The organism is Chloroflexota bacterium (assembly GCA_009840625.1).
GTDB lineage: Bacteria > Chloroflexota > UBA11872 > UBA11872 > VXNJ01 > VXNJ01.
Genome location: VXNJ01000008.1, coordinates 1 through 55,423, shown reverse-complemented (window position 1 = coordinate 55,423; position 55,423 = coordinate 1). Strand labels below are relative to the sequence as shown.

The window sequence follows — 55,423 nt, the reverse complement described above, 5'->3', positions numbered from 1 at the left end:
CTTAAGATCGTCGGACTCGTCTTATGTTAAAAAGTCACAGTAAAAAAAACATTGTGGCTTTATTTCAATTTTTTAAAGCCCCCTTCCCCCCCCGGCCCCGCCCCGGGGCGGGACTTCGGCCGAGGCGGGGTCGTGCGGTCGGTTCAAGTGTGGTTCCGGGCATGCGCATCTGAGCAAAATTACAGTAACCTTAATTTGTGCTGCTTAACACCCGCTCCGGTGCTAATTAACCGCGGCATCTGCCCCCAATACACAGGGAGACAACGCAGTTTCCCCAAGTGAACGGCAACGTGAGCCGAGCTAGTTTTACTCAGAACCGCTTGTCCTGGATGATCGGTGGTCCCCAGGGAAGCGGCATTAATGTTTCAGCCGAGGTTTTTGCCAAAGCCTGTCTGCGCTTCGGGCTGAACGTATTCGCCAACATCGAATACCACTCCAACATCATGGGGCGGCATTCGTTTTTCCGCGTCCGGATATCCGAAAACGAGATCCATTCGCACGTGGAGCCGGTGGACCTGCTGCTGGCGCTTGACCGCGAAACGATCTTCGGCGACGTGGACGCGCCGTACCAGACCCATAACGGGCACATCCACCGGATTACCACCGGCGGCGGCCTGATCGTCGACTCGGAGCTGGATATCGACCCCGAGGAACTGGGTCGCGACGACATTCACATCTACTCGCTGCCCTACGAACAGGTCTTGCGCGAGGGCGTGGCCCGGGCCGGAGTCCAGTTCCAGGCCCGCCGCCACGACATCATGCGCAACATGGTCTCGGTGGCGGCCTCATTCGCGCTGGTCGGGCTCGACACCGATCCGATCATCGCGATTCTGCGCGAGCGACTGGGCGAGCGTCGCGCCAATCTGGTCGACCTGAATGCCTCGGTAATCGAGGTAACCCACGGCTACATGCACTCGCTGCTGGAGGAACCGTTCGGCCCGACCCTGACTCCGGCGCCGGCCAACGGCCGCCCGCATCGGGCACTGGTGCGAGGGGCCGAGGCGGTGGCGCTGGGCAAGCTGCACGCCGGGTGTTCGTTCCAGACTTACTACCCGATCGCGCCGGCGACCGAAGAATCGGTCTTTCTGGAGCGAATCCAATCCGAGTTTCCGATCGTGGTGCTTCAGGCCGAGGACGAGATCGCCTGCATCAACCAGGCGGTCGGGGCGGCTTTCGGCGGCGCCCGCGCCGCGACTTCAACCGCCGGACCCGGATTCGCTTTGATGCTGGAGGGGTTGGGACTGGCGGCGATTACCGAAACCCCGGGACCGGTGGTGTGCCTCTACCAGCGCGGCGGCCCTTCGACCGGTCTTCCAACCCGCGGCGGGCAGACCGACTTGCGCCTGGCGCTCCAGCCCGGTCACGGCGAGTTCCCCCACATCGTGATCGCCCCCGGCGATCTCCAGGAGTGCTTCGACCTGACCTTTGAGGCCTTCAACTGGGGCGACGAATACCAATTGCCGGTAGTCGTGCTGCTGGATCGTCATCTGGCCAACAGCAACTGGTCGGTCGACGGACTCAGAGTCGATCACCTGCAGGCCCGCTCCGGGCCGCGCTACGAACCGCTCGACGGCAACGGCAAGTTCGAACGCCACTCAATCACCGAATCCGGCGTTTCGCCACGCTCGGTGCCGGGCGAGCTGGGCGGGGAATTCGTAACCACCTCGGATGAACACACCACCTACGGCAAGATCTCCGAGAGCATCGAGAACCGCATGGAGCAGATGGAAAAGCGCATGCGCAAGCTAGATACCATCGCCGCCGAGGTGCCCGATCGGCTACGCTACGAGCTTCACGGAGACCCCGAAGCCGATTTCACGGTGGTCGCCTGGGGTTCGACCAAGGGCGCGATCCAAGACGCCCTGGCCTCCCTGGGGCGGCGCGGGATCTCGGCCAATTACCTGCAGCTTCGGATGCTGCGCCCGTTCCCGGCCGAGGGCGTGGCCCGGATCCTGGGCGAGGCCAAAAACCTGATCCTGGTGGAAGACAACTTCACCGGCCAGCTTGGCCGACTTATCGCCGCCGAAACCGGGATATCGATCGAAAACCGGGTGCTCAAGTACGACGGGCGCCCGTTCTCGCAGACCGAAGTCGAACACGGCGTCGAGCGGCATATTGCCGGCGGCGTCGGCCGACTGGTTCTCTCTCATCCATAGACTGACAATCACGACCGCGGGGAGGATCCAAGCCATATGCCGGTAGCCCAAGTTGAGAAGCTCACCGCCCGCAGTTACGCGTCCGACATTCAGCCCGACTGGTGCCCGGGGTGCGGAGATTTCGGGATCATCAACGCGGTTCGCCAGGCGCTTGCCCAATTGCAGATTCCGCCGCACATGGTCGCTATCGTTTCCGGCATCGGCTGCTCCGGCAAGGCTCCCCACTACATCAGTACCTACGGGTTTCATACCCTGCACGGCCGCGCCCTGCCGGTCGCAACCGGCCTGAAGCTCGCCAATGGCGAGGTCACCGTGCTGGCGATGGGCGGCGACGGGGACGGCTATGGCATCGGGGCCGGATATTTCGTAAACACCGGCCGCCGCAACCTGGACATCACTTACATCGTGTTCAACAACGGCGTTTACGGGCTTACCAAGGGCCAGGCGTCGCCGACCCAGATCAAGGGCCAGCAGACCAAGAGCATGGCCGAGCCGGCGATACAGGACGCGATCAATCCGATCGGATTGGCGCTCTCGGCCGGGTACACGTACGTGGCGCGCGCCTACGCGATGGACCCGCGGGGCCTGGCCAAGATTCTGGTGGACGCGATCGCGCACCGCGGAACCGCTTACATCGACGTGCTTCAGCCGTGCCCGGTGTACAACGACATAAACACGATGGAATGGTTCTCCGGCCGCGACCGCGACCCGCGCGTTCCGCGCGTTTACGATGTCGCTTCCGAAGGCCATGAACCCAAAGTGCAGGATCCTGGCGACGCGGCCGAGATAGTCGCCAAAAAGCAGAAGGCGCTCGAGTATTCGTTCGCCTGGGGCGACCGCATCCCAATCGGCACTTTCTTCCAGCTCGAACAACCGGCCTACGACGACATCATGTTCTCGCGCTGGCCGGACGAACCAGATACAACAACTTCGATGTACAAGCGGGCCACGCCTGGCCAGGACATCTCCGCCATCGTTGATCGGCTGCGATAGCCTGGCGACTGCCCGCTGCCCCGGCCGCTATTCGTAACGCCCCAACAAGAGTGCCCGCAGCCGGTAAACGCTCAGGCAGGCAAGGCTGCGGTAGTTGTTCAGTGCCAGTTCGCCCAGCCCGGCACGCGGATAGCTGACGTCGCTGCGGGCGGCTACGGTCTGACGCGACTTGATGGCCCGATAGAGGTCCTCGGGGCCGCGCCCCGGGTACAGCGTCAGAAAGCGGCCCAAATCGCCGAAGTGGGCATCGGTCCCGCCGATCGCCGCTCCAAGGCGTTCGCGGTTGAGGTCGTAGAAAGCCCGCAACCGCTCGCGCCTTTCCGGCGAAAGGTACTGGTTCTCCAACTCGATTCCGTCGAAATCGGTCTGCTCCAGCCAGCCCAGGATCCGTCGCCGGCCACTGGCGTTGGGAACCGCCATGAACGGATGGGCCAGGATCGCGAGTCCGCCCTGATCGCGGATCGCGCGGACGCTGTCGGCCATGCTCCGGTAGAGCGGAACCGGACGCTCGACGAAGAGACCCAGGACGTGGTGCTGGGTGCGAGTGGTCACTTCAGTTCCGGCCACGGCGGATGTCCGGTATCGCGCAGCCAGGCCGACCGCCCGCAGGCCCTCGTTGACTTTGTCGTGGTCGGTGACCGCGACGGTATCGAGTCCCAACCGCTCGGCCAGACTCAGGATCTGTTCCAGGGTTCGCGTGCCGTCGGAGTGCGAAGTGTGGACGTGCAGCTCGCCGGCCGACCATCCTTCCGGGAGTTGCAGGCGACCGCCGCCGTCGGCGGCGACTGGCTCGGCGGCAATGCCGGCCCGGAGGTCGCTGCTGCTCAAATTCACGGGTCAATCACCTCGGTGCGCCGGGCGTGACCGGCGTTTCGCGTAACTGGCCGCCGATGCGACTGCGCGGACGCAATCTGCGGTGGGGGCACAGAACCTACGTTATGGCGATTCTCAACCTGTCGCCTGACTCATTTTCCGGTGACGGCCTCGGGACCGATCTGGAAGCGCTGGCCCGCCGCGTCGATTCGGCCGCCGCCGCCGGTTGCGACCTGCTCGACATCGGCGCCGAATCCACCCGTCCGGGTTCGCGGCCGGTTCCGGCCGAGCGCGAGCTGGAACTCCTGCTGCCGGCCCTGGAGCGGGTCCGCGCGATCACCGACCTGCCGGTTTCGATCGACACCTACAAGGCCGAGGTTGCCATGGCGGCGCTGGACCACGGCGCCGACCTGATCAACGACGTATCTGCGCTGCAGGCGGACCCGCAGATGGCTCAGCTGGCGGCGCGGACCGACTGCCCCGTCATTCTGATGCACCGCGCGCAGACTTCGGTGCGCGACGCATCGTTCGGGCGGCACTTTGCCGGAGTCGATAGCGAAGACATCACGGCGGCCGTGATCCAGGATCTGAGCCGCCGGATCGAATCCGCCGTCGCGGCCGGAATCGGGCGCCAGCGGATCGTCGTTGATCCGGGGATCGGGTTCGGCAAGAGCCCGGAGCAGAACCTGGAGCTGCTTGCCCGGTTGGTCGAAATCAGGCAAGGCCTCCAACTGCCGGTTCTGGTCGGAGCCTCGCGTAAGTCGGTGATCGGCTACGCCGCCGACCGTTTCCCGGACCGGGTGGCGGGGACCGTGGCCGCCCACGCGCTTGCCATCGCTGGCGGCGCCGACATCGTGCGGGTGCACGATTTCGCGGCCGGGGTTCAGGGTGCGCGCGTCGCCGACGCGATCGCCCGCGGCCGGGCCTGACCGGATCCGCCGGTTAAACGCCGGCAGTTGTGCGCCGGCCGTCGCGACCTGTTGCGGCGACATCCCTGGCCCGCCTGCTTATTAATGGGCAGGGAGCGCGCTTGCGGCCGGCAAGGCGATCTCGAGGTAGCCGGCCCTACGACTGGTCAGCGGCGATGCGGTTTGCGACCTGTGCGAGATTGAGGGCGTTCGATCCCTTGACCAGCAAGGCATCACCGGGGCGTAGCCAGTCCCGCAGGTCGGCTTCGACCTCGTCAAGCGCCGCGGCAACCGTTTCGGCGTCGCCGGGATCGGCCTCAAAGTGCCGCCAGCGTTCCGGCGCCAGCCCCCTTGACCGGGCTGACTCGCCGATCAGGCGCGCGTTTTGGCCGACGGTCAGAAGCAAGGCAAGATCGGTCGCGTGGGCGCCGAGGTCGGCGTGCGAAATCGCGGCGAACGGGCCCAGCTCCAGCATTTCCCCAAGCACCGCTACGCGACGCCCGTCAACGCCGGCCCCGGCGAGAGCTTGCAGGGCAGCGGTTCCGGATTCGAAATTGGCGTTGTAGGAATCGTCGATCACCAGGTAAGGGCTTCTGGCCAGGACCTGCATCCGGCGCGGCGCCAGGGTAACCGCGGCCATGCCCGTGGCGGCGTCGTGTATGTGGACCCCCAGGCTGTCGGCAATCGCCGCGGCCGCCGCGCAGGCCAGGCCCACCTTCGGCGAAAGCGTCGGCAATTCGACGTCCGCGCAACCGGCAGGAGAAGTCAGTGAAAAGCAAAGCCCGCGGTCGGTAGGCCGGGCACTGACCTGGAATTCGGCGGCGGAATCGCGTTCCGAAATCCAACGTACTCGCCCGCGCGTGCGCTCGGCGAGCCGGGCGGCATACGGATCGTCGGCGTTCAGGACCAGGTTTCCTTCCGGCCGCAGCCATGCCCCCAATTCGCCCTTGGCGAAAGCGATGTTCTCTCGCGACCCGAACAGCCCGATATGGGCGTGCCCGATGTTGGTGATGACGGCGTCGGTGGGATCGGCGATGCGGCAATAGCGCGTGATTTCGCCAACCTCCTGGGCGCCCAGTTCGACCACCGCGAAATCGACGCCCGGATCCAGGTCGGCGATCGTGACCGGGACCCCGATCTCGGCGTTGAAGCTGGCCTGGGATTTTTGAATCCTGCCAAGCGGTTGGAGCGCCGCCGCGACCATGTCCTTGGTGGTCGTTTTGCCGTTTGACCCGGTGATCCCTACGACTGCCCGCGGGGCGCGCTTTTGCCGCAGCAGGGTGGCCAGACGGGCCATCGCCGCCAGCGGATCGTCAACTTGGATCTGCCGGTCCGGATCGGCATCTGGCACCAGCGAATCGACGACCGCCCGGTGCGCCCCGCCGGCCAGGGCCTGGGCCACGAACCGCCGGCCGTCGGTTCTTCGTCCGGGCAGGGCTACGAAGAGGCTCGCCGAGAGCTGGCGCCGCGAATCGAACTGGATCCGGCTAAATTCCAACTCCGGGTCGCCGGCCAGGTTGCGCCCCAGCGCGAGTTGCAGTTCCGAAAGCTTGAATGCCACCTAACGCGCGATCAGGCTCTGGAGGAATTCGAAGTCGCGTGCGGCGGTCCCCCACGGCTCAGCGCTACCCGAGTATTCGATGCAAATCGGCGGTAGCGATGCTCGGTTGCGCAGGGATCTGATCACGCCGGACCAGTCGATATCGCCGTCAGCCAGACCGCGATCGTAATCGGCGCCCTGCCCGCGACCGTGGTGGTTCTTGGCGTGCAGGTAAAGGATTTCCTGCGAAGCCAGCGCTATGGCCTGCTCCCAGGATTCACCGTGCCCGTAGCCGGCCAAATTGGCCGGATCGAGGGTGATGCCGAGCCGGCCGCCAAGACCCTTGACATAACCGGCCGCGGCCGCCGCGCTATCGTGCGCGCAAACCATGTGCGTTTCGAGACATATGGCGGGGCTGCGGCCGCGCGATGATTCAGCCAAAAACTTTACATAATGCTGGGTCCAGCTGTGCTGGTGCCCGCTGATCGCGGCCGAACCGGCCTCCGACCAGGAAGGCCCGGGAATCTGCGAGATCATGCAATTGACGAATTTCGCGCCAGTCTCGGAACCCGCATCCAGTACCTTCTCGGCGGTACCGGCGGCTCGGTCGAACTCGGCCGCCGAGCGGCTGTCGGCGCGCAGCGGGACCGCCGCAATGGCGGTCCCGGCGGATTCGGCCTCCGCGGCCAGCATTGCGATCGATCCGACCGGATCGTCCGGTACGGGGAAGTGCCCGGGGAATATTTCGATCCCGTCGTACCCGATTGCGGCCGCGGCCTGGCATGCCTCGGCAAAGCTCCGTTCGCGGAACGTCCAGCTGTGCATGTAGATCTCAGACACGGGGCACCCGCGACAGCAGCGACGAGACTACTTCGTAAGCGATGGTTTCAGTGCGTTCGGCGGCGATCCGGGCCGGCAGTTGGGGACCGATCAATTCGACTTGGTCGCCGACCCGGACCTCGGGCACGTCGGTCACATCGACCATGAACATGTCCATGCAGACTTGGCCCACTATCGGGACTTTGCGCCCGCGGATCATCACCGGACCCCAGGCGCGCGGTCCGCGCCGGAACCCGTCGCCGTAACCGGCTCCCACGGTGGCGATCAGCGCATCACGGCCAAGTCGCCCGGAGGTGCCGTATCCGATCACGGCCCCGGCCTTTTGCGGTCTGACTTGCACTACCCGGGCGTGCATGGAAAGCGCCGGGCGACAGCCGGGGGGCAATCCTATGCCGGGACCGGGGGCGATTCCGAGCAATCCAATTCCCAGTCGAACCGCGTCCAACCGCGCTGCCGGAATGCGCAGCGCCGCCGCGGTGGCGGCGCAATGGCGCAGTCCGGAGTCGATACCGGCCCGTTCCAAGTCGGCGAGCACCTCCTCGAAAGCAGAGAACTGGTCACGGGCGCGTGAGAGGTCGGTCTCGCTCGCCTGCCCGAAGTGCGTGTAAACGCCGGCCAGGGAGGTGTTTGGAGACTCCACGATCATTCGCGCCAGGTCCGGTCCGTCGTCCGGGCTGGCTCCGATGCGGCCCATCCCGGTGTCCAATTTCAGGTGCATCGCGACCCGACGCCCCAGTCCCCGGGCGGCGGCGTCGAGCGCCTGGATCTGTTCCGCATCGCAAACGGTGAGTTCGCAATCGGCCAGAATCGCGGTCCGCAGCTGTCGCGGGAGGGTTACCCCCAGAACCAGGATCGGCGCATCCAGCCCGGCCGCCCGAAGCTCGCGCGCCTCACCGGGTCGGGCGACCGCGACTCGGCTGGCACCCCCGTCCAGGGCGGCCGTGGCCACACGGAGGGCGCCGTGGCCGTAGCCCTCGGCCTTGAGCACCGCGATCATTTCGGTGCCGGGGCCAAAGTGTTGACCAAACGCCTCGGTGTTGGCGGTGATCGCGTCCAGATCGATGCGCGCCCAGACTGGCTCGTCGGGATTGATCGTAATTACGTTCTGCCAGATCCGGGTTTGCCGACAAAGCTGGGCGGCATCGGACGGATCTGCGATCAGCGAGGCAACGAGTTGCTCCAAGCGCGCTCCTGGACCGCCTTTCACATAGACGGTGTCGCCAGGTTTGGCCAGGCGCTCGACCTGCAATCGGGCCTGGCTTGGGTTTAGCGCCCGGTGGATCTGGCCGTCGGCCAGCCCGGCGGCGCGCGCCGCCGACCGCAGAACCGCGGTGTCCGGCCCGTAGAAAACAACCTCGTCGGTCTTGGCCAGATCATCGGCCACCCGCCGCGCCGCAGCGGCTTCGTGTGGGCCCAAATGCTCGAAGCCGGAGAGCACGCAAATCCGATTCCCGCCTGACCGGCGCAGCAGTTCGAGTCCATTGGCAAGCGATGCCGGCGAAGTCGAAAAGCTGTCGTCGGACAGGGTAACGCCACCCTTTCCGGCCAGCCGGCGAAGCCTGCCCGGCGGCGCTTGCAGTTTTCTGCTGTCGCGAACCAGTTGGTCCGGGTCAAAACCCAGCCGCAGCCCGGCGCCGAGCGCCGCCAACAGGCAGAGAACCTGGCCGCGCCCGCCGTGCGGCAGCTCCACTTCGACCTCATCACCCTGCCCGCAGAGCAGGAACGTTGATCGGTCCGAATCGGAAGCGAGCTGTTCGGCGCGTAGCTGGCCAGATCCGATTCCGTACGCGAACTTGGGCCCCGAATGAGCGGCCGCCAGTTCCGCGGCGATCGGGTCGCCGGCCGGGTAAATGAGCAATCCTCTCGAACCCAGCGCAGTCACTATCGGGGCGTGTTCCGCCGCGATTTCCGACATCGAACCGAAGTATTCGATATAGGTCTCGTCGAACGTGGTCAGCAGACACACTTTTGGCGGGGCGATCTCGGCCAGGGCGGCGATCTCGCCGCGGGTGTCGGAGGCCATTTCCAGGATGGCGAAAGCGTGCTCGCGGCCCAATTCGCCGAGTGCCAGGGGAAGTCCGGTCAGACCGTTGAAGTTTTCCGGGTTGCGAAAGGTCAGTCGCTGTCGGGAAAAGAGTTGTTGGGCGAATTCGCGCACCGTCGTCTTGCCGACCGATCCGCAAACCGCAACCACTGTCGGATTGAACCGTTCAACGGCCCACCGCCCGTAATCGCGCAGCGCACGGCCCGAATCCTTGACCAGGATGTGAGCGCAATCGATTTGCGGATCGCGCTCGCAGACGATTAACCGCGCGCCGTTGCCCACCGCGTCGGCAATGTAAGCGTGTCCGTCGCCGGATTCGGTACGCATGGCCACGAATATCCGGTCGGCGGCCACCTGACGGCTGTCGTGGGCAAATCCGCTCCAACGCCGGCGCTCCACCGAACCGCTTAGGCGTCCGCCGGTCGCGGTCAGAAAGTCTTCAAGCAGGATCACGCTGCCGGAATCCCGCAGTCGTCGACGCCGATCTCTTCGGCAATCTGGATGGCCACTTCCCGGTAGCGGCGCGCACGGCGATCCAGTTTGCCGGCCGACTCCGGATCGGGGTCCTGCCGCGCCTGCCGCGCCAGCGCCCCGCAGGAATCGATGGCCCGCAGCAAGCCGGCGCGCGCCAGCGCTTCCGGGTCCACATCGCCCGGGTACAAGGCGGCCGTCCCGGCAAGGCCGTGGCGGCCGAACACAGCGGGGTGTATCGCCAGTTCGCCGAGGTCGATTTCGAGCGGCCCAAGCGAAATAGTCTCAAAGTCGATCAGCGCTACCGATCCGTCCGCCCGAACGACGAAATTTAGCGCATTCGCCGAGTTGTGTAAGACCCGCGGCGCGCTCTCCAGCAGGGGATCGATGACCCGGCCCGCAAAGGAACGGGCCTTAGCTGCCGGCAACTCCACACCAATTCGCCGGAGGGCGAGGAGGTGTCGGCGCGCCAGCGTTTCCCGATCGTTTCGATCCAGCACGATGCTCTGACAGAACGCGGCCAATAAGTCGTGCAGATCCGCGGTGACGGCGTGCCACTCGGCCAGCGCTGCCACCGCCTTGGCGAGCGGTTCGATCGGGCACCCGGAGCCGCTGAGCACCCGGTGCAGGCTGGCCGCTCCCACCCCCAGATCGTCCATGACCAGAAACGCCTGGTCGGTTCCTATGACTCCGGCCTCAAGTGCCGGCGCGAGCCCCGGCGCCGAAGCCGCCAGAAGCGTCAGGACGCGCTCCTCGCGGCGGAAGCGGTGCGCAAAGTGCTCATCGGTTTCGCGCCGGTAGGTTTTTAGCACCCAGCTGCGCCGGCCGGCGCGAATGCGCTGCACCTGGTGGCGGGTCCGTTCGCCGAGCGGTTCGCGCACTATTGCGCCGCACGCTCCCAGCAACGCCGCAAGGAGTCTGTCGCTTGGATGTCCGCCCCTCATCAGGGCTCGACCCTGGTCCGCAACCGGTCCCACCGGGCTGCCGCGGTTGAGGGATCCAACCAACCGCCGCCGACCTCGCCCGGCACATCCGCTCCGGGTGGTACCGTGAGCCGATCACGCTCGATAGAGAGGAATCCCCACCGTCCGTGGCGAAACACGATTTCACGTCGCCCGGCTCTCTCGCGCAAGAAAATCCGGGCCGTTCGCAAGCTGGAGATGGCCAACCAGGCCAATCCGCAGGCGACCACCGCCAGCAGCACCGCCTGCCAGGCCGACAACACGGCGATGCTTAGCAATGCCAGGCCTGAAAACACCACTTGCAAGGCGAAGAGAACCGAAACTGTCCGGAACCGCCCAAGACCGCAGATGTCGAGATGGTGATGCAGCGGAGTTGCAATGAACGGCAAACGGAAATGCTGGTAGGGCCGGGTGCGGTGGTCGACGCCGCCGAGCCGGCGGGAACGCCGATAGAGGGGCACCAGCAGCTTTGCCTGGACCAGGGATGATGCGCCTTCAAGAATCCAGACCCCGGCCAACAGCGGCAGCAGAAGGTCGTAACCGGTGAGGATCGCCGTTCCCGCCAGGAGAACGCCGATCAGCAGCGCGCCGCTGTCGCCCAGGTAGATCAAAGCCAGACGCCGACCCCGGCCAGGCAGGTTCAGGGCCAAAAATCCGGCCAATCCGGCTCCGATCAGTGCAGCCGTTTCACCGGCGCTTCCCGCGCCCCCAATCCAGAGCGCGCCAAGGCCAATCAGTCCCAGTCCCGCTGCCAAAGAGTCGATGCCGTCGCTGAACCCTGCCCCCAGGGCAATGGCCAAAATTAGTAGGAAATACCAGCCGGCCAGCAGGACCGAGTTGTCAATCCAGTTAGCGAGAGCAAACGCGCCGGTGGTGGGTTCGGCTGCCAGCAGCCAGCCACTGGCCCAGGCTGCCGAGAAAACCGCGACCATCATGCTCGCTCGCTCGCTCAGTCCACGCCCCCGCCGCGCTTTGAGCAGGTCGTCCACCAGCCCGCCGAGGAAGAAAGCCGCCGCCGCGACCAGGCAGGCCAGAGTGGGTTCGGAATCGCTGGCAATTGCCGCCGCGCCAATCCCCGCCAGAATGGCCGGGCCGCCGACCAGCGGCAACCGTCGACTCCGCCGTCCGGCGCGGGCACGGTAGTGACCGGTCTTGTTCTCGCCGGATACGAAACCGGGCAACAGCCGCCACAACAGCGCGCCGATCGCCAGCACCGTGACCGCCGATGCACCCGCGAAAAAGCCGATTCGGTGTCCTCCCGTTTCGCGCAGCCCGATCCCGGTGCGCGGGATCACTAGATTCATTTTGTTATCTGTCTGCAATTCGGCGACGGCGTCCGGGCGATGAACGACCGGCCCCGCTGCGACCGCAGCATTGATTCGCCCGATCCCGGGCGAACCCGCTTACTCGGCCGGTCGCTGGCCCAGGTTGCCGGAGCCGGTACCCTTCTCCTGCTTAACGGCGAACTCGGGTCCGGGAAGACTGTTCTGGTCAAGGGCCTGGCGGCCGGACTTGGATCGGAGGGCCCGGTAACCTCGCCGACGTTCGTGCTTTGCAGTCACTATAGGGGCGGTCGCCTGCCGCTCGTCCACATGGATCTATTCAGGATCCCGGAGGCCGACATCGAAGACGCCGGCCTGGATGAACCGCTGGCGGCGCCGGCCGTTGTGGCGGTCGAATGGCCCAGCGAGTCGTTGAACGGCCTGCTGGGCGGTCTCGGCGGTCCGGCGATCCTGGAGGTGCTTATTGCAGTTACCGGGCCGAACCGCCGGCGAATCGGTCTGCGGGCTCGCAGCGATCCCGCCCGCGCGCTATTGGCGCGGCTGGGGAAGGACCCCTGGTGAAGTCGCAGGACGGGTTAGTGCTGGGCATTGACTGCGGATTCGACCGATTAGGGTTTTGCCTGCTGGGTCATGGTGGCGCGCGGACCCGATACGCCGAAGCCGAGCTCAATTCCGCCAATCTGGGCACCTTGCTGCGACAGGTCTTGCCGGAGCCGGACGCGCAAATCGCGGCCGTAGCGGTCGGGATGGGTCCGGGCAAGTTCTCGGCGATTCGAACCGGAATGGCGTTCGCAATGGGTCTGGCCCGGGCCGACGATGCCCGGTTGTACGGTGTCAGTCTGTTTCAGATGCTGGCCGGGGCGGTCGGCCAGCCAGCCGACCGGCTGCAGATTTGCTCCAGCGGCGGCGGGCGGATCCGATTCGGTCAATCCGGGTCGGTCGCAGAATCGGGCTGGCATCCCGCCGGTGCCGCGCACCGGGTTGTCTCGGCCGAGCCGCCGCCCGGCGAACGAGTCTGGATTGATCCGCGCGATTTGGGCCGCCCGTTGCCGAGACCCGCGGCCCGGCTGACCGCCGAGCTAGGGCAGCACTTGCTCGTTGAAAAGTCGCCCGATGAATCGAAGATTTTGCGCCCGATCTACGTCACCCGCCCGGCGCTGGGGCCGGCGGCGGTTTGAACCGGAACCGCAGGGAGGAACGTTGAATTCGGAATTGACCGAAATGCTCTCCGGAGGAGTGCAGATCGACCTGATGCGCCACGAGGACATTCCATCGGTGCGCTACGTCGAGCGCCGCTGCTTCGATTCGCCGTGGCCGCGCAACGCATTCAACGCCGAACTGCGGCGCTCCGACAGCGCCTGTTATCTCGTGCTGAGGTTGGGAGAGCCGGTCAAGAGTCCTGGCGGACCGCTGCCGCCGGCGCGAATCGGAGGAATCTTGCGCCGCTTGGCGGGACGCGAGGACTGGAACGAGCAAAACCTGGTCGGATTCATCGGCGCTTGGTTCCTGGTCGACGAGGTCCACATAACCACAATCGCGGTCGATCCTGATTACCAGAGCCTCGGACTGGGAAGGTTGATGCTGCTGCTGGTAACCGAACTCGGGCGGTCGCGCGGGATGAAGCGCCTCACGCTCGAGGTCCGTGAATCCAACCAGCGGGCGCGCAGCATCTATCGGCGCATGGGTTTTTTTGAAAAAGCGGTTCGCAAGCGCTATTACTCGGACAATCGCGAGGACGCGATCGTGATGTGGTCCGAGGACATCAATTCGCCACTGTTCGACGAGATCCTCGACCAGACTCGCACCCGCCTGAGCGAACGCTTTCACTGGCGCTCGAATGTCTGATTCCAATTCCATTGCCGTATTGGGGATAGAGACATCCTGCGACGACACATCGATCGCGATCGTTCGGGACCGGCGGTGCCTGGCGCTGGCCACCCAGTCGAGCGTGGACGAGCACGCGGCCTGGGGTGGGATCGTGCCCGAATTGGCGGCCCGGCAGCACATATTGGCCATCGGCCCGGTGCTTGAGCAAGCCCTTGCCGATGCTGGCCTGGAGCTGGCGGAGATCGATGCGATCGCCGCCACCTACGGTCCCGGACTGGCCGGATCGCTGCTGGTCGGCTACAACTTCGGGCAGGGCCTGGCGGCGCGGCTGGGTATACCCCTCTGGCCGGTGAACCACCTTGCCGCCCACGCCCACGCCTGTTGGCTGGATTTGTCTCCGGGCGATGAACCGCAGTTTCCCGCGATCTGCCTGCTGGTCTCCGGCGGCCACAGCGAGTTGACCGTCATGCATGGACCCGGCGATCATCGCCTGCTGGGCCGTACCCGCGACGATGCCGTCGGTGAGGCGTTCGACAAGGCCGCCCGCATCATGGGGCTCGGATTCCCCGGCGGACCGGCGATCCAGGCCGCGGCCGAACAGGCCCGGGCGACGGGGCTGGAACCCTACCGGCTGCCGCGCCCGCGTCTGCCGGACAGCCTGGATTTCTCGCTGGCCGGAATCAAGAGCGCGATCGGCCGCGCCCGCGCCGGCAAGCTGGGCCCACACGAGCGCGGCCAGATATTTGGGGCCAGCGATCCGGCCGAGTTCGAACGGGCCAGCCCGGATTCGATCGGTCGCATGGCGGCAGGCCTTGAGGACGCGATTGCCGACATGCTGATAAAGAACACCTTGCTGGCGGCCCGTCGCTACAGCGCGCGTTCGGTGCTGCTATGCGGCGGGGTGGCCGCCAATCTGCGCCTGCGCTCGCGCCTGTCCGCCGAGAGCCCGCTGAAGGTTCACGTGCCGGACTTTGCCTATTGCGTTGACAATGGCGCAATGGTGGCCATATCCGGGGACATGAGCGGCTGGAGCGCCGGGGCATTCCCGGACATCGACCCCGGTCTCAAGCTTCCAGGACCGAACCCGGCCGCCCGCTAGCGATCCGGATTCCGCGCCCGGTGGCTTCCCAGAAGCAGGCGTCGATATCAAAAACCCGCGATTCGGATCCGGGCGCCGCCGCTTGATTGCCGATCGGGATCCCGGAAGCCGGATAACCGGCCGGGATCGAGAGGTCCGGCCATTTCACGACCGACCAGGGTCCGCACCGCTTGCTCGAACGAATCGCCGAGCGGTACTGTTTACGCGGGATGCCGGTGCGGGAGACGCCGGCCGCCGCCGGGAACGGCGCTGGCGCCTTTCTTCCCCGCCGAACGGCTGATCATTCGTAAATGCTTCTCATCTGCCAGCAATCGAGCGAAAGCAGCTCCGACTGCTGGCCCTGAGACAGCACCGAGACCCCGGTGCTGTCTTCGCGGCCCGGGTAGACCCGAACCGCAACACACTGCTTTTCGTTCACAAAGACTTCGACGACGCTTCGGTCGACGAATATTCGCAACCGGATCGGTTCGTCGGGCTCTATGTGCACCGGCGCCGACTCGGGTGGCCGCGACAGCGCATCGGGGAGCGTCGAGGCGCGGGAGTTGTCGATTGATATGACGCCTTCGTAGCGAGTCGGGTTCGAGAGGATCGTCGACATGACCAAGTTGGAACGATCGTCATTGGCGAACGGTTCCCGATATTTGTGCCCTCTGCGGTCGAAGAAGCAGATTCGCGTGAATTCCTCCTTGCCCGGGGAACGCAGGACGTCGACTTCGAACATCGACGCAAGCTTCGGATCGACGTCGATCTGCAGCTCGATGGCACTCCCCTTGATTTCATCGAGCACGATCTCACGGTTAGCTGGCAGAACAGTCCGGCCGATGTGCCGGTGGTCGTATCTCAGGGATTCGACGTCTCCGGCGGGCTCGACATTCAGGTCGTACTTGTTGCGCAGCGTGAGGCGCCTCGGCAGCGTGAGAATCTGGTCCCAGTCCCGCGCAAACCGGGAAGGGTCATCGTCCCTTGCGCCACCATCTGGCGGATTTCCGAAAAACCCGCCCAAATAGTCGTTCATCTTGTAAGTGGGCTTGCCCGGATTCATGTTGAACAGGACGACGACGCCGTTCCCGTCGGGCGCGGCCGTGGGTGCGTGAACGCCGCCCGGGAACGCGGCTCCGAAGTTGAACCGGCCGTGCGCATCGACAACGAGTTTGTCGCGTTTTCGGTCGTAGTCGCCTAACAAGTACTGGCCGCCGCTCAGGTGGCTGAAGAACACCAGAATGTGTCGATCGCCTATCGGCCAGAAGTATGGGCAGGCACCGTCATCCCCCAGAACCGTAAAGCGGTCGCCCTCGATGAAGGGATGGAGGTACTCCCAGTCTTCCAGGTCTTGCGAGCGGAATAGGTACTCGGTGGCTACGTGCTTGCCGCCGGGCCTGTAGGGGAGGATCCCGGCAGACAGAGCGTAGTACGCACCATCCTTGGACCAGATGCAGGGATCAAAGACCCCGTGAGGAAGCGGCGCTTCGCCCCTGGTGCCGAAGGGGATCACGGGATTGGCCGCGAGCTTCTCCCAGTTCAACAGCAGGGGATCGCGGGACACGGCCACCATGTTGCCGACTCCGACACCGTGGTACATGGCCACGACCCGGTCGCCTTCGACGAGCGCGGCTCCGGAGTAGCACCTTTCCTCTGGTCCCGGATGGAGTGCGTAGGGAAGGTCGCGCCAGTGGATAAGATCGTCGCTGACCGCGTGTCCCCAGTGCTGTCGCACATCCTCAGGCGGGCACGCCTGATAGAACAGGTGCCAGCGCCCCTCCCAATAGCAAAGCCCGTTCGGGTCGTTGAGCGTGTTTTCTGGGTTGACATAGTGATAGATGGGACGGTGGGGATCCGACGCCTTCTCCCTGCGCGCAGCCTTCATCCGCAGCACCAGGGGATTAGTCTCCAGTTGCCTTTCCTGCTCCTCTAGGGTCGCGGCGAATGCGTACCTCGGCACTCTTGAGGGTGGGAATTCGCTCTTTTTCACTTCCGCACTCCTTCCATCCCCATACGGATTCGCCCGGTTGATGCCGTTCGGATGCTACCGGACTATTGCAGGGTTTCGGCGCGACATTCGCCTGATCCCATGATGGGCGCAGCTGATCTATCGTTCATGGTTGCCCACAGCCGCGCGCACGAATCTCGCTGAGGATCAACGTGATGCCCACTCCCGGTAGTGCCACACAGGCGCGGCATGGATCCGAACGCCGCGAAGGCGAGCCTCGCAGAGTGGGACCGCAGCCATTCGCCGGGTCTTTGGTCAGGGCCGGCCGTCGCGCGCTTCCCTTCCGGCACTTGCGACCCGTTGCCTGCGTGCGAGCCACCAAGGTTGCTATGAGCGGAGCGGCGGTCCGGTCCACCGCGCCGTGGTCACGCGCCACGGGCGGCTGATTCGATGGGGTTATTCCGCATATTGACCCAGACCTCAATACCAAGCCCTGACCTGGTTCCCCGCTAGGGAACCGGGTGCGGCATGCCGTGAGGGGCGGCTCCTTCGAATGAAGCGGCGATTGCAAATAGCTGGGATTCGGCTCCGGGTGGAGCCGCAAATTGAATGCCGATCGGGAGCCCGGACCGCGAATATCCCCCCGGGAGCGAGAGGGCCGGCCAGCCCACCACTGACCAGGGCATCGTAAATCGCCCGCGGATGGCCAGGCTGCTGACCGCCTGACCGGCCACCTGCGCGATGTCGCAGTTCAACTGCGGCGCCTCGGTTGGCTGGGTCGGAGTGACCACCGCCGCGACGTCGGCCAGGGCGAGCGCGGTCCGCTCCCGCCAGGACCCTCGACGCTCGATCGCGGCCGCATAACCTTCTTTGCTTACCCGGCGACCGGCTTCGATATTGCCGCGCAGGTAAGGGGCGTAGTCGGCGGCTCGTTCGGGGTACCAGGCGCGGTGCGCATTTGCCGCCTCATACAAGACGATCGACTGATAGGTCCGGGTGACTTCGTCTTCTATGAAACCGGGTTCGACCGGCAGTAGGTCGGCGCCTAGCCCGTCCAGAACGCCGAGCGCTTTTTCATAGGCGTCCGCGACCTGGTCGGTGACCGATTGCGCCACCCAGGTTTCCGGTACGCCGATCTTGATGCCGGCCAGCGAACGCGGTCGCGCCGCTTGGGAAATCCCGGCCGGATGGTCGGCGATCGCATCCAGCAGCAATGCGGCGTCTGCAACGGTTCGCGCCAGCGGCCCGACGGTATCGCAGGTTGGCGAAAGCGGAAAGATTCCGGCCAGATTGATGCTGCCGTTGGTTGGTTTCAGGCCCACGACCCCGCACCAGGCGGCCGGCTGCCGGATCGAACCGGAGGTGTCGGTGCCGAGCGCTCCCAGGACCATTCCGGCGGCGACCGCGGACCCCGAACCGGTGCTGGAACCCCCGCTGAAGTGGTCGCGGTTCCACGGATTGCGGCAGGGACCGAAATAGGCGTTCCCGGTTATGCTGCCCATTGCGAATTCCAGCAGGTGTAGTTTGCCGAGCAGCACCGTGCCGGCACTGCGCAGCCTCCGCGCCACGGCCGCGTCGGCCGCCGGGATTCGTCCGCAGAGGATGCGTGACCCGTAGGTTGTCTCGATTCCGGCGGTGTCGATCAGGTCCTTGAGCGCAATCGGTATTCCGTCTAGTGGACCGAGCGGCGCCCCGGCCCGGAGTCGCCGGCGGGCGGCCTCGGCGTCGGCCCGCGCCCGGGGCGCGGTGGCGAGCCGGTATGAATTGAACGACGGGTCGATCTCGGCGATTCGGGTCAAGAACAGTTCGGTCACCTCGACCGGGTCGGTTTCGCCGGACCGATAGGCCGCGGCCAATCGCTCCGCGTCCCAGTACCAGGGCGCCGAATCGGCCACGGCGCGCATCCTAGTGACGGAAGTGGCGGCGTCCGCTAAGGACCATGGCCGCGCCGACCCGGTCGCAGGCGGCAATCACCTCGTCGTCGCGCTTGGAGCCGCCCGGCTGGATGATGGCCCGAACGCCGGCCGCCAACGCGATCTGGGCGCCGTCGGCGAACGGAAAAAACGCGTCCGATGCCAGGACCGCTCCGCGCGCACGCGCGCCGGCCTGCTCCACCGCCAATTCCACCGCCCGTACCCGGCTCATCTGTCCGGCTCCGACCCCGACCAGGGCCCGCTCGCGGGCTATGACGATCGCGTTGGACTTTACGTGCTTGACGGCGCGGGCGGCGAACCGCAGGTCATCCAGTTCGGCGCGGTCGGGCCGGCGTGCGGTCACGATCGCATATTCACCCTCGGGGTCAGGCGCCAGGTCGCGTTCTTGGATCAGCACGCCGTTGCCGCTTCCGGTCACGGCGATTCCGGCGAACGCCGTCCCGTCCAGCGCCGATCGTCCCTCGGCGCGGGCAAACACCCGCACGTTGCGCCGGCGCGCGAGTCGCTCCAGGGCGTCGGGTTCGACTTCCGGCGCCACCACGACTTCCAGGAACACCCTGCGCATGGCCGCTACCGTCGCCAACTGGAGTGGCCGATTGAATGCCACGACTCCGCCGTAAATCGCCTGCGGATCGCCGGCGCGGGCGCTTGCGAATGCCTCTGCCTGTTCGGCGTGGATCGCCAAGCCGCAGGGATTGCCGTGCTTGATGGCCGCGCAGGCCGGATCGGAAAAGTCGCTGGCCGTGGCCCAGGCCGATTCCAGATCAAGGATGTTGTTGTACGACGGAGCCGGGCCCAGCAGCTGACGGAATCCGGCCCCTTCCGGCCCGGGTCCGATGCGGTACTGGGCGGCCAATCCCTGGTGCGGGTTCTCGCCGTAACGCAGGTCGCGCACTTTCTCCAGCGGCAACACCATTCGCGGAGGCGCTTCCTGAGCAGCCGAGGCCCACCAGAGCGCGATCAGGGCGTCGTATCCGGCGGTGACCGCAAAGGCTTTGGCGGCCAGGTTTCTGCGAAGCTCGGCGGCGTCGCTCTCATCCGTCAATGCCCCGAGGATGGCCGGGTAATCGGCCGGATCGGTCGCCACGAACACGCTGTCCGAGTTTTTGGCCCCGGCCCTGATCAGCGCGGGTCCGCCGATATCGATCTGCTCGACCAATTCGTCCCGTTCGCCTCCGGCCATTAGCGATTCGGCGAACGGGTATAGATTGCAGGCCAGGACCTCGATTGGCGGAATGTCGGCGCGGGCGGCCTCGGTCCGGTCGCCGGGATCGTCGCGTCGCTGCAGGATTCCGCCAAAGACTCGCGGGTGCAGGGTTTTGACCCGCCCCCCGAATACCTCGGGCTGACCGGTGAATTCGGCCACCTGGACGGCCGGCACACGAGCTTGGCGCAGGGTGCGCAGGGTGCCGCCGGTGGAGAGGATTTCGAAGCCGAGCCCTACAAGGGCGCGGGCGAATTCGACGACGCCGGACTTGTCCGAAACCGAAAGCAGGGCGCGACGGGACATTTTCAATCCCCGGGCATGCATGAAAACGTGGTCCGCTGACCTACGACACGCAGCTCGCAGCGGGCCAGCCGGTCGATTACCGATGGCAGCAGCCGATGCTCGGCCGCCAGGATCCGCTCTGCCAGCCGCTGCGGATCGTCGTTGTCACAGACCCTTACGATCGCCTGGTCGAGGATGGGGCCGGCGTCGGGTTCGTCGGTGACGAGATGAACCGTGCAGCCGGCGTATTTGACTCCGGCGTCGACGGCGGCTGACTGCGGTCCGGGGGCCATCGCCCCGGCGAACGCCGGCAGCAGCGACGGATGGATGTTGATGATCCGGCCGGCGAATCGGTCCAGCAGGGCCCCGCTGACCAGCCGGTCAAATCCTGCCAAGACCACCAATTCGGCACCGGCCGCCCCGGCCGCGTCGGCAAACCCGGCCATCTGCGCGGCGCGCCCGCCGGCGCGAATCCGCCCCAAGGCGAAAGTCTCGATACCGGCCTGGCGGGCGAATTCAATGCCCCGGCAGTCTGGACGGTTCGAGATGACGATCCTGACCTCGGCCAGGATTTTTCGCTGGCGGCAGGCGTCTGCGATGGCCTGCAGATTGGATCCGCGGCCCGAGACCAGGACCGCCAGCGGCAAGGGCTTGCTCAACGCAGGATCTCGGCCCGCGCCCCGGCGGACTCGATTACCTGGCCCACCAGGGTGCTGCCCGGGATCTGCCGGACCAGGTCGTCGGCCAATTCGCGCCTGCCGATCACAACCATTCCGAGCCCCAGGTTGAAAACTTGCGCCAGCTCCTCGAATCCAATCTGGGCGCGGCGCTGGATCAGGTGGAATATCGGCGGTACCTGCCAGCTGCCCCAGCCGAATTGGGCGGAAAGCCCGGGCGGTACGATCCGTGCGGTGTTGGCGCAGATTCCGCCGCCGGTAATGTGGGCAAGGCCGTGAATTCGGTCCAGGAATGGGGTCAACTCGTTCACGTAGCTGCGGTGCACCGCCAGCATTTCGTCGATCAGCGGCCGACCCACCTCCGGATTGTGTGCGGAATGATCCAGTCCGTCCAGGGCGCGTTGCACCAGCGAATACCCGTTGGTGTGGATTCCGTTGGACGGCAGGCCGATCAGCAAGTCCCCAGACGAGACTCTGTCCGGTGTGAGCAACTGCTCGGTCTCGGCAACACCGACCATAGCGCCGACCAGATCGAGCTGACCGCTCCGGTAGATGCCCGGTAGCTGGGCGGTCTCGCCCCCGATCAGAGGCACCGAATGCTTAAGGCAGGCGTCGGCCACGCCGCCGATCGCCGCTTCGAGCGCGCTGTTGGGCAAATCGCTGTGGGCGACGTAATCGAGAAACGCCAGTGGCCGCGCGCCCATTGCCAGGACGTCATTGGCGCAGTGGTTGACCAGGTCGGCCCCGATGGATTCAAGCCGTCCGTGGCGGGCCGCCACGGCGATCTTGGTGCCAACCGAATCGATGCTGAGCACCAGAGCCGGATCGGACATACCGGGAGGCAGCCGCATGGCTCCGCCGAACCCGCCCAATCCGGCCAGTACCAGGGGCGTGTACGTGGACTTTAGGCGCTCTCCCAGGTCCTCCAGCAGCTCGTCGGCGGCTGCAATGTCGACCCCGGCGGAGCGATAGCTAATGGGCCCGGGCAATTTCGGTTCTAGGGGGTCAGGGCCGGTTCGACTGCCGGTTCGAACGCGTGCTTGCCGACCCCGGGGCGCACCGGCGCCGGATAGTCGCGGGTGAAGCAGCCTGTGCAAAGCTGCGCCCTGGGCGAATCTACGGCTTTTTTCAGGCTGTCCAGGGTCAGATAGGCAAGCGAGTCGGCGCCAATGCTGCTGCAGATCTGGTCGACCGAAAATGCGTGGGCGATCAACTGGCTCGGTTGCTGGATGTCGACTCCGTAGAAGCACGGCCAGCGGACCGGTGGGGACGAAATCCGCATGTGGACTTCGGCGGCGTGACCGGCCTCTTTGAGGTGCTTTACGATTTCGCGGGTCGTGTTGCCGCGAACTATCGAATCGTCTACCACGACCAGTCGTTTTCCTGCCGTAATCGCCGGCAGGGCGTTCAGCTTGAGCTTGATGCCGAGTTTGCGGGTTTCGTCGTCGGGTTCGATGAAGGTCCGCCCGATGTAACGGCTTTTGGCCAGGCCCTCGCCGTAGGGAATTCCAGCCGCTTCGGCGTAGCCGATCGCGGCCGCGGTGGCCGAGTCGGGGATACCGATCACCAGGTCCGCGTCGACCGGCGCCTGGCGGGCCAGGGCGCGGCCCATTGCCAGGCGCGCGCGATAGAGGTTCACACCCTCGATGTCCGAATCTGGCCGGGCGAAGTAGATGTACTCGAAAAGGCACAAAGCCGGCGGGGCCATGTGGTCCCGGCTGATCGTGGAAACCCCTTCCGCGTCGATAACGACTACTTCGCCGGCCAGGATGTCGCGCTCGAAGTTTGCTTCCAGGGCGGCGAACGCGCACGACTCGGAGGCGATCAAGATTGTGTCGTCGCTCCGGCCAAGGCACAGGGGACGGTTGCCCAGCTTGTCGCGCACCGCTATCAGGCGGTCGGCGGTGAGGAATATCAGCGCGAATGAACCCTGCAACTGCGAGATCCCGTTGACGATCTTCTGCACCGGGTCGGATCCGGGCGCCGAGGCCACGACCGCCAGGATCACCTCGGTGTCCGAGGTGCCCAGGATGGTTTTGTTCTGGGCCAGTAACTGCTGCCGCAGCTCATCGGTGTTGGTCAGATTCCCGTTGTGCACGATCGCCAGCGGGCCGAACTCGGTTTCGGTGACGATCGGCTGGGCATTTTCGATGCGGTTGGAACCGGTGGTCGAGTACCGGTTGTGCCCGATCGCGAGGTCGCCGCGCAGTTCGGACAGCGACTGGTTGTCGTAGACCTGGGATACGAGCCCCATGCGTTTGTGCAGCTTTAGCCGCTTGCCGTCGCTGACGACGATTCCGGAGCTCTCCTGGCCGCGGTGCTGCAGGGTGTAGAGCCCGAAATAGGTGCGGCGGGCAACGTCGTGCCCCGGTCCGTAAACGCCGAATACGCCGCATTCTTCGGCAAATCCCCGCATCTGGGGATTGAACCAGTATTGGTTCTGGTTCGCGGCGACTATGCTGTGGACCTTTCGGTCTTCTGTCGGCAGTCCCATTCTATTTGGCCCGCCCGGCGAGGGCGTTCGCGAGACCGCTTTTCCAGGCCCGCTCGGCGGCATCTTGGTCCAGCTTTAGAAGGTCGCCGAATTCGATGTGCCGCGGTTCCTGGGCGTGCCCCAGCACCAGCAGCGGAACACCCTTTGCGGCTGCGGTCTTTCGAATTTGCTCCACCAGTTTCGGGTCCGCGGAGATCAGGACTCGGCCCGCCGGTTCGCCGAAGAGCACGGTCTCCGGGTCGCCGGGCGGGAGGTTGTCGACCAGCAGACCGACCCCGCCTTCGATGGCCATCTCGGCCGCGGTCACCGCCAGGCCGCCGCGATAGGGGCAGCGCGCGGCGCAAAGCAGTTCGGCCGCGGCCAGCTCGAGGATCAATTCGCAAAGCCGTCGCTCCAGCGGCAGGTCAATCCGTGGCCGGCCGCTCACCGAATCGCGACACACCGCCAGGTACTCGCTGGCGGAAAGATCGCCCTCCTGCTGCCCCAGCAGCAGCAGCGCCCGGCCCGGCCTCAGGGCGCTGCCGGTGACCGCTTTGTCGACGTCTTCGATCAACCCCAGCATCCCGATGACCGGGCTGGGATGAATCTGGCGACCCTCGGTCTCGTTGAACAGCGAGACGTTGCCGCCGGTCACGACCAGATCGAGCGCGTTGCAGGCATCGGCCATTCCCTCGATAGCGCGCACCAGCTGGAAGTAGACCGCCGGCTCGGTGGGCGACCCGAAGTTGAGGCAGTTGGTGATCGCGATCGGTTTGGCGCCAGCGCAGGCCACCGCCCGCGCCGCCGCGGCCACCGCCAGCGCGCCGCCGGCGTGCGGGTCCAGGTAGACCTGGCGCGAGTTCCCCGCGGTCGCCAGGGCCAGGCCGCGGTTGCTGCCGGCAATGGCCAGGATCGCCGCGTCGCCGCCGCCGGAGCGCACCGTCTGCGTGCCCACCGTCTGGTCGTAGGTTTGCCAGATGGGCGCGCTGCTGGCGATGTTGGGGCTGGCCAGCAGCTGCAGGAGGTCGGCGACCAGATCGGGACTGGCGGTTTCGGATGGGTTTGGCAGTGGCTGGACTTCTTCCAGATAGCGCGGCCGATTGACCGGGTAACGGTAGCGCGGCGGGTCCAGCAGATGCCGTATCGGAACGTGGGCAACCGTGCGCTCGGACTCGCTCACGGTCAGGTACCCGTCGTCGGTCACCTGGCCGATTTCGGCGCAATGCAGGCCGTAGCCCTCAAAAAGGTCCATGACCTCGCCCTGGCGGCCGCGCCGGGCTATGACCAGCATTCGTTCCTGGCTCTCCGAGAGCATCACCTCGTAGGGCGAAAGTCCGCGCGTGCGGCGCGGCACCTTGGCAACGTCGATACGGACCCCGGCTCCGCTGCGCCCGGCGGCTTCTACGCTGGAGCTGGTGAGGCCGGCCGCGCCCAGGTCCTGCAGACCGACCACCGAATCGCCGGCCAGCAGCTCGAGACAGGCCTCGATCAGCAGTTTTTCCATGAACGGGTTGCCCACCTGGACTACTCCGCGGGCCGATTGCTCCGGGTCCTCGACTGAGGCGAAGGTGGCCCCGTGGACCCCGTCGCGACCGGTATCGGTGCCCACCAGGATCAGCGGGTTGCCGACTCCGGCGGCGACCGCGCGGGTGAGCTGGTCGTGGCGCATCAGCCCCACGCACATGGCATTCACCAACGGGTTGCCGGCGTAGCACTCGTCGACTGCGGTGTCGCCGCCTACGGTGGGGATCCCGACGCAGTTGCCGTAATGGGAAATCCCGGCGATGATGCCGTTGGCAAGATAGCGGTTGCGGTCGCTGTTGAGCGGTCCGAACCGGAGCGAGTCCAGGAGCGCGACCGGCCGGGCCCCCATGGTGAAGATGTCGCGGATGATCCCGCCCACGCCGGTGGCGGCGCCCTCGAACGGCTCGACCGCGCTGGGATGGTTGTGGCTTTCGATCTTGAATACGCAGGCCAGCCCCTCGCCGATGTCGACCACGCCGGCGTTCTCCTCGCCGGCGCCAACCAGCATCCGCGGAGATCGGCTCGGCAGTCGCTTGAGCAGCGCATGGGAGTGCTTGTAGCCGCAGTGCTCGCTCCAGAGCGCCCCGAAAATCCCCAGTTCCACCTCGTTGGGCGCCCGACCCAGCATGTCCCGGCAGCGGCGGTATTCGTTTTCGGTCATGGAGACCGCCCGGAGCTGGGCCGCGCTCGGCATCATGACCGGCGGTCCATCAACCAGCGCGCCGCCGAATCCCAGAATGCGGTCCCGTCGGTCGAGCCCAGGCGGGCGGAGCTGGCCCGTTCCGGGTGCGGCATAAGGCCGACGACGTTGCGCGCCTGGTTGCAGACCCCGGCAATGTGGTTGACCGACCCGTTGGGGTTGTGCGCCCGTCCCAGCCGGCCGCGTCCGTCGCAGTACCGGAAGACCACCTGGCCGGCGGATTCGATCCGGGCAAGTTGATCGGGCGGGGCATGGTAATTGCCCTCGCCGTGGGCGATCAGAAGGCGCAGCACGTTGCCCTCGGCCGCAGCGGCGGTGAAGGCGGTGTCGGCCGCTTCGCAGCGGACCCTGATCCAGCCGTGCTCGAAACGGCTTGACTCGTTGGGCAGCATCGCCCCCGGCAAGAGGCCGGCCTCAAGCAGAATCTGGAATCCGTTGCAGATGCCCAGCACCGGCACGCCTCGCCCGGCGGCCGCCGCAACGCCCTCCAGACAGGGCGAGAAACGGGCGATCGCTCCGCAGCGCAGGTAATCGCCGTGGGCAAATCCCCCCGGCAGCACGATCAGGTCGTAACCGCCCAGATCGCGTCGTCCGTGGGGGACCAGATCGGCCGCAAAATCCGACGATTCCAGCAACGCCCGCTGCGCGTCGCGGTCGCAGTTGGACCCTGGAAAAACCAGCACCGCCGCCTTCAACTGGCCGCCGTTTCCCGGACCTGGATCGCAAAGTCCTCAATGACCGGGTTGGCCAGCAGCCGGCTGGCCATCGCCTCGGTGTCGGCCAGCGCCGCCTCGGCGCCGTCGGCCTCCAGCTCGATTTCGATCAGCTTGCCGATGCGGACCGAACGCACCCCGTCGAAACCGAGTTGCAGCAGGCCGTCGGCGACGGTGTTGCCGGGCGGGTCGTTGACGTCGGCCTGGAGCCGGACTTCGACCCGGGCCAGGTAGCGCGGCAACTGGCCCTTCAACCGCTGATTCGAGCCAGCGCCTGCGCGTATTTCTGGCTCGTGGCGGCAATGATTTCGGGTGGCAAATTCGGAGCCGGCGGTTCTTTGTCCCAGCCGGAATCGACCAGCCAGTCGCGCACGTATTGCTTGTCATAACTGGGCGGCGAGGACCCCGGCGCGTAGCCGCTTGCGTCCCAGAACCGCGACGAGTCGGGGGTCAGGACTTCGTCTATGAGCAGCAACTGGCCGTTCAGGATTCCGAACTCGAACTTGGTGTCAGCCAGGATGATGCCGCGGTCGGCAGCGTAGTCGTGTCCGTATGAGTAAAGCGCCAGCGTCACGTCGCGCAGCCGCGCGCCCAGGTCGCCGCCGACGATATCGACCATTTGCTCGTAGGAGATGTTCTCGTCGTGTCCGGTCTGGGCCTTGGTGGCGGGCGTGAAAATCGGCTCCGGCAGTTTCTGGGCCTCGACCAGCCCGGCCGGCAATTTGATGCCGCAAACGGTGCCGTCGCGGCGGTACTCGGACCACGCCGAACCGGTGATGTAGCCCCGCGCCACGCATTCGACCAGGACCGGCTCGGTGCGGTGCACCAGCATGCTGCGGTCGCGCAGCTGGTCCGGGTCGGCGCCGGCGGGCAGGTCCATATCGGCCACGTCGGTACTGATCAGGTGGTTGGCGATGATGTCGCGGGTGCGCTCGAGCCAGAAGGCCGAAAGCAGGTTGAGCACCGCCCCCTTGCCGGGTATCGGGTCCGGCAGGACCACGTCGTAGGCCGAGAGGCGGTCGCTGGTGACCAGGAGCAGGCGGTCTTCGCCCACGGCGTAAATGTCGCGGACCTTGCCGCGGGAGAGCAGTTCGAGTCCTTCGATCTCGGTCTGCAGCAGGCTAGTCGAGTTCATCGGCACCTTTCAAGGGTGTGGAATCTAATTGGTTAAGGCCCAGGCGGGCGAACGCTTCGTCGACGTGAAGCAGGTGTCGTTCGATGTCGAAGACCGCGGCCAGGCGCTCCGGCTCGATATGCCGAATCACCTGCGGATGCCTGGCCAGCAGACCGTGCAGATGCTCGCCGGTCGCCGCCGCCGCGTGGCACTCGGCGCGCACCAGGTCGTAGGCTTCCTGCCGGTTCATTCCGGACTCGACCAGCTCCAGCATTGCCGCCTGCGAGAAGATTTGGCCGCGGGTCAGGTCCAGGTTTTCCCGCATTCGTTGCGGGTAGACCGCCAGCCCCTCCATGATTCCGGCGAATAGCCAGAGCATGTAGTCGACCAGGGTGGTCGAATCGACCAGCACGATTCGTTCGGCCGAGCTGTGCGAGATGTCGCGTTCGTGCCAGAGGGCGACGTTTTCGAGTCCTACCTGGGCATTGGCGCGCACCACCCGCGCCAGGCCGCTGATGCGTTCGGAGCGGGCCGGATTGCGCTTGTGCGGCATCGAGGAGGAGCCGTGTCGCGACGTCTCGAACGGCTCTTCAAGCTCGGCTACCTCGTTGCGCTGCAGGTGTCGGATCTCGGTGGCGAATTTGTCCAGCGTGCTGGCGCAGAGGGCAAGCGCGCAGAGGGCTTCGGCGTGGCGGTCGCGCTGCAGGATCTGCGAGGCCACCGGGGCGACTCCCAGGGCCAGTTCGGCACAGGCGGCTTCTTCCACGCGCGGCGGCACGTTGGCGTGCGTTCCTACCGAGCCGGCGATCTTGCCCACCGCGATCGAATCGCGGGCGGCAGCCAGCCGGACCGCCGTGCGGCGCAGTTCGGCGATCCAGTTCGCCAGCTTGAACCCGAAACTGATTGGTTCGGCGTGCATCCCGTGCGAGCGGCCAATCATCGCGGTGCGGCGGTGCTTTAAGGCCAATCTGGCGACCGCGGATTCAACCCGCCGCAGACGGGCGCCGATCTGGTCGAGCGCGGCCCGCAACTGCAGGGCGCCGGCGGTGTCGAGCACGTCCGAGGACGTCAGTCCGAGGTGCAGCCAGCGCGATTCCGGACCCAGCGATTCGGCCAGCGCGGTCACGAAAGCATTGGTCTCGTGGTCGGCTTCGCGCTCGATCTCGTCGATCCGCTCCAGGGTGAAGCTTGCGCGCTGGATTAGCTCGCAGTCTTCCAGCGGAATCTTGCCGAATTTCGCCCAGGCGCGAACCACCGCCAATTCGACCTGGCGCTGGTATTCGAAATAGGCCCGCCGGTTCCAGATGGCGGCCATTTCGGGTCGGGTGTAGCGATCGATCATTGCCGTTGCGACTCGATATCGAGGCTGGAACAAGGGGCGCGGGATCCGGCCCGGGCCAATAAGTTTGCACGGCCGGCAATCTCCGGGCCGAATGGCCTGGCGGCACTCCGCCGGCCGCGGATGCGCGGCCCGTCGAAGCCGAGTGGGCTGGTGCAGGCGACCCTCACGAGGCCGCCCCCTGGACCAGCGCGGCCGGTTCGGCGTCCAGGGCGATGTCGCGTCGATAGTGGGCGCCGTCAAACGAGATCCGGGCGACGTTGTCGTAGGCGAGCGAACGCGCCTCGCCGATCGTCGCGCCGGCCGCAACGACGCAGAGCACGCGGCCGCCGTCGGTCAACACCCTGGAACCGATCCGTCGGGCGCCGGCCAGGAAAACGTGGACCCCCGGATCGACCGCGTCGAGGCCTTCAATCTCGGCCCCCCGCGGATAGCTCCCCGGGTATCCGGGCGAGACCAACACCACCCCGACCGTGGCCCGCTCATCCCACTGCAATTCGAGTTCGGCCAGCCGGCCGGTGGACACCGCCTCGCAGACGTCCAGGAAATCGGTCCTCAGCCTGGGCAGCAGAACCTCGGTCTCCGGGTCCCCGAAGCGGCAATTGAATTCGATCACCCTTGGGCCCTGCGCGGTGATCATCATTCCGGGATAGAGAACGCCCCTGAATTCCCGGCCCTCTTCGGCGAGACGCCGGACGGCCCGCTCGGTGACCGAACGCCGGATTTCCCGCGCCGTGCCGCGGTCGAGCCAGCCGGGCGGCGAGTAGCAACCCATTCCGCCGGTATTGGGGCCGCGGTTGCCGTCGAAGACCGGTTTGTGATCGCACGAGAAGGGCATGTGCGCGACGGATCGCCCGTCGGTGAAGGCGTGCGCCGATGTTTCCCGGCCGATTAGCCGCTCCTCCAAGAGGATCGTTTCGCCGGCCGGGCCGAAGGCGCCCCCGAACGCCTCCGCAACCGCGGCCTCGGCCGCGGACAGGTCGTCGCAGACGGTGACCCCCTTGCCGGCGGCCAGACCGTCGGCCTTCACCACGATGCCGACCCCCTCGCCGCGGGCGAAGGTTTGGCGCAGGTAAGCAACGGCGGCCGGCTCCCGGTCGAAGCTGCGCGCCGCCGCGGTGGCGATTCCGGCCCGCTTCATCAGTTCTTTGGCGAAGGCCTTGGAGGACTCGATTTCGGCCGCCGCCGCTGAAGGGCCGAATACGGCGAACCCTTCTGCCGCCAGGCGGTCGCCCACCCCGGCGCAGAGCGGCTCTTCGGGTCCGATAACGACTAGGTCTGGCCGCAGGCGGCCGGCCAGTTCCGCCACGGCGGTGGCGTCGGCGGCCGAAACGCCCTGAACGTTCTCGCCGAACTCGGCGGTACCGGCGTTGCCGGGCAGCGTCCATAGCTTTGTAAACCGCGCCGAACGGGCCAGCGCCCAGGCCATCGCGTGCTCCCTGCCGCCGGAACCTATCAGCAACACCCTCACCCGGCTACTCCCACTCGATCGTTCCGGGCGGCTTGGAGGTGATGTCGTATACAACCCGGGTGACCCCGTTCACCTCGTTCACGATGCGGGTCGCGGCACGCTCCAGGAGTTCGTGCGGCAGGCGCGACCAGTCGGCGGTCATGAAGTCGTCGCTCTCAACCGCCCGCAGGGCGGCCAGCTCGCCGTAGCTGCGTGAATCACCCATGACCCCGACGGTCCGCACTCCGGTCAGGACCGCGAAATACTGCGCCACGGCCCGGTCGTAACCTTCAGCGGCAATCTCTTCGCGCCAGATGTGGTCGGCCAGTTGCAGGGTCGCCACCCGGTCGGCGTCGATTTCGCCGAGGATCCGGACCGCCAGGCCCGGACCCGGAAAGGGTTGTCGCCAGACGATCTCCTCGGGCAGGCCCAGTTCGAGTCCGACCGCGCGGACTTCGTCCTTGAACAGATTGCGCAGCGGTTCGATCAGGCCCAGGTGCAGCCGATCGGGTATGCGGGTGTTGTGGTGGGTCTTGATCTTGGCCGAACCGAGTCCGGCGGCGGCGCTTTCGATCACGTCCGGGTAGATGGTCCCTTGAACGAAGAATTCGGCCCCGCCCAGTTCTTCGGCATGCTGGATGAAAACGTCGAAGAACTTGTCACCGATGATGTGGCGCTTCTGCTCGGGATCGGTTACCCCCGCGAGCGGTCCCAGGAACTGATCGGCTGCGTCAAGCGTGATCAGGTTTACCCCCAACTGCTGTCCCAGGGCGCGCCTTAGTTCGGGAACTTCGCCGAGTCGCAGCATTCCGGTGTCGACCAGGATCCCGGTCAGCGAATCGCCGACCGCGCGCTGGACCAGGGCGGCCGCGACCGAGGAGTCCACCCCGCCGGAGATTCCGCAAATCACCCGGCCCTCGCCGACCTGATCGGCGATTTCGGACACCGTCCCGGACACGAACTGCGACGGGGTCCAGTCGGCCCGCGCGCGACAGACACGCAGGGCGAAATTGCGCAGCAGGGCGTGACCCAGCTGGGTGTGGGACACCTCGGGGTGGAATTGCAGAAGGATCAGGTTTTCACGGCCCAGCGCCGCCCATTCCGAATTGGCGGTGCGGGCCAGCTGCTCGAATCCGGGCGGCGGCAGGATCACCCGGTCGCCGTGGCTCATCCAGACCCGGGTGGTGGCCGGGAAGTCGCTAAACAGCGGATGCCCGGGATCGGTGATCTCCAGCTGGGCCGGACCGTACTCGCGCCGTTCGGCCCCGGCGACCGCGCCGCCCAGGCTCTGGGCCACCAACTGGTGACCGTAGCAAATCCCCAGCACCGGCAACTGGCTCTCAATGAGCCCTTCCGGCAGTTCCGGGGAACCGTCGGCGTAGACGGACGAATCGGAACCGGAGAGGACGACTCCGACCGGATTGTGGGCCAGGATCTGGGGCAGATCGGCCGTGGCCGGCACGATTTCGCTGTATACCTCGGCTTCGCGAATCCGGCGTGCGATCAGCGCGGTGTACTGCGACCCGTAGTCGACCACGACAACGGTTCCGCGGTCAGGGCTCAATCGATGGCGTCGCGATCGCGGGCGGCGGTCACAATAGCGTCCTGGGCCAGGATGGGCCAGAAATGGACTGGAGCCATATCTGGTGGTTGGTTCATCGTCTGGTGCGCGCTGGCACGACCGGTCGTATACGGGCGGGCCAAGCCGCAGCCAAGTATATGGGCCGGAGGGGGTCGAATCGCCTAACTTTCCCCGATTATTCGCGCGCCCTCCGCCGACGGTTTGAGGGCGTGGGTTCGGCAGGGAATCCCGGTCGCTTCGCAAACCGCGCGCATGGCCAGCTCCACCGTTTCATCAGCGCCGGAGTGCAGTGCAATGATCGTGGAGCCGGACCCGGAGAGGGCCGCCCCGTAGGCGCCGGTCGCCAGGGCCGCCCCGATCATGTGGTCCATGACCGGGTGCAGCTGGCCGCGATACGGCTGGTGCAGCCGGTCCTCCATCGCATGGGCCAGCTTCTGGTAGTCGCGGTTTACGATCGCCGCCACCAACATCGCGGACCTGCCGACGTTGAAGACCGCGTCGGCCAGCGGGACCCTGCGCGGCAGCATCCGGCGGGCCGCCTCGGTCGGAATGTGAAGTTCAGGCACCGCTACCGCGATCGCCAGATCCTCCGGCAGTTCAATCCGCATCCACTCGGGGCGCGGACCGGTGTCAAGGACGATGCAGAACCCGCCAACCAGCGCCGGGACGGCGTTGTCGGGGTGGCCCTCCAGGTCCACCGCGACCTCGATCAACTCCTCAAGCGTGGCCGGAGTCTCCAGCTGCGCATTGGCGGCCACCAGGCCGGCGCAGATCGCCCCCGCCGAGGAACCGAGCCCGCGCTGGATCGGGATTCTGAGAACCTCGTGCAATCGCAGATGGGCGAATTCGCCGCCGGCCCGGGCGCACAGCTGGCGCGCGGCCGCAATCGCCAGGTTGCCCTCATCGCGCGAGACCATCTCGGCGCCCCCGCCGCCGTCGACACTGATCGCCAGCTCGTCCGCGGGCGCGAACTGGTACTCGTCGTATAGATCCAATGCCAGCCCGAACGAGTCGAATCCGGGCCCAAGATTGGCCGACGTTGCCGGGACCTGCACCCGCACGGGGTCGCGCGGGGGCGGCAGCTCATCGTTCACGACCGGTTCACTCACCAACGTCCCCGATCGCGGGGCGCTTGCGCGACTGGACGTACGAGGGTTCCCGATAGTGCGATACGCTGGTCACCAGTCCCAGCCCGGCCAGCAGCGCCAGGACCGAACTCCCGCCAGCGCTGACCAGCGGCAGCGTAAGTCCCGTAACCGGAACCACCCCGGCGTTCATCCCGACGTTTATCACCACTTGAAAAACAAAGATAAGCATGACTCCGGCGGCAATCAGGCCGCCAAATGAATCTTGCGCCGAGAGCGATGCCATCAGGCAGTAGAGGATCACCAGGCCGAACATGGCCAGCAGGGCGGTCGCGCCGATGAGTCCGGCCTGTTCGGCGATAACCGCAAATATGAAGTCGGTTTCGCGGACGCGGAGGAACTCGAGCACGGTTTGCGAAGACTCGGAGAACCCGCGGCCCCAAAGACCGCCGGAGCCAATCGCGATGCGGGCCTGCAGGACGTTGTAGCCCGAGCCCAGCGGGTCAAATCCCGGGTCGAAGAAGGACAGGATCCGTTCGCGCATGTACGGCTGCAGGGTGAGCCAGATCAGCGGCGACAGCGCCAGAGTGACCAGCGGCGGGATTACCAGGCGGCGCCAGGCCACGCCGGCGGCCAGGGCTATGCCCTGCCAGATGCACAGTAGCAACATCGCCGAGCCGAAGTCGGGTTGCCGCAGCACCAGCAGCGCCAACGGGAGGGTGATCAACCCTGCCAGCAGGTGACCCCGCAGGGTGGTTAGAGCCAGCGGCGAGCGAGTGTAGAAGCGGGCCAGGGTCACGATCAGGGCGATTTTGGCAAATTCGGAGGGCTGGAACTGGATTTCCCCCAACAGGAACCAGCGCTGCGAACCGCCGCGTTCGACTCCGAAGAGCAATACCGCCAGCAAAAGGATGATGGCCAGGGCATAGGTGGTCCAGGACAGCGACCACCAGACGCGGTAGCTGAGCCGCGACATCGCCAGATAGGCGGCCCCGCCCAGCGCCACGAAAATCGACTGCCGCAACACCTGCGAGCTCAGCCCGGCGCTGAGCGGCTCCCCCAGAAACGCCAGCGCCACCAGGCTGGCGGTGATCAGTCCGGCCAGGCCGACGAACAATATCGCGTCGCGTCGCTCAAATCGCGCCGCCAGGGCCGCCAGGCGTCGCGCCAACCTCACTCCGGATCCTCCGCGCGGATGGCGGCCAGGGTCGGGTAGCGCAACGGCGGGACCTTGCCGCCAAAGTGGAACTCGAGCACGTCGCGCGCGACCAGGGCGGCGGTATGGGAGCCTTCGCCGCCATCGCGGATCAGCACCGCAAACGCAATTTCGGGATCCTCGTATGGAGCGTAACCGGCAAACCAGGAGTGTGCGGGCAGGTTGCCGTTCTCGTCGCGCAGACCGGCGTATTCGGCGGTACCGGTCTTGGCCGCGAACCGCACCGCGCCGGTGCGGGCGCGAAACCCGGTGCCGTTGATTCCCTGGACCGCGTCATCCAAGGCGTGGCGAATCAGGGCCAGGTTGGCTCCGGATACCGGCAGTTGGCCGATGGCCTCGGGATTGAGTCGGCGAATGGTGGCCCCGTTGGAGTTGGTCAAATGGGTAACCAGACGCGGCCGGTAGAGCGTGCCGCCGTTGCCAATGGCTGCATACATGTTGGCCAACTGGAGAGGGTTTACCTGGACGAATCCCTGCCCGATCGCTGCCTGGTAAGTGTCGCCGGTGACCCAGGGGGCGCCGAGAGCGGTCTGCTTCCAGGTCCGGTCGGGGACGGTTCCGGGAGACTCGTGAGGGAGATCGATCCCGGAGGCGCGGCCGAATCCGAATTCGCGCGCATAGCGCGCGAGCGATTTGTCGCGGACGCCGCTGAAGCCGGCGTAGGGGTCGCCGCCCGAAATCTTGTAGAAGTACACGTTGCAGGATTCGGCGATCGCCCGGTGCAGGTCAACGGTGCCGTGCCCGGATTTGAGCCAGTCGTGGAAGATCCAGCCCGATGGCAGGATCAGGTGGCCGCTGCACTCGAATGGAGTCTCGGCGTTTACCACCCCTTCCTCGAGGGCGGCCGCGGCGGCGACGATCTTGAACGTGGAGCCGGGCGGATAAAGACCGGATATGGCGTGGTTAATCAGCGGGTGGCGCGGGTCCGAGATCAGGCCCTGGAATTCGTCGTCCGAGATTCCGGCGGCAAACGACGAATTGTCGAAAGTCGGGTAGTCGACCAGGGCTAGCACGTTGCCGTTGCGCGGGTCGAGCACGATCACCACTCCCGCACCTTCGGGCGAAAGGAACCGCTCCAGGACCGCGGTGATGCCGGCCTGGAACGGCGAGTCGATCGTCAGATGAACGTTGGCGCCGGTCACCGGAGCGGTGTAGTGGAGTTCGCGGATGTCCTGTTTGAGTGCCCCCACTTCCAGCAGGCGGCGCCCGCTGGTGCCGCGCAGATCGTCCTGGAAGCGCATCTCGATTCCGGACAATCCGACGTCTTCGGAGAGGCTTACGCCGCGGTCAAGGTAGGAGTCCCGGGATTCGGCCGGAATCGGGCCGGTGAATCCCACCAGTTGGCCCATGGTTTGGCCGTTGAAATACTCGCGGCGGTAGCGCGGGCGCAGGTCGATACCGGGCCAACGAAAGGTGTTCTCGCGGACCACCAATGCCGTATTTCGATCCAGGTTACGGGCGATTTCAATCTCGCCGAATCCATTCAGGATCGCCCGTTCGAGGGTGCGGAACAGCTCCGGCGGGTCGGCCCCGATCGGGACCGCGGTGGCGGCGACCAGGTCGGGAAGGGTTTCGACATCGACCCCGGCGGTGTCAAGCCAGAAATCAAACACCGGCACGTTGTCGGCCAGGCGGCGCCCGCTGGCGTCAAACACCATGCCCCGAACCGGGGGCACCTCTTCGACTCGGGTGCGGTTGGCCTCGGCTTCTAGCGCCAAGTCCTCGTGCTGGAAGATCTGCAGCTGCCACATCCGCCCGACCAGAAGGGCTCCGGCCCCGCCGGCCGCCGCACCCAGAATCAGCTTGCGCCGTGTGGTCAGGTCCTTGGCACGTTGATCGGTGCGGCCCGGATTCTGGCTCATCGGCGGATTCCCCCGAATTGCCTGCGCGAGCGGAGCCGATTCGAGCGCGGCCAAAGGTAACCGATTACAAGGTCGCTGATCCAGTGCGCGGCCGCCGCCAGCAGACAGTTGAGCAGCACGGCGTAAGCTCCGGCGGCTAAGGCCGACTCGGCCGCGACCGTCAGGCCCTGTAGCGACAGGAGCGCCCCGAAAACCAGGTAATAGATCGCGGTCCCGGCGGCTACCGCGCATACCGCCCAGGCCAGCGTGCTGCCGAACAGGACGAATCGCCAGGTCACCGCCGGGGCCACCGCCAGCATCAGCGCGGCCGATTGGCTGCCGGGGACTGTGCCGCCCAGGACGTCGGCCAGCAATCCGGCCCCGATGGCCGCCCAGAGCACGGCGTTGCGGCGCGATCGGACCGCCCAGACGACCAGTAGGACCAGGGCCAGGTCGGGGAGTTGTCCGAACACCGACAACACCCCCTCCCAGCTGGCCTGAATTAAGACCAGGCCCGCCAGGCCGGCTGCCATGCTGAGCTCGGTCCAGGGCCGACGCACGGTGCGTCGGACCAGGATGATTTCGCGCGGACCGGCGCTCATCACGATTCAACCTCGGCCAGAATCACGAGGACCTGCTTCAACTCGTCATTGTTCACCGCCGGTCGCACGTCGGCCGATCGGGTGATTATGTCGGCGCGGTCGCGCACCTTGACTATTTGTCCCACCAATATGCCGCGGGGTATCTGGGACCCGAGACCCGATGTGACGACGAAGTGTCCCGGGGTGATCTTGTCGCCGAGCAGCACGTTGTCCATTTCCAGCAGTGCCGTGCCGGTTCCCTGGACCGAGCCCACGATGTCCTCGGTTTCTCCCTGGACCGATACCGCAACCGAGGAATCCGGGCTGTTGATCGGCAATACCCGCGCCGATTCCTCAACCACGTCGACCACCCTGCCCACAAGTCCGCCGGTCGAGATTACCGCCATTCCTACGACCACTCCGTTGGCGCTGCCGCGGTCGATCTGCAGCAGTTCGTGCAGGGCCGACCCGTCGCGCGCCACCACGTTGGCGCTCACAAGTTCAAATTCCGGATAAGCGGCGGCGAAATTGGCCGCTGCGACCAACTCGGCGTCATCGCGGGACTGCTGTCGCAGGCGGGCGAGTTCGGCCTGAAGAACATCGACCGACTCCTGTAGCTGGCGGTTTTCCTCGGCGTACGAGCCAAGGCGCGGCACAGACTGCAGGGTGCTGCCGACCCCCTCGGCTACGCGGCGCAGCCCCAACTGGACCGGTGCGGCGGCGCGCAGGGTGGCGTTCTCGACCGGGCTGAGCAAGCCGTTGTTGTGCAGGATGGCCAGCAGAAGACACAGACCCGCCCCCAGGACGAGGGCCAAGAGCGGAATTCGCGGGCGGCCCACCGGCAGCGCGTTCCTTTTAACGGGCCGCGACCCCGTCGCCGACGAACACGTCGCGATAGAGGTCGATGTTCTCGAGGCAGATTCCAGTGCCCATCGCAACCGCCTCCAGGGGCCGCTCGGTCACGTAGGCGGAAATACCGGTGACGCTCTCAATGCTCGATTCGATGCCGCGCAGCAGCGCCCCGCCGCCCGCCAGACAAATGCCCGAGATCATGATGTCGGCCAAAAGCTCGGGCGGGGTCGACTCGAGGGCGGTGTTCACGCAATTGAGAATCTCGGATACCACCGGCGTGATCGCCTCGCGTATTTGGCCGCTGGAGACCTCGAGCGACCGCGGCAGGCGCGAGGCGAGATCACGGCCGCGCACGATCGTCGCGCCTTCGCCCTCGAACGGGCGGGTCGACCCAACATCGATCTTGCAGGCTTCGGCCGAGCGTTCGCCGATCAGCAGTCCGTGTTCGGCGCGCATGTAATCGATGATTGCCTGATCGAGCTCGGTACCGGCGATCCGCACCGAATGAGCCAGCACCACCCCGCCCAGAGAAATCACCGCGGTTTCGGTCGTACCCCCGCCGATGTCGACGATGATGTTTCCGACCGCGTCCTGGATGGGCATGTTCGCCCCGATTGCGGCCGCCATCGGCTCTTCGACCAGGTAGGCGTCGCGCGCCCCGGCCGATATCGCGGCTTCCTGGACTGCGCGTTTTTCAACCTCGGTTACCCCGGAGGGGATACCGACGATTACTCGCGGCCGCGGCAGGAATAGGGTTTGCGGGTGAACGCGTGAAATGAAATAGCGCAGCATTTGCTCCACCACGTCGAAATCGGCGATCACCCCGTCGTGCAGGGGCCGGTGGGCAACGATGTTCTGCGGCGTTCGGCCAACCATCGCCTTGGCCGGGCTGCCTACCGCCAGAATGCGGCCCGAGATTTGTTCGATGGCAATCACCGAGGGCTCGTTGACGACCACTCCCCGGCCGCGCACGTACACCAGCGTATTGGCGGTGCCAAGGTCGATTCCAATATCGGCGGAAAAGACTCCCAGCAGGTCTGTCAGGAGCCTAATCACCGGCGCCGGCCGCCGATTCCGTGCCCGCTACCGGGCCAGGGCCGCGGCAAGTACTTCGTCAACACTGCGCACCAGGATGAAGTCGATCCCTTTCCGCAATTGCGATGGCACTTCCTCAAGGTCGTCGCAATTCTCGGCCGGAAGGACAAATCGGCCCAATCCGGCCCGGCCGATGGCCAAAACCTTGGCTTTGACGTCCTGCGTCTTGAGCACCCGGCCCTGGAGCGTGATCTCGCCGGAGAGCACGGTATCGGCCCGCACCGGTCGACCGGTGAGCGCCGAGTGCATCGCCACGCAGATCGACATGCCTGCGGATGCACCGGATTTGGGCTGGGCGCCGGCCGGGATGTGAACGTGAAAGTCAAGCTTGTCGAAGTCCTCGGTGCTGGTGCCAAGGTCCTCGGCGTGGACCCGCCAGTAGGTCCGCGCCGCCTGCACCGACTCCTGCAATACCGGGTCCAGCTGGCCGGTCAGGGAAAGCTTGCCGGCCCCTTGCGCCATGTTTATCTCGACCGGCGCCAGGGCGCCTCCCCAGGCATTCGAGAAAACCGTGTTGGCCGCGGCCACCGAATTTGCGGATAGCTGCAGTTGCTGTTCGAATCGCGGTTTGCCCAGCAGCCGGGCTAGATTCCGCAGAGTCACGGATGTGGATTCGGCCGGGCCTTCCACGGACTGCACCGCGGCATTGCGGCAGAGCGCGGCCAGCTGGCGCTCCAGGTCGCGGACGCCGGCCTCGCGGGTGTAGGTGGAGATGATGCGGTCAAGGGCTCCATCGGAGACTGTGAGCTGGCCGGCCTCGAGGCCGTGCTGACGCAGTAGTCGCGGCAGCAGGTGACGCCGCGCTATGACGGTTTTCTCGGCGTCTGTGTAACCGGGAATCTTCACGATCTCCATCCGGTCAACCAGCGCCGCCGGAAGGTCCGATATGTCGTTTCCGGTGGTGATGAAAAAAACCCGCGAGAGGTCGAAAGGCTCCTCGACGTAGTGATCCGAGAATTCGGAGTTCTGCTCCGGGTCCAGGGCTTCCAGGAGGGCGGTGGCCGGATCGCCGCGGAAATCGACTCCGAGCTTGTCTATCTCATCGAGGATGAAGACCGGGTTTGCCGACCCGGCATCGCGCAGCGAGGCGATTATCCGGCCGGGCATGGCCCCGACGTAAGTACGACGGTGCCCCCTGATCTCGGCCTCGTCGCGGACTCCGCCGAGCGAAACCCGCACCAGCTTGCGCCCCATGGCCGTCGCAATCGCCCGGCCCAGGCTGCTTTTGCCAACCCCGGGCGGACCTTCCAGGCACAGGATCGGCCCACGCCGCGAGCGGGTTAGCTTGCGCACCGCCAGAAACTCGAGGATCCGCTCCTTGACGTCGTCGAGGCCGTGGTGATCGCGGTTCAGGATCTCCTGGGCGCGCCCAATGTCGATCCGGTCGCGCGTATATCGCCGCCAAGGCAGGTCGAGCAGGCACTCGATGTAGTTGCGCAGAACGTTCACCTCGGGAGACCCGGTCGGCATGTCGGCCAGCCGGATCAGGTCTTTTTCGACGCGGGCCCGAATGGATTCGGGATAGCGGCCGGCTTCGAGCCGGGTCCGCAGCTCGCGGACGTCGCGCGAAGGGGCATCGGTCTCGGCGATCTCGTCCATGATTGCCTGCAACTGACCGCGCAGGATCTGTTCGTGTTGTTCGTCCTCGACCCGGCTCGAGATTCGGTCGTGGATCTGATTCTGGGCGGCCAGGACCGCCAGCTCCAGCTCCAGCATCGATCGCACCCTGCGCAGGCGATCGATCGGCTGCTCCATCTCCAGTAACTCCTGGGCCTGCAGGTAAGGCAGCTCGAGACTGGAGGCGACTACGTCGGCCAGTTCTCCCGGGGTGGCGGCGTTCAGCGCCCGCACGTAGGCCTCTTTGTCCAGTTCCGCCGAACGCTCGACGGCCTGCTCGAACAATCCCAGGACCGCGTCGGCGACGGCGCGGGCGCGGTCGGAGTCGTCGTGATGCGGATCGATCGGCTCGGCCCGGGCGAGCAGGTGCGGGGTGGTCTGGGTGATGTGACGCAGGTGCATCCGCGTGCGGCCCTCCACCAGCACCGAAGTCGTGCCGTCGGGCAGTCGCAGGATCCGGTTGATGGCCGCCAGCGTGCCGACCGTGAAGAGGTCGTCACCCTCGACGTCTTCGGTTTCAATCTCGCGCTGGGTAACGACCAGGACCGAGCGGTCGGCCATCATCGCGGCTTCGAGCGCCGCCAGGCTCTTCTCGCGTGAAACCAGTAGCGGGGTCAAGGAATCGCGGATCGGAAACAGGACGGTGCCGCGCACCGCCAAGACAATGCGCGGTTGGTCTTTGCCCGGGTCAGCCACAGGGCTGCTCGGGGCGGGAGAATCTGGCAAGAGTTCGCGGCCGGATCGGATTTTTGCGATTATCCCGAACCCCGTAGCCGCTGGCCTCCTGATGGGCATCTAGACTTTGCCTGGATTGGCGGCGGCGGTTAGCCCCGTCGACCCGCAGTTCCCCTTCGCGGACGGACATTTCCCGTTGAGTTCCACCTTCCTGGCCTACAACCGCGGTTACAACGTCGGCGTCGGCGGCGCGGTTGTTCGCAACGGGAAACTGCTGATGGTCCGGCGGGCGTCCAGTTACGGGCGCGGCAACTGGCAGATACCGGGCGGGTTTATCGAGCGCGATGAAACCCTGGAGCAGGCGGTGGTTCGCGAAGTCGAGGAGGAGGCCGGGGTCAAGTCAAGCGTGCGCGGGGTCTTGGGCCTGCGCTCGCGGACTGACGACTACAACAGCACGTATGTCGTGTTCCTGCTCGATTACGAATCGGGTGAACCTACCCCGGACGGGGTCGAGACCGACCGGGCCCGCTGGATCGGACTCGGAGACCTGGCCGGGCTCGACAAGCTGCCGCCCATCAACGCCCGCGTTGCCCAGCTGGCGCTGGCCACCGATCCGCCGGTGTTGCTGCCAGCCGAGATGCGCGGCCCGGACGGGACGCCCTACCAACTTTTCGCGGGACTGGACTGACCCCCGAAATGCTTTCCCGCGCCAGGCTGTGGATCGCCGGTTTGAGCCTGGGCCAGTGGTTGATCGGGTTATTTGGCGCGGCGGTCGTAGTGGGCCTCCTGGTAACCCTCGGCGTGGCTCTCGGCGAACAGTCGCGCTCGCAACCCGGGGTCAACACGCTGGCGCGAAACAGCGCAATCGATCCGCGGCCGGCACCGGATTTTTCACTCTCCGACCTTGACGGCAATACGGTGTCGATGTCGGAACTGCGGGGGCGGGTCGTCGTGCTGAATTTCTTCGCCTCTTGGTGTGTCCCCTGCAAGCTCGAGGCGCCGGTCCTGGAGGACTACTGGGAGGCTTCCGATCCCGCACGGGTGGCGGTCCTGGGCATTGGGCTCTGGGACCAGCACGATGATGCCGTCGAATTCGCAGAAACCTACGGTGTCAGTTTTCCGCTGGCCTTGGACCACGACGGCGCCGTCGGCGTCGACTACGGGGTCGCCGGTATCCCGGAGACGCTGGTGGTCGACCATCTGGGCGTCCTGCGGGCCCGCTGGGTCGGCCCGCTCTCCTCGGGGTCGCTCGACGAACTGACCCGGGATCTGCTGCGGGAGAGCGGTGGCTGAAGTCCCGGCGGCGCTCGCCGGGTTGATTTTGCTGGTCCGGTTGCTGCACGTCCTGGCGGCGGCGTTCTGGGTCGGCGGCGGCCTGCTATTCCTTTATCTGGTTGCGCCGCGGACCGGCACGGTCGGTTCCGAGCTGACCGCCCAGCTCGGCCGGGCGATGTCGCATTCGGTGTCGGTTTTTCTGCTTACCGGCGCGGTCCTGGTTTTCATCCGGATCGCCGACCCGAATGCCACGGGAGCCTACCTGGTCCTGCTGGCGCTGAAGCTGGCCCTGGCGTTCCTGGCGTTCCTGCTGGTATGGCGGGGTGGCGCGGGATTGCCGCCGCGGCTGCGCGCGTGGCCGGAATCCGGACCCCGGTTCATTCGCGGGCGGGTCGGCCTGGCCGCCTGGATCGGCCTGGTGGCGTATCCGGTATCGCTGCTGATGCAGCAGTTGATCGAAAGCGGGTGAAGATCTTTGCGGTGGCGCCCCGTGACCGGCCCGCACAAATGACGATCCAAGTTTCAAATGGTCCGTCGCACTTGGACTCCGATCGATAAACATAAGAGAATTTGCCGCCCTAGTTCCGCCGGCGAGCATGTAGACCTGATGCAATCATCGGCACCTCTGGCACCGGCCAGGCGCAAGATCACGCCTACGCTGGCCATCGCGATCGCGTGCATCGTCCTGGCGGTGGCCTACCTCGCCTATTCGGCGGCCCAATCGGCGGCCGTTTACTACCTGACGATCGACGAGCTGGTCGGCCAATCCGACGATCTCGCCGGCCGTGCGGTCAGGGTGCAGGGGAGGATTGCCGACGGTTCAATCCGCCAGGACGACACGCGGCTCTGGATCAAGTTCGAGCTCACCGACGGCGTGCAGGGATTTCCGGTCAGCTATCAGGGAACTCCGCCCGACCTGCTCGGTTACTCGGACGAGCAGAAATACCAGGAGGTCGTGGTTGAGGGCCGCTGGCAGGACGGCCGGCTGGAGGCCAGCAACCTGCTGGTGCAGCACGGACCGGAGTTCAAGGCCGTCGACGAACTAGGCGCGGCGGGGGCCAACCCATAATCGCCGACCCGCCAACTCCGGAATCCGGGCTGGCGGTGCGCGGACTCTCGCGCCGCTACGGCCGGACCATCGCCCTGGACCGATTGGACCTTGACGTTGCCCCGGGGGAAGTATGCCTGCTGCTGGGGGCCAACGGAGCCGGTAAATCGACCCTGCTGCGCGTTCTGGAAGGCATCATCCGCCCCGATTCCGGCCACGCCAGCTACGGCGGCCAGCAGATCGGGACCGGTCCCTGGCAGCGGCGCCGGCGGACCGCCGGGACCGGCCATCGCGGTCGGGCCTACCCGCTGGCCACGGTTCGCGAGAACCTGGATTTCGTCCGCTCGCTGAATCCGGGTTCGGCCCCGACCGCGGCGGCCCTGCTGGACCGGTTCGACCTGGAAACGGTGGCCGGGCGCCAGGCCGCCGCGCTTTCCGCCGGCCAGCGCAAACGGCTGGAGCTGGCCATGGCCGTGGCGCGCCCGTCCGAGCTCCTGCTCCTGGACGAACCGTTCGCAGGGCTGGATGCGGCCAGTGCCGGCGCCCTTAAGGCCTTTCTCGAAGAATTGCCTGATGGGATCACCGTAATCCTGACCACCCACGACCCGGAGGAAGTCTGGGCGCTGGCCGACCGGGTGGTCGTGCTGCGCGAGGGCCGCCTGGTATCGGATTGCCCGGTCGAGGCGACCAATCCTTCCCGGGCGCTGGCCCAGATCGCCGCCGGCCAACCGCAGGAGCCGGGCTCCCAAGCCCGGTCGCTGGGCTCCGGCGCTCCGGCGATCGGGCGCTGGCGGGACCTGTTGGCGCTTGCGCGGATGGAACTTTCCCAGGCCTGGCGATCGCGCCGCGACATCGGCGCATTGCTGGCGTTCGCAGTCCTGATCATGTTGACGGTCAGCCTGGCCCTGCAAACTCCGCTTGCCGATTCGACCGACGCCGCGGTCGGCGGATTCTGGGCTTCGATGGTGTTTGCGACCGTGACTGGAGCCCAGTTCGGCTTCCCCCAGCTTCGTCAATCCGGCTCGCTCGAGCTGCTGCTGGCGCTTCCCATTGCGCGTCCGGCGGTGCTGGTAACACAAGCCCTGACCCAGTTGATTCGGCTCCTGCCGACCGCTCTGGTTGGATTGGCGGCCGCGAGTTTCTTCTTCGAGGTCAACTTGCTGACCCCGGCGATGATCTTGCTGGCTGGCGCCGGGGCGCTGGCGCTGTCGGCCGTCGCGGCCGCCTACGGCGCATTGCTGGCAATGGTTGGCGCCCGGGCCGTCCTGGGGCCATTGCTCATGCTGCCGGCGACCCTCCCGGTGGTGTTGGCCGGAGTCCTTTCGGCGCCGATCGCAATCGGCCAGACTAATGTTTTGCAGACGCTTCAGGCAGTTGGTTTGGGGCTTGCCTACGCGGCCCTGATCGGCGCAGTTTCAATCCTGGGGATAGAGGAGATCCTGGTTGAGTAGCAAGACCGCCCCGCCAACGCCCTTCATTGCGCTCGCCGCGCTGGCGTCGCTCGCCGCGCTCGCCGCGATATTTTTTTACGCGCCCCGCGAGGCGGTGCAGGGCGAAGTCCAGCGAGTCCTCTATATCCACGTCGGCACGGCCCTGGCCGCCTACATTTCTTTTCTGGTCACCGCCGCCGCCAGCGTCGCGGTGCTTGCCGGCCGCGGCGACGCCGCCGATCGGCTGGCCCGTTCGGCCGCCATCGTCGGAGTCGTGTTCACGACCGTCGTACTGGCGACCGGAGCGATCTGGGGTCGGGCGGTATGGGGGGTTTGGTGGACCTGGGATGCCAGGCTCACGACCACGCTGGTGCTCTGGTTCGTCCAGGCCGGGTACCTGCTGTTGCGCGGCTGGATAGATGAGCCGCGCCGCCGCGGCCGCCTGGCCGCCTACATCGGAATACTGGGCGCAGTCATCGTCCCGATCAACTACATGTCGGCCTACTGGTGGCGCACCCTTCACCCACAACCTTCGGTAATCGCGCCGGATTCGCCGGGCCTGCCACCGGCGATGTCGCACACCCTAATTGCGGCGGCAATCGCGGTGCTATTGGTCTGGGGAGTGATGCTGTGGTGGCAGTTGGCGATCGAAAAGGCCGCCGATCGCCTCGAGGGCTTGGCCTGACATGCCGGCCTGGGACTCGAATCTGCTGATGCTTGCGATCGCCTACCTGACTTTTTTGCTGGGGCTGGCCGGCTGGGCGGTCTACGCCAGGGGCCGATTGCGGGCGATTTCATCCGATCTCGAACGTCGCGCCGAGGAAGGCTCCGACCGACCCGGCGGGAAAGTCTGACGGCGGGCCGGCGCCGCCCGGGTTGATGCCGGTTCCCGCAATCTCGCCAATGGAACGTACTTGGATCTAGCCGCCCTCGGTCGACTCTCGCTGCTGCTGGCCCTGGCACTGACCTGTTACGGGGTGGGTGGGTCCGGATTCGCAGTCTGGATGCGCGATGATCGACTGGCCCGCTCAGCTCGCGGCGCGCTCGTCGGGGCCGGGTTGTCCACGACCCTGGCCATGGCGATTCTGGCGGCCGGGTTCATCACGTCGGATTTTTCGATCTCGACGGTGGCCGAGAACTCCGCGCTGGGCATGCCGCCCGGCCTGACGTTCGCCGCGATCTGGGGCGGCCAGGCCGGCTCACTGCTGCTGTGGGCCTGGTTGACCTCGCTGCATGCCGGCATCGCGGTACCGCTCATCTGGCGCCGGCGACCCGCATTCGGGCCCTATGTCGCCCTGGTCGTGGGGGCGGTGCTGCTCTTTTTCCTGGCCGTGCTCGCGTTCGAGAGTTCGCCGTTTGAACGCCTGGTCCCGGCCCCGGCCGACGGACGGGGGCTGAACCCTCTGCTCTGGGACCTGGCGATGCAGATTCACCCGCCGTTGCTTACCGCCGGTTATGTGAGTTTCGTGACCCCGTTTGCAATCGCGATCGCGGCCCTGGCCACCGGCCAGGTCGGTTCGGCGTGGCTGGCCCTGAACCGGCCGTGGATGCTCCTGGCCTGGTCGCTGCAGGCGGCCGGGTTGATCCTGGGCGCATGGTGGGCCTACCGCGTCTTGGGTTGGGGAGGATTCTGGGGCTGGGATCCGGTGGAAAACGTGGCCCTGATACCCTGGCTGCTGGCGACCGCGTACCTGCACTCGGCCATGGTCCAGGAGCGGCGCGGGATGCTCAAGACCTGGAACATAGCCCTCTGCCTGCTCTGCTACGTTTTGGCGATCTTTGGCACTTTCATAGTCCGGTCCGGAGTCCTCACCTCGGTGCACTCATTCGCCCAGTCGCTGATCGGTCCCTACTTTTTCGTCTGGTTCGGGATACTGCTCACGGTCGCGGTGCTGCTGATCCTCTACCGGGCCCCGCTGCTGGCCAGCTCGCGCCGCTTTGAATCGGTCGGTTCGCGCGAATCCGGTTTTCTACTCAATAACCTGTTACTGGCATCGCTGGCCGCGACCACGTTCTGGGGCACTATTTTCCCGCTGATTTCCGAGCTCCTGACCGGGCGCCAAGTCGCCGTCGGAGCGCCCTATTACGGCCAGGTGAACGCGCCGCTGCTGGTCGGCCTGCTGGCCCTGGCCGGGGTGGGGCCGCTGCTGGCCTGGCGGCGGACGACGGGGCGGGCGTTCATCCGGCGTCTGGCACCGGCCCTGCTGGCCGGAGCGCTGGTGAGCGCGGCCTTTTTGCTGGCGGGGGTTTCGCAGGCGCTGCTTCTGGTAGCAGTAGGCGCCTGCGCGTTTACGGCGGCGGCGGTGGCGGTCGAATTCTCCGGCCCCCTGCGGCGCGGTCCAAAGGCGGCCTGGCGGCGATTCGCGGCCGATCGGCGGCGCTGGGGCGGTTACGTGGTGCACCTGGGCGTGGTGCTGGTGGCGGTCGGGGCGGTGGGCGCCAGCGGGTTCGGCTCCGAGCGGGCCGTAACCCTGGGCCTGAACGAATCGGCCAGCGTGGGCGATTACCGGATAACCTACCGCGGGGTGGACTCGTTCGTGCGCAGCGGCGTCACCTACGTCGACGCCCGGTTCGATGTTTCCGTGGCAGACCAGGTCGACGAATTGGTGGCCGGACGGCGGGTGCACCGCGGCTGGGAGAGCCAGCCGGTATCCGACGTCGGGATTCGCACCAGCTTCCCGCAGTTGAGCGACATCTACGTGGTGCTTTCGGGATGGGGTGATGGGTTCGAGCAAGTCAGCCTGCGGGTGCTGGTTAATCCCGCGATCGGTTGGATGTGGGTGGGCGGACTGATCTTCTTCCTGGGGGTTTTGATCGTTTTCTGGCCGGGCGCGGTTCCGCGCCTGACGGCGGCGGACCGGGGGTCCGTCGGCAAAACTCTGGCCTGGCAGGCATGGCACGGCGCCTGACGGCAGCGCTGCTGCTTGCCGGGCTGCTGCTGGCTCTCACCGGCCAGGGCGCCGCCGAAGAGGACCTGCTGCAGGAACAGACCTGGGCGATTGCCGGCAAACTGGCCTGCCCGGTTTGCGCGGGCCAGAGCGTGAAGGATTCCGGCGCCGAGCTTGCGGTTCAGATGCGGGCCGCGATCGCCGAGCAGCTGCGGCGCGGCCGCAGTGAGGCCGAGGTGATCGAATTCATGGTCGAACGCTACGGCGAGGAAATCCTGCTCGATCCGCCCAAATCGGGGACCCAGCTATGGGTATGGATCGGTCCGGTGGCCATCGTGGCTGCCGGCCTGGCGATCGCCGCCAGCCGATTCGAGTTCTTCCGTCCGGGTCGGCGTCGGCAGCCCGATTGACCATATATTTCGCCGCCCTGCTGGGGCTGACCGCCCTGGTTGCGTTCGGGATCGCGCTTGAGCCGCTGCTCGGATCGCCGGCCGGCGCACCGCCAACGCTGGGCCCGGAAGGGCTAAAAGAGCTCAACCGGCCGCAAGGGCCGGGGCCGCGCCGGCCGCGACGACGGGCGCGGGTAAACCGGGGCCAGTTGCTGGGCCTGACCGGGTCGCTCGCATTCGTCGGTTTCGCGGTGCTGCTGGCGGCGGCGGCGCTGCGGACCGACGCGCCGGTCCGAGCCGATCCGGTGGCCCGGCTCGAATCGTCTCCGACCGCCGACCTCTTCGTGACCGCCGACGGGCAGTCCCTGGCGGTTGGCACCGTCGATGGAACCTGGTTGACGTCGCCGCTTGCGCCCGACCCCCGCCTCACCCAGATCGACTCCCAGCCGATCGCGGCCGGGGCGACGGCCGGAATCCTGGCGGCCGACGGCAGCCGCTGGATCGACTCGCAGCGCGAATCCCTGCCGCTGCCGGAGGCGATCACGGTCATCGGCTCCTCGCGCAGCGGAATCCGCATTGCGGCGGCCGATGCGGCGGGGCGGTTGTTCCTTTCCGATGACGGCGGGTCGAGCTGGCGCGAAGGGCGGGCCGGATCGCCGGATGGCCTGCAGGCGCTTTCCCTCAGCGACTCCGACCCCCGGATCTGGGCGGCCACCTCGATTCAGGGGGTCCTGGTTGGCGATGGCGATTCCGGCTGGGGCGGAGCCAACGGATTCGTCAACGGGGCCCTGCCGACAGCGCGAATTTTCGACATCGACTACGACCCCGACAGCGGCGACAGCACCGCCGGCGCGGCCGGCAGCGTATTTGTAGGGGCGCTGTACGCGGCTACCGATCAGGGCCTCTACCGATCCCTGGACGGCGGAGCCGCCTGGGCTCCGCTGCCGGGCGGAATCGCGGCGCGGGCGGTGTTTGGCGACGGCCGGCACCACGGGGTCGTTTGGGTGGTCGATGTGTCCGGCAACCTCTATCGCAGCGGCGACGGGGGACGAAATTGGGCTTGATCCGGCGCCGTCGGGCCTGGGCAATCCTGGGACTCATCTGGCTGCTGCTGATGCCGGGCGAGGCGCTCGCCCAGGATGGCGGGTCCATAACGATAGTGGTGGAAAACGGAACCGCCGGTGCCGCCGTCCCCGGCGGATTAGAGGTGGAATTACTCGGATTCCAGAGCGAAGTTCTGGCCGGGAACTGGCGCGACCTGGAGCGCGACGGCCGGGGACGGTCGGTCGCCCGCGGGCTCAGCACCGATCCCTCCTGGATCTACGTCGCCACGACCACCCACAACGGGCTCACCTTCGCTTCCCAGCCGGTCAGTCTGGCCGAGCGGCCCAATCTCCAGGCCCGGTTGTTGATCTTCGAGCCGGCCATATCCGACCCGGGAGCTTTGTTGACCGATTACTCGCTGGTCCTGGCCCGCGAAGCCGACGGCGCGCGGATCCGCTCCGTCCACACGGTCACGTATCAGCTGCCCGGCGACCGCGCGCTGGCGATCGAACCGCACAGTCCCTTGCTCCGGTTCCCGCTGCCACCGGCGACGACCGCGGTCGCTGCCCTGGCCGGGCCGGCTTCGTGGGAAGTGGGCCCCGGCGGCGGGGAACTGCTGGGCGCCGCTACCCTGCCGCCCGGGGAATCCACGTTTTCCTTCGAGTACCAATTTCCATGGGAACGGGGCGGACAGCACTTGGACGTGCGCATGCCGGCGCCCGCGGCCGTTTTCAGGGTCTGGGGGGTCGAGAGCCAGGTTCGCATAACGGCCCCGCAATTGGTCCAGCAGCCGGGGCTGCAGATGAACGAACGCGCGCGACTGGCCATCTACGAGGGCACCGGCTTTGCCTCCGGGGAATCGGTAGCGCTGCGGATTAGCGATCCCGGATACGGGTTCGGCGACCGGCTCGGCAGCGCGCTGGAAGCGCGGCTGGCGGCACTTGCTGCGGTTATTGCGGGAACGGCACTGGCGGTATTCGCCGTTACCGCCCGGACCCGGAATCGCCGCCGACGCCTGGTTGAGGCCCGGGAAATGCTGGGCCGCGCCGGTCAAGACCCGGTGGATCGCGACGCCGCCGAAGGCCTGGCCGCGCTGCTCGCCGACGACCCCGATCTGGCCCGGCGCCTGCGGCCGGGACCCGGCTCCTAACGCAGAATTCAAGCTAGGCTGGCGCGTCCCCACCCGCCGCCGAATCTACCCCCGGGAGCTAGGGATCGCGAATGATCAACGTGACCATCTGGAACGAATTCCGCCACGAGCGGGCAAGCAAGAAGATCGCCGCCATCTACCCCGACGGAATCCACGGCGCGATCGCGGCCGGACTGCCAAAAGACAACTCGATGAACATCCGGACGGCCACCCTGGACGAGCCCGAACACGGGCTGACCGAAGAATTGCTGGATGCCACCGACGTGCTGGTCTGGTGGGGGCACATGGCCCACGGTGAAGTCGACGACGAAATCGTCGACCGCGTTCACGAGCGGATCATGCAGGGTATGGGGTTGGTGGTACTGCATTCGGGCCACCTTTCCAAGATCTTCAAGAAGCTCATGGGAACCTCCTGCTGGCTCAAATGGCGCGAGGCCGACGAGCGGGAGCGAATCTGGGTCGTGGACCCGGCGCACCCGATCGCGGCCGGCTTGGGCGAGTACTTCGAACTGGAAAAGTCCGAGATGTACGGCGAGCACTTCGACATTCCGGCGCCGGACGAGCTGGTGTTCGTCAGCTGGTTCCAGGGCGGCGAGGTGTTCCGCTCGGGGTGCGTATTTCACCGCGGCGCGGGCAAGATCTTCTATTTCCGGCCCGGGCACGAGACGCTTCCCATTTACCACGACCAGAACGTCCTGCACGTGATTGCCAACGGCATCGCTTACGTGGCGGCGCCGCGCGGCAAGGTTCCCACCTACGGCAACGCGCTGCCGATCGAGGAGCTGGCCTGGTACGAAGGTCCGGATTTCTCCGAGCATCCCGACGAGGTGGTGGCGCGCGGTCGCGCCTGAGCTGAGCCGCCATCCCGGGAGCCCGACGGCCTTCGGGGGCGGATTTGCCGGTGCGGGGGACGGCGCGGTGCCCCGAATCCGGCTCTGGAATTGCTATGGTGGCGGGCGCACCCGGCCGATTCACTCGGGAAAAGGCTAGAATAGCCATATGCTTATAGCCAGAGCGTACTTATGAAAATAGCCAGTGTGACCCAGGCGAAGAACGGGTTGAGTGCTCTCCTGCAGGAGATCGAACGCGGCGAATCGGTTCTCATAACCTCCCGCGGCAGGCCGATTGCGACCCTGGCGCCGTACGACCCGGAAGGCCTCGGCGACGAAGCGCTTTTGGCCGAAATGGTGGCCCGCGGAGTAGTGCGGCCACGGCGCAAGAAACTCGATGTTGACCGGTTCCTCGCCCGCGAGCGCCCCAAGATGCCGCCGGGAATGACCGGAAACGACCTTATCGGCTGGGTCCGCGGGTCGCGCCGTTGAGGTACTGGGACTCGTCGGCGTTGGTGCCGTTGCTCGTGGACGAACCATCAAGCGGCGCCCGGCGATCGCTCCTGGAATCCGATCCGGTCATCGTCACCTGGTGGGGAACTCCTCTCGAATGCGAAGCGGCGTTGGCCCGGCTGGGCAGGCAGCCCGGGTACGGTCCGGCATCATCGCAGGCCGCACGCAGCGCTCTGTCCGAACTTGCCGGGGATTGGTTCGAGGTTTCGCCCGGCAATCAGGTCCGATCCAGGGCGTCACGCTTGCTGCGGGTGCATCCGCTGCGGGCAGCGGCCGCCTTGCAGTTGGCGGCAGCGCTGGTCGCGGTTCGCGAACATTCGTCCGCGATTGAATTTGTCTGCAACGACGAGCGCCTGGCCGAAGCCGCCCGCCTGGAGGGATTCGCCACCGTCTGAAGGGCGGGGGCCGGTATTGACAGCCGTCCGATTAAGTGGCGTCCCCGCCCGCCCGGCGGGGCTTTATTGGATCAGCAGAGCCCGATTTCGTGCTGGGAGAGTTGCTCCAACCCGTCGGCGGTTACCAGGTAGTTGTGCTCGATGCGGCAGCCTTGGAACGGGTCGCCGAAGACATGCGGCTCGAACGTGATCACGTCACCTTCGGTAATCGTCTCGGAATTGCCGGTGCGAAAGTCGGGCGCTTCCGGATGCTCGAGTCCGAGCGAATGGCCGGCGTGCCCTTGCATCTGCTTCCAGGCCGGATCGTATTCGGCGATCGCGTCGGTCTGGATCCGGTAGAAGTCGTCACCGCTCACCCCTGGGCGGCCGGCTTCGGCGCAGGCGTTTAGCCCCGCAATCGCCGCCTCCATCGCTTTCTCCTGCAGCGCGGTCGGCCTCCCGCCCGCATTCAGGGTGTTGGTGATGTCGCAGCGGTAGCCCTTCATGTAGGGGTAAATGTCGAGCAGCAGATTGTCACCCGGTTCGATGATCCGCCCGGTCGGGCCCAATCCGGTGCGCATGGGCGGTCCGGAACGGAAGTCGCACATCATCACCAGCGGCTGTTCGGCTTCCTTGGTGGCTTCGGCCACGACCTCGGCGTACAGGTCCACCTCGGAGATTCCGGCCCGGATTCGTTCGCGGGCGGCCCGGTGAAAACGCTCGCCGACCTTGATCGCGGCGCGGATGATCGCCAGTTCGTCATCGTCTTTGCGCCGCCGCATCCGGGTTATGAGGGGTTCGACGTCGACCACGACCGCGTCTTCGTCGGCAGCCGCGCGCGGCAGGTGGGCGGGTTCGGCGCCAAGGCGCCCGATGCCGCGGCGTCCAAGTTCGGCCGCGACCGCGCGGGCGGCCGCGATGGTGCGCGGCACCAGCGGGTCGAAAGCGGCCCATCCACCGGTGATCACCTCAATGCCGTTCTCGGCCATCAGGGCGAGTCCGGGACGGTTGGGACCGAACCCATCGATTACCAGCGACGCGCCGCCGTCGGCGTCGATCAGCAAGTACTGCGGGGCGCGATTGTTGATGTTGTTGGGGTCGTGCAGGAATCCGGTCAGGTAGTACACGTGTTCGGGCCGCGACACCAGCAGGGCGTCGACTCCGGCGTGCGCGGAAGAGACCTGCTTCCGGAGGGTTTCGCGGCGTGCGCGGCAGGCATCGGGGCAGAGGCTGGGTATCACTTGGCGACCCTTCCCAGGTAGTGCGGACTGGCTCCGTAGAAAATCTCGGCTGCTTCCATTACCGACTCCGAGGTGGTCGGGTGGGGATGGATCGCGTGGGCGACTTCGGACGCGACCGCGCCCATTTCCATGGCGATGACCTGGGCGGCTATCAACTCGCCGGCGCCGACACCGACCACTCCGGCCCCAAGCACCCGCTCGTCGACCGGGTCGATGATGAGCTTGCTCATCCCCTCGTTGCGCCCCATCGCGGTTGCCCGGCCCAGGGCGGCCCAGGGGAAGCGAACGATGCGGATCTCACGCCCTTCGGCGCGCGCCTGCGTCTCGGTGAGACCGCACCAGGCGATCTCGGGGTCGGTGAACACCACCGCCGGGATCGCGACATGATCGAACTGGGCCGGTTCGCCGTTCATCGCCTCGATTGCGACCCTGGCCTCGGCGGTCGCCTTGTGCGCCAGCATGGAGCCGCCAACGACGTCCCCCACCGCAAATATCGACGCATTGCTGGTGCGCTGCTGTCCGTCGACGCGGACGAATCCCCGCTTGTCGGTGCTCACATCTACCGAGTCCAGGCCCAGGTCGGCGCTGTTGGGTTTTCGCCCCACCGCAACCAGCACCTGGTCGAACCAGGCCGGGGCCACGTCGGCGTCTTCGCCCCGGAACTCGCAGCGGATTCCGCCGGGAAAAGCGCCCGCCCGTTCGACCCTGGTCCGCAGCCAGATGTTCTCGAACTCGTCCTTGAGACGCCGCTGCAGGGGGCGCACCAGGTCGCGATCGGCGCCCGGCAGAAGACCCGCGGTCATCTCGACCACGCTCACGCTGGTGCCAAGGGCCGCGTAGACGGATCCGAGCTCGAGTCCGATGTAGCCCCCGCCAACCACCAACAGGTTCTTGGGCGGCCCGCTGATATCCAGCGCCGAGGTCGAATCCAGGACCCGCGGGTCGTCGGGGAACATCGGAAGCTGCAACGGGCTTGAGCCGGTGGCAATCACGGCGCGGTCGAATTCGACCAACTGGCTGTCGGGACCCTCGACCGCCAGGCGCCCGGGCCCGTCGAACCGCGCCCGCCCGCAGACCACGTTTACCTTTTGCTGGCGCGCCAGCATGGCGATGCCGCCCGACATGCGGTCGATGACCTTGTCCTTCCAACCCAGCAATCCGTCGACCGAAATCCGGGGTTCTCCGAATTCGATTCCGAATTGCTTGGCGCCCTCGGCGGCGGCCATGATGTCGGCCGCGTGCAGCAGCGTTTTCGAAGGGATGCAGCCGCAGCGCAGGCAGACCCCTCCGAGCGCCGGGTTCTCGTCGATCAAGGTCACCTGGTGGCCGCCCCGCGCGGCGGCGAACGCGGCCGGGTATCCACCCGGTCCGCCGCCGATGACGGCGACTCTCAATGCCTGCTGGTCGGTTGCCAAATCAGCCTCCCGGTCGCTTGCTACAGGTTGCCGGTCAGATGAGCCCGGGCGCGGCTAAACCGCGCGTTAAGGCGGACAGGAACCTGGCCCCGTCGGCGCCGTCGACGGCGCGGTGATCGATTGAAAGCGAAAGCGGCAGCGTGAGACGCGGCTCGAAGCTCTCCCCGTTCCAGACGGGTCGCGACTCTGATGCACCCACGCCCAGGATCGCAACTTCGGGTGGGTTGATGATCGGGGTGAATTCGCCGACACCGAGCGTGCCGAGATTCGTGATCGTGAAGCTGGCGCCGCTGAGTTCGTCCGGGGAGGCTTTGCCCGCCCGGGCGCGTTCGGCAAGGTCGGTTAGTTCGGCCGCCAGGTCGTCCAGTGATTTCGAATCGGCATCGCGGATCACCGGCACTACCAGGCCGCGCTCCGTGTCGACTGCGATTCCGATGTTGTAGTAGCGCTTCAGCACCAATTTGCCGGCGCCGGCGTCAAAGCTGGCGTTGATGACCGGCTCGGCTTTCAGCGCGGCCACGACCTGCTGAACCAGGACTGCGGTGATGCTGGCGCGCCGGCCGCTTGCCCGCAGGGCCTGCCGCTGCCGGTCAAGCTCGTCGATCTCGGCTTGGGCGTGCAGGGTGACGTGGGGAATCTGGTTCCAGGAATTGCCCAGGTTGCGGGCGATGGTCCGCCGCAGGCGCGATAGATCGACCTCCTCGGTCGCGCCGAATTGGGAGAAGTCCGGCAGCGGAACGGGAGCGGCCGGCGCCCCCTCCGGGCGACTGCGGGCGAAGGCCTTCACGTCGTCGGAAGAGATTCGTCCGGCGGGACCGCTGCCGGGGACCTGGTAGATGTCGACCCCGATCTCGCGCGCCAGGGCCCGCACGCTGGGCGAGGCGAACACCGGTCCCTGGCCGGGGCGCGACGGTGGAGGAGCGGCGGCCGGGCGCGGCGCGGCGCGCGGGGCCGAGCCGTAGCCGGCACCTGCGGGGCCGGCGCTGTCAAATATACACATCACCGA

48 protein-coding genes are annotated in these 55,423 nt (G+C 66.5%); 20 read left to right on the top strand and 28 right to left on the bottom strand.

Annotation, left to right across the window (positions count from 1 at the left end; genetic code table 11):
* The first annotated feature begins 239 nt into the window (after positions 1-239).
* A complete protein-coding gene (locus tag F4X41_05650) occupies positions 240-2,156 on the top strand; it encodes a 2-oxoacid:acceptor oxidoreductase subunit alpha (protein ID MYB16504.1) in 1,917 nt (638 codons plus the stop codon).
* Positions 2,157-2,192: 36 nt separating this feature from the next.
* Positions 2,193-3,149 carry a 2-oxoacid:ferredoxin oxidoreductase subunit beta gene (locus F4X41_05645; protein MYB16503.1) on the top strand — a complete coding sequence of 319 codons (957 nt, stop codon included), beginning with the start codon at positions 2,193-2,195 and terminating at the stop codon, positions 3,147-3,149.
* Between the two features lie 27 nt (positions 3,150-3,176).
* Here F4X41_05645 and F4X41_05640 read toward each other — a convergent pair whose 3' ends face one another.
* Positions 3,177-3,983, bottom strand: a complete 807-nt coding sequence (locus tag F4X41_05640) for a PHP domain-containing protein (GenBank protein ID MYB16502.1) — start codon at positions 3,981-3,983, stop codon at positions 3,177-3,179.
* 56 nt (positions 3,984-4,039) lie between these two features.
* Here F4X41_05640 and folP point away from each other — a divergent pair, with 56 nt between their 5' ends.
* A complete protein-coding gene (gene folP, locus F4X41_05635; GenBank protein ID MYB16501.1) occupies positions 4,040-4,891 on the top strand; it encodes a dihydropteroate synthase in 852 nt (283 codons plus the stop codon).
* Between the two features lie 136 nt (positions 4,892-5,027).
* On the opposite strand, the gene murF is transcribed toward folP, so the two are convergent.
* The 5 genes from murF to F4X41_05610 are packed head-to-tail and all read right to left on the bottom strand — an operon-like array spanning position 5,028 to position 12,031.
* Positions 5,028-6,431, bottom strand: a complete 1,404-nt coding sequence (gene murF, locus F4X41_05630) for a UDP-N-acetylmuramoyl-tripeptide--D-alanyl-D-alanine ligase (GenBank protein ID MYB16500.1) — start codon at positions 6,429-6,431, stop codon at positions 5,028-5,030.
* Positions 6,432-7,250: a sugar phosphate isomerase/epimerase gene (locus F4X41_05625; protein ID MYB16499.1), complete on the bottom strand. Its 819-nt coding sequence runs from the start codon at positions 7,248-7,250 to the stop codon at positions 6,432-6,434.
* Positions 7,243-9,747, bottom strand: coding sequence for an alanine racemase (gene alr / locus F4X41_05620; protein MYB16498.1), 2,505 nt, complete (start codon positions 9,745-9,747; stop codon positions 7,243-7,245). Before alr ends, F4X41_05625 begins: the two co-directional genes overlap by 8 nt.
* The gene (locus tag F4X41_05615) at positions 9,744-10,709 is read right to left on the bottom strand and encodes an aminoglycoside phosphotransferase family protein (GenBank protein ID MYB16497.1); all 966 of its coding nucleotides are present in this window, start codon (positions 10,707-10,709) and stop codon (positions 9,744-9,746) included. The genes alr and F4X41_05615 overlap by 4 nt, the downstream gene beginning before the upstream one ends.
* Positions 10,709-12,031 carry a hypothetical protein gene (locus F4X41_05610; GenBank protein MYB16496.1) on the bottom strand — a complete coding sequence of 441 codons (1,323 nt, stop codon included), beginning with the start codon at positions 12,029-12,031 and terminating at the stop codon, positions 10,709-10,711. The genes F4X41_05615 and F4X41_05610 overlap by 1 nt, the downstream gene beginning before the upstream one ends.
* Positions 12,032-12,070: 39 nt before the next feature.
* Here F4X41_05610 and tsaE point away from each other — a divergent pair, with 39 nt between their 5' ends.
* From tsaE to tsaD, 4 genes are read left to right on the top strand one after another with little or no spacing between them, the layout of a single operon-like run.
* On the top strand, positions 12,071-12,571 hold the full coding sequence (tsaE, locus tag F4X41_05605; GenBank protein ID MYB16495.1) for a tRNA (adenosine(37)-N6)-threonylcarbamoyltransferase complex ATPase subunit type 1 TsaE: 501 nt from the start codon (positions 12,071-12,073) through the stop codon (positions 12,569-12,571).
* Positions 12,406-13,188 (top strand): hypothetical protein, encoded by a 783-nt coding sequence (locus F4X41_05600; protein MYB16494.1) that lies wholly within the window; start codon positions 12,406-12,408, stop codon positions 13,186-13,188. The genes tsaE and F4X41_05600 overlap by 166 nt, the downstream gene beginning before the upstream one ends.
* Entirely contained in the window at positions 13,124-13,855 is a 732-nt protein-coding gene (gene rimI / locus F4X41_05595) for a ribosomal-protein-alanine N-acetyltransferase (protein ID MYB16493.1), read from the top strand. The genes F4X41_05600 and rimI overlap by 65 nt, the downstream gene beginning before the upstream one ends.
* 10 nt (positions 13,856-13,865) lie before the next feature.
* Complete coding sequence (tsaD, locus tag F4X41_05590; protein MYB16492.1) at positions 13,866-14,936, top strand: tRNA (adenosine(37)-N6)-threonylcarbamoyltransferase complex transferase subunit TsaD; 1,071 nt, start codon at positions 13,866-13,868, stop codon at positions 14,934-14,936.
* A gap of 280 nt (positions 14,937-15,216) precedes the next feature.
* Here the strand turns inward: tsaD and F4X41_05585 are convergent, their stop codons facing one another.
* The 19 genes from F4X41_05585 to lon form a co-directional block, all read right to left on the bottom strand.
* Positions 15,217-16,800: a glycoside hydrolase family 32 protein gene (locus F4X41_05585; GenBank protein MYB16491.1), complete on the bottom strand. Its 1,584-nt coding sequence runs from the start codon at positions 16,798-16,800 to the stop codon at positions 15,217-15,219.
* 572 nt (positions 16,801-17,372) lie between these two features.
* A complete protein-coding gene (locus F4X41_05580) occupies positions 17,373-18,767 on the bottom strand; it encodes an amidase (GenBank protein MYB16490.1) in 1,395 nt (464 codons plus the stop codon).
* Position 18,768: 1 nt separating this feature from the next.
* A complete protein-coding gene (gene purH, locus F4X41_05575; GenBank protein ID MYB16489.1) occupies positions 18,769-20,307 on the bottom strand; it encodes a bifunctional phosphoribosylaminoimidazolecarboxamide formyltransferase/IMP cyclohydrolase in 1,539 nt (512 codons plus the stop codon).
* Positions 20,308-20,309: 2 nt separating this feature from the next.
* Positions 20,310-21,035, bottom strand: a complete 726-nt coding sequence (locus F4X41_05570; protein ID MYB16488.1) for a phosphoribosylglycinamide formyltransferase — start codon at positions 21,033-21,035, stop codon at positions 20,310-20,312.
* A complete protein-coding gene (locus tag F4X41_05565) occupies positions 20,942-22,060 on the bottom strand; it encodes a phosphoribosylformylglycinamidine cyclo-ligase (protein MYB16487.1) in 1,119 nt (372 codons plus the stop codon). Before F4X41_05565 ends, F4X41_05570 begins: the two co-directional genes overlap by 94 nt.
* Positions 21,961-23,457 (bottom strand): amidophosphoribosyltransferase, encoded by a 1,497-nt coding sequence (locus F4X41_05560; GenBank protein ID MYB16486.1) that lies wholly within the window; start codon positions 23,455-23,457, stop codon positions 21,961-21,963. The genes F4X41_05565 and F4X41_05560 overlap by 100 nt, the downstream gene beginning before the upstream one ends.
* A 1-nt stretch (position 23,458) precedes the next feature.
* Positions 23,459-25,657, bottom strand: coding sequence for a phosphoribosylformylglycinamidine synthase subunit PurL (gene purL, locus F4X41_05555; protein ID MYB16485.1), 2,199 nt, complete (start codon positions 25,655-25,657; stop codon positions 23,459-23,461).
* On the bottom strand, positions 25,654-26,355 hold the full coding sequence (gene purQ, locus F4X41_05550; GenBank protein MYB16484.1) for a phosphoribosylformylglycinamidine synthase subunit PurQ: 702 nt from the start codon (positions 26,353-26,355) through the stop codon (positions 25,654-25,656). Before purQ ends, purL begins: the two co-directional genes overlap by 4 nt.
* A complete protein-coding gene (gene purS, locus F4X41_05545; protein ID MYB16483.1) occupies positions 26,352-26,603 on the bottom strand; it encodes a phosphoribosylformylglycinamidine synthase subunit PurS in 252 nt (83 codons plus the stop codon). The genes purQ and purS overlap by 4 nt, the downstream gene beginning before the upstream one ends.
* Before the next feature lie 20 nt (positions 26,604-26,623).
* The gene (locus F4X41_05540) at positions 26,624-27,508 is read right to left on the bottom strand and encodes a phosphoribosylaminoimidazolesuccinocarboxamide synthase (protein MYB16482.1); all 885 of its coding nucleotides are present in this window, start codon (positions 27,506-27,508) and stop codon (positions 26,624-26,626) included.
* Positions 27,495-28,829 carry an adenylosuccinate lyase gene (locus F4X41_05535; protein MYB16481.1) on the bottom strand — a complete coding sequence of 445 codons (1,335 nt, stop codon included), beginning with the start codon at positions 28,827-28,829 and terminating at the stop codon, positions 27,495-27,497. Before F4X41_05535 ends, F4X41_05540 begins: the two co-directional genes overlap by 14 nt.
* A gap of 163 nt (positions 28,830-28,992) precedes the next feature.
* Positions 28,993-30,297, bottom strand: a complete 1,305-nt coding sequence (purD, locus tag F4X41_05530) for a phosphoribosylamine--glycine ligase (protein MYB16480.1) — start codon at positions 30,295-30,297, stop codon at positions 28,993-28,995.
* A gap of 4 nt (positions 30,298-30,301) precedes the next feature.
* Entirely contained in the window at positions 30,302-31,840 is a 1,539-nt protein-coding gene (gene guaA, locus F4X41_05525) for a glutamine-hydrolyzing GMP synthase (protein MYB16479.1), read from the bottom strand.
* A gap of 179 nt (positions 31,841-32,019) precedes the next feature.
* Positions 32,020-33,021 carry a homoserine kinase gene (locus F4X41_05520; GenBank protein ID MYB16478.1) on the bottom strand — a complete coding sequence of 334 codons (1,002 nt, stop codon included), beginning with the start codon at positions 33,019-33,021 and terminating at the stop codon, positions 32,020-32,022.
* Complete coding sequence (locus F4X41_05515) at positions 32,960-34,285, bottom strand: rod shape-determining protein RodA (GenBank protein MYB16477.1); 1,326 nt, start codon at positions 34,283-34,285, stop codon at positions 32,960-32,962. The genes F4X41_05520 and F4X41_05515 overlap by 62 nt, the downstream gene beginning before the upstream one ends.
* Positions 34,117-36,252 (bottom strand): penicillin-binding protein 2, encoded by a 2,136-nt coding sequence (gene mrdA, locus F4X41_05510; protein ID MYB16476.1) that lies wholly within the window; start codon positions 36,250-36,252, stop codon positions 34,117-34,119. The genes F4X41_05515 and mrdA overlap by 169 nt, the downstream gene beginning before the upstream one ends.
* A gap of 349 nt (positions 36,253-36,601) precedes the next feature.
* Positions 36,602-37,519, bottom strand: a complete 918-nt coding sequence (gene mreC, locus F4X41_05505) for a rod shape-determining protein MreC (protein ID MYB16475.1) — start codon at positions 37,517-37,519, stop codon at positions 36,602-36,604.
* A complete protein-coding gene (locus F4X41_05500) occupies positions 37,437-38,468 on the bottom strand; it encodes a rod shape-determining protein (GenBank protein ID MYB16474.1) in 1,032 nt (343 codons plus the stop codon). Before F4X41_05500 ends, mreC begins: the two co-directional genes overlap by 83 nt.
* 48 nt (positions 38,469-38,516) lie before the next feature.
* On the bottom strand, positions 38,517-40,940 hold the full coding sequence (lon, locus tag F4X41_05495; GenBank protein ID MYB16473.1) for an endopeptidase La: 2,424 nt from the start codon (positions 40,938-40,940) through the stop codon (positions 38,517-38,519).
* Between the two features lie 76 nt (positions 40,941-41,016).
* On the opposite strand from lon, the gene F4X41_05490 reads away from it, so the two are divergent.
* From F4X41_05490 to F4X41_05430, 13 genes are all read left to right on the top strand, one after another.
* A complete protein-coding gene (locus F4X41_05490) occupies positions 41,017-41,508 on the top strand; it encodes an NUDIX domain-containing protein (GenBank protein MYB16472.1) in 492 nt (163 codons plus the stop codon).
* A gap of 8 nt (positions 41,509-41,516) precedes the next feature.
* A complete protein-coding gene (locus tag F4X41_05485; protein ID MYB16471.1) occupies positions 41,517-42,113 on the top strand; it encodes a redoxin domain-containing protein in 597 nt (198 codons plus the stop codon).
* The gene (locus tag F4X41_05480; GenBank protein ID MYB16470.1) at positions 42,106-42,564 is read left to right on the top strand and encodes a hypothetical protein; all 459 of its coding nucleotides are present in this window, start codon (positions 42,106-42,108) and stop codon (positions 42,562-42,564) included. Before F4X41_05485 ends, F4X41_05480 begins: the two co-directional genes overlap by 8 nt.
* A 57-nt stretch (positions 42,565-42,621) precedes the next feature.
* Positions 42,622-43,164, top strand: a complete 543-nt coding sequence (locus F4X41_05475; protein ID MYB16469.1) for a cytochrome c maturation protein CcmE — start codon at positions 42,622-42,624, stop codon at positions 43,162-43,164.
* 35 nt (positions 43,165-43,199) lie between these two features.
* The gene (locus F4X41_05470) at positions 43,200-44,594 is read left to right on the top strand and encodes an ATP-binding cassette domain-containing protein (GenBank protein MYB16468.1); all 1,395 of its coding nucleotides are present in this window, start codon (positions 43,200-43,202) and stop codon (positions 44,592-44,594) included.
* Entirely contained in the window at positions 44,587-45,258 is a 672-nt protein-coding gene (locus F4X41_05465) for a cytochrome C assembly protein (GenBank protein MYB16467.1), read from the top strand. Before F4X41_05470 ends, F4X41_05465 begins: the two co-directional genes overlap by 8 nt.
* Before the next feature lie 229 nt (positions 45,259-45,487).
* Positions 45,488-47,482, top strand: coding sequence for a heme lyase CcmF/NrfE family subunit (locus tag F4X41_05460; protein MYB16466.1), 1,995 nt, complete (start codon positions 45,488-45,490; stop codon positions 47,480-47,482).
* Positions 47,467-47,871: a cytochrome c-type biogenesis protein CcmH gene (locus F4X41_05455; GenBank protein MYB16465.1), complete on the top strand. Its 405-nt coding sequence runs from the start codon at positions 47,467-47,469 to the stop codon at positions 47,869-47,871. The genes F4X41_05460 and F4X41_05455 overlap by 16 nt, the downstream gene beginning before the upstream one ends.
* On the top strand, positions 47,868-48,914 hold the full coding sequence (locus tag F4X41_05450) for a hypothetical protein (GenBank protein ID MYB16464.1): 1,047 nt from the start codon (positions 47,868-47,870) through the stop codon (positions 48,912-48,914). The genes F4X41_05455 and F4X41_05450 overlap by 4 nt, the downstream gene beginning before the upstream one ends.
* Positions 48,911-50,044 carry a hypothetical protein gene (locus F4X41_05445; protein MYB16463.1) on the top strand — a complete coding sequence of 378 codons (1,134 nt, stop codon included), beginning with the start codon at positions 48,911-48,913 and terminating at the stop codon, positions 50,042-50,044. Before F4X41_05450 ends, F4X41_05445 begins: the two co-directional genes overlap by 4 nt.
* Before the next feature lie 71 nt (positions 50,045-50,115).
* Entirely contained in the window at positions 50,116-50,895 is a 780-nt protein-coding gene (locus F4X41_05440) for a trehalose utilization protein ThuA (GenBank protein ID MYB16462.1), read from the top strand.
* 171 nt (positions 50,896-51,066) lie between these two features.
* Positions 51,067-51,366: a type II toxin-antitoxin system prevent-host-death family antitoxin gene (locus tag F4X41_05435; protein MYB16461.1), complete on the top strand. Its 300-nt coding sequence runs from the start codon at positions 51,067-51,069 to the stop codon at positions 51,364-51,366.
* Entirely contained in the window at positions 51,363-51,782 is a 420-nt protein-coding gene (locus F4X41_05430; protein ID MYB16460.1) for a type II toxin-antitoxin system VapC family toxin, read from the top strand. Before F4X41_05435 ends, F4X41_05430 begins: the two co-directional genes overlap by 4 nt.
* A gap of 71 nt (positions 51,783-51,853) precedes the next feature.
* On the opposite strand, the gene F4X41_05425 is transcribed toward F4X41_05430, so the two are convergent.
* The 3 genes from F4X41_05425 to F4X41_05415 form a co-directional block, all read right to left on the bottom strand.
* Positions 51,854-53,002: an aminopeptidase P family protein gene (locus F4X41_05425; GenBank protein MYB16459.1), complete on the bottom strand. Its 1,149-nt coding sequence runs from the start codon at positions 53,000-53,002 to the stop codon at positions 51,854-51,856.
* On the bottom strand, positions 52,999-54,417 hold the full coding sequence (lpdA, locus tag F4X41_05420; GenBank protein ID MYB16458.1) for a dihydrolipoyl dehydrogenase: 1,419 nt from the start codon (positions 54,415-54,417) through the stop codon (positions 52,999-53,001). Before lpdA ends, F4X41_05425 begins: the two co-directional genes overlap by 4 nt.
* Positions 54,418-54,451: 34 nt before the next feature.
* The coding region (locus F4X41_05415; protein ID MYB16457.1) for a 2-oxo acid dehydrogenase subunit E2 at positions 54,452-55,423 on the bottom strand (972 nt) is incomplete at its 5' end.

What these genes read in the sequence shown, in the direction of transcription:
- lon (MYB16473.1), bottom strand. Translation starts at nt 40,940, where the DNA reads ATGCCCATCAGGAGGCCAGCGGCTACGGGGTTCGGGATAATCGCAAAA.
- F4X41_05540 (MYB16482.1), bottom strand. Translation starts at nt 27,508, where the DNA reads ATGAACTCGACTAGCCTGCTGCAGACCGAGATCGAAGGACTCGAACTG.
- F4X41_05475 (MYB16469.1), top strand. Translation starts at nt 42,622, where the DNA reads ATGGTCCGTCGCACTTGGACTCCGATCGATAAACATAAGAGAATTTGC.
- F4X41_05645 (MYB16503.1), top strand. Translation starts at nt 2,193, where the DNA reads ATGCCGGTAGCCCAAGTTGAGAAGCTCACCGCCCGCAGTTACGCGTCC.
- F4X41_05585 (MYB16491.1), bottom strand. Translation starts at nt 16,800, where the DNA reads ATGAAGGCTGCGCGCAGGGAGAAGGCGTCGGATCCCCACCGTCCCATC.
- F4X41_05535 (MYB16481.1), bottom strand. Translation starts at nt 28,829, where the DNA reads ATGATCGATCGCTACACCCGACCCGAAATGGCCGCCATCTGGAACCGG.
- rimI (MYB16493.1), top strand. Translation starts at nt 13,124, where the DNA reads ATGAATCGAAGATTTTGCGCCCGATCTACGTCACCCGCCCGGCGCTGG.
- purH (MYB16489.1), bottom strand. Translation starts at nt 20,307, where the DNA reads ATGTCCCGTCGCGCCCTGCTTTCGGTTTCGGACAAGTCCGGCGTCGTC.
- F4X41_05615 (MYB16497.1), bottom strand. Translation starts at nt 10,709, where the DNA reads ATGAGGGGCGGACATCCAAGCGACAGACTCCTTGCGGCGTTGCTGGGA.
- tsaE (MYB16495.1), top strand. Translation starts at nt 12,071, where the DNA reads ATGAACGACCGGCCCCGCTGCGACCGCAGCATTGATTCGCCCGATCCC.
- F4X41_05455 (MYB16465.1), top strand. Translation starts at nt 47,467, where the DNA reads ATGGCACGGCGCCTGACGGCAGCGCTGCTGCTTGCCGGGCTGCTGCTG.
- F4X41_05610 (MYB16496.1), bottom strand. Translation starts at nt 12,031, where the DNA reads ATGAATCTAGTGATCCCGCGCACCGGGATCGGGCTGCGCGAAACGGGA.
- F4X41_05435 (MYB16461.1), top strand. Translation starts at nt 51,067, where the DNA reads ATGAAAATAGCCAGTGTGACCCAGGCGAAGAACGGGTTGAGTGCTCTC.
- F4X41_05580 (MYB16490.1), bottom strand. Translation starts at nt 18,767, where the DNA reads ATGCGCGCCGTGGCCGATTCGGCGCCCTGGTACTGGGACGCGGAGCGA.
- purL (MYB16485.1), bottom strand. Translation starts at nt 25,657, where the DNA reads ATGATGCCGAGCGCGGCCCAGCTCCGGGCGGTCTCCATGACCGAAAAC.
- F4X41_05600 (MYB16494.1), top strand. Translation starts at nt 12,406, where the DNA reads ATGGCCCAGCGAGTCGTTGAACGGCCTGCTGGGCGGTCTCGGCGGTCC.
- F4X41_05560 (MYB16486.1), bottom strand. Translation starts at nt 23,457, where the DNA reads ATGGGACTGCCGACAGAAGACCGAAAGGTCCACAGCATAGTCGCCGCG.
- folP (MYB16501.1), top strand. Translation starts at nt 4,040, where the DNA reads ATGCGACTGCGCGGACGCAATCTGCGGTGGGGGCACAGAACCTACGTT.
- mrdA (MYB16476.1), bottom strand. Translation starts at nt 36,252, where the DNA reads ATGCGCGGTAGCCGCCGGGACCGCGATCTATTACCTGGTTTTCGGGGC.
- F4X41_05485 (MYB16471.1), top strand. Translation starts at nt 41,517, where the DNA reads ATGCTTTCCCGCGCCAGGCTGTGGATCGCCGGTTTGAGCCTGGGCCAG.
- F4X41_05440 (MYB16462.1), top strand. Translation starts at nt 50,116, where the DNA reads ATGATCAACGTGACCATCTGGAACGAATTCCGCCACGAGCGGGCAAGC.